The organism is Candidatus Poriferisodalis sp., from assembly GCF_965262965.1.
Lineage (GTDB): Bacteria > Actinomycetota > Acidimicrobiia > Acidimicrobiales > Poriferisodalaceae > Poriferisodalis.
In genome coordinates this window covers 2699377-2755347 of the sequence record NZ_OZ253573.1, presented here as the reverse complement: position 1 = coordinate 2755347, position 55971 = coordinate 2699377, and the positions used below count along the sequence as shown (strand labels likewise).

Annotated in this window: 55 protein-coding genes and 2 tRNA genes (1 of these 57 only partly in view); 28 read left to right on the top strand and 29 right to left on the bottom strand. The window is 65.1% G+C overall.

Annotated elements, in window-relative coordinates:
• The 6 genes from ACQY5K_RS13205 to ACQY5K_RS13180 form a co-directional block, all read left to right on the top strand.
• A protein-coding gene (locus ACQY5K_RS13205) for an FHA domain-containing protein (protein ID WP_428116012.1) crosses the window boundary here: on the top strand, positions 1-92 show its 3' portion. Its footprint begins 376 nt before the window's first position; only the last 92 of its 468 coding nucleotides appear in the window; the start codon falls outside the window, past its left edge; its stop codon occupies positions 90-92.
• Positions 93-207: 115 nt separating this feature from the next.
• Positions 208-1047, top strand: coding sequence for a protein phosphatase 2C domain-containing protein (locus tag ACQY5K_RS13200; protein WP_428116009.1), 840 nt, complete (start codon positions 208-210; stop codon positions 1045-1047).
• Positions 1044-2558 carry an FtsW/RodA/SpoVE family cell cycle protein gene (locus ACQY5K_RS13195; RefSeq protein WP_428116007.1) on the top strand — a complete coding sequence of 505 codons (1515 nt, stop codon included), beginning with the start codon at positions 1044-1046 and terminating at the stop codon, positions 2556-2558. The genes ACQY5K_RS13200 and ACQY5K_RS13195 overlap by 4 nt, the downstream gene beginning before the upstream one ends.
• Positions 2555-3838 (top strand): penicillin-binding transpeptidase domain-containing protein, encoded by a 1284-nt coding sequence (locus tag ACQY5K_RS13190; RefSeq protein WP_428116004.1) that lies wholly within the window; start codon positions 2555-2557, stop codon positions 3836-3838. The genes ACQY5K_RS13195 and ACQY5K_RS13190 overlap by 4 nt, the downstream gene beginning before the upstream one ends.
• A gap of 77 nt (positions 3839-3915) precedes the next feature.
• The gene (gene pknB, locus ACQY5K_RS13185) at positions 3916-6183 is read left to right on the top strand and encodes a Stk1 family PASTA domain-containing Ser/Thr kinase (RefSeq protein WP_428116002.1); all 2268 of its coding nucleotides are present in this window, start codon (positions 3916-3918) and stop codon (positions 6181-6183) included.
• Positions 6184-6233: 50 nt separating this feature from the next.
• Entirely contained in the window at positions 6234-6500 is a 267-nt protein-coding gene (locus ACQY5K_RS13180; protein ID WP_419921596.1) for a cell division protein CrgA, read from the top strand.
• A gap of 132 nt (positions 6501-6632) precedes the next feature.
• On the opposite strand, the gene ACQY5K_RS13175 is transcribed toward ACQY5K_RS13180, so the two are convergent.
• Entirely contained in the window at positions 6633-6890 is a 258-nt protein-coding gene (locus ACQY5K_RS13175; protein WP_419921595.1) for a hypothetical protein, read from the bottom strand.
• A 78-nt stretch (positions 6891-6968) separates the two neighbouring features.
• Between ACQY5K_RS13175 and ACQY5K_RS13170 the strand changes: the two genes are divergently transcribed.
• Positions 6969-7229 carry a hypothetical protein gene (locus ACQY5K_RS13170; protein ID WP_428115999.1) on the top strand — a complete coding sequence of 87 codons (261 nt, stop codon included), beginning with the start codon at positions 6969-6971 and terminating at the stop codon, positions 7227-7229.
• A gap of 12 nt (positions 7230-7241) precedes the next feature.
• Here the strand turns inward: ACQY5K_RS13170 and ACQY5K_RS13165 are convergent, their stop codons facing one another.
• Positions 7242-7610, bottom strand: coding sequence for a DUF3499 family protein (locus ACQY5K_RS13165; protein WP_419921593.1), 369 nt, complete (start codon positions 7608-7610; stop codon positions 7242-7244).
• 180 nt (positions 7611-7790) lie between these two features.
• On the opposite strand from ACQY5K_RS13165, the gene ACQY5K_RS13160 reads away from it, so the two are divergent.
• Complete coding sequence (locus ACQY5K_RS13160) at positions 7791-9095, top strand: acyl-CoA dehydrogenase family protein (RefSeq protein ID WP_428115996.1); 1305 nt, start codon at positions 7791-7793, stop codon at positions 9093-9095.
• Between the two features lie 14 nt (positions 9096-9109).
• Here the strand turns inward: ACQY5K_RS13160 and ACQY5K_RS13155 are convergent, their stop codons facing one another.
• Positions 9110-10741, bottom strand: a complete 1632-nt coding sequence (locus ACQY5K_RS13155; protein WP_428115994.1) for a class I adenylate-forming enzyme family protein — start codon at positions 10739-10741, stop codon at positions 9110-9112.
• Between the two features lie 162 nt (positions 10742-10903).
• Here ACQY5K_RS13155 and ACQY5K_RS13150 point away from each other — a divergent pair, with 162 nt between their 5' ends.
• A complete protein-coding gene (locus ACQY5K_RS13150) occupies positions 10904-11932 on the top strand; it encodes a TIGR03617 family F420-dependent LLM class oxidoreductase (RefSeq protein WP_428115991.1) in 1029 nt (342 codons plus the stop codon).
• A 51-nt stretch (positions 11933-11983) separates the two neighbouring features.
• Positions 11984-12766: an SDR family NAD(P)-dependent oxidoreductase gene (locus ACQY5K_RS13145; RefSeq protein ID WP_428115988.1), complete on the top strand. Its 783-nt coding sequence runs from the start codon at positions 11984-11986 to the stop codon at positions 12764-12766.
• On the opposite strand, the gene ACQY5K_RS13140 is transcribed toward ACQY5K_RS13145, so the two are convergent.
• Together ACQY5K_RS13140 and ACQY5K_RS13135 are read right to left on the bottom strand one after the other, a co-directional pair.
• Positions 12763-15219 carry a CoA transferase gene (locus ACQY5K_RS13140; RefSeq protein ID WP_428115986.1) on the bottom strand — a complete coding sequence of 819 codons (2457 nt, stop codon included), beginning with the start codon at positions 15217-15219 and terminating at the stop codon, positions 12763-12765. The genes ACQY5K_RS13145 and ACQY5K_RS13140 overlap by 4 nt on opposite strands.
• A gap of 98 nt (positions 15220-15317) precedes the next feature.
• Positions 15318-16070: an enoyl-CoA hydratase/isomerase family protein gene (locus ACQY5K_RS13135; RefSeq protein ID WP_428115983.1), complete on the bottom strand. Its 753-nt coding sequence runs from the start codon at positions 16068-16070 to the stop codon at positions 15318-15320.
• A 184-nt stretch (positions 16071-16254) separates the two neighbouring features.
• Here ACQY5K_RS13135 and ACQY5K_RS13130 point away from each other — a divergent pair, with 184 nt between their 5' ends.
• Genes ACQY5K_RS13130 through ACQY5K_RS13120 form a run of 3 tightly spaced genes read left to right on the top strand, consistent with a single transcriptional unit; the run spans position 16255 to position 18827 of the window.
• Entirely contained in the window at positions 16255-17250 is a 996-nt protein-coding gene (locus ACQY5K_RS13130; RefSeq protein WP_428115980.1) for a homocysteine S-methyltransferase family protein, read from the top strand.
• 54 nt (positions 17251-17304) lie between these two features.
• Positions 17305-18189 (top strand): hypothetical protein, encoded by an 885-nt coding sequence (locus ACQY5K_RS13125; protein ID WP_428115977.1) that lies wholly within the window; start codon positions 17305-17307, stop codon positions 18187-18189.
• Positions 18174-18827 carry a UGSC family (seleno)protein gene (locus ACQY5K_RS13120; RefSeq protein WP_428115974.1) on the top strand — a complete coding sequence of 218 codons (654 nt, stop codon included), beginning with the start codon at positions 18174-18176 and terminating at the stop codon, positions 18825-18827. Before ACQY5K_RS13125 ends, ACQY5K_RS13120 begins: the two co-directional genes overlap by 16 nt.
• On the opposite strand, the gene ACQY5K_RS13115 is transcribed toward ACQY5K_RS13120, so the two are convergent.
• The 3 genes from ACQY5K_RS13115 to ACQY5K_RS13105 form a co-directional block, all read right to left on the bottom strand.
• Positions 18814-19221 carry a hypothetical protein gene (locus ACQY5K_RS13115; protein ID WP_428115971.1) on the bottom strand — a complete coding sequence of 136 codons (408 nt, stop codon included), beginning with the start codon at positions 19219-19221 and terminating at the stop codon, positions 18814-18816. The genes ACQY5K_RS13120 and ACQY5K_RS13115 overlap by 14 nt on opposite strands.
• 54 nt (positions 19222-19275) lie before the next feature.
• Complete coding sequence (locus ACQY5K_RS13110) at positions 19276-19683, bottom strand: hypothetical protein (protein WP_428115968.1); 408 nt, start codon at positions 19681-19683, stop codon at positions 19276-19278.
• Positions 19684-20111: 428 nt separating this feature from the next.
• Positions 20112-20861: a TIGR04255 family protein gene (locus tag ACQY5K_RS13105; protein WP_428115966.1), complete on the bottom strand. Its 750-nt coding sequence runs from the start codon at positions 20859-20861 to the stop codon at positions 20112-20114.
• Positions 20862-20989: 128 nt separating this feature from the next.
• Between ACQY5K_RS13105 and ACQY5K_RS13100 the strand changes: the two genes are divergently transcribed.
• Entirely contained in the window at positions 20990-21988 is a 999-nt protein-coding gene (locus ACQY5K_RS13100) for a WD40/YVTN/BNR-like repeat-containing protein (RefSeq protein ID WP_428115963.1), read from the top strand.
• A gap of 48 nt (positions 21989-22036) precedes the next feature.
• Positions 22037-23332, top strand: a complete 1296-nt coding sequence (locus ACQY5K_RS13095) for a tetratricopeptide repeat protein (RefSeq protein WP_428115961.1) — start codon at positions 22037-22039, stop codon at positions 23330-23332.
• Here ACQY5K_RS13095 and ACQY5K_RS13090 read toward each other — a convergent pair.
• Positions 23324-23397: transfer RNA gene (locus ACQY5K_RS13090), tRNA-Ala, on the bottom strand. The two genes, ACQY5K_RS13095 and ACQY5K_RS13090, sit on opposite strands and share 9 nt — an antisense overlap.
• Before the next feature lie 105 nt (positions 23398-23502).
• Between ACQY5K_RS13090 and ACQY5K_RS13085 the strand changes: the two genes are divergently transcribed.
• The 3 genes from ACQY5K_RS13085 (at position 23503) to ACQY5K_RS13075 (ending at position 26621) form a co-directional block, all read left to right on the top strand.
• Entirely contained in the window at positions 23503-24708 is a 1206-nt protein-coding gene (locus tag ACQY5K_RS13085) for an MFS transporter (RefSeq protein WP_428115958.1), read from the top strand.
• Between the two features lie 24 nt (positions 24709-24732).
• Complete coding sequence (locus ACQY5K_RS13080) at positions 24733-25635, top strand: LLM class flavin-dependent oxidoreductase (RefSeq protein ID WP_428115955.1); 903 nt, start codon at positions 24733-24735, stop codon at positions 25633-25635.
• Positions 25636-25724: 89 nt separating this feature from the next.
• Positions 25725-26621, top strand: coding sequence for a TIGR03564 family F420-dependent LLM class oxidoreductase (locus ACQY5K_RS13075; protein ID WP_428115952.1), 897 nt, complete (start codon positions 25725-25727; stop codon positions 26619-26621).
• A gap of 21 nt (positions 26622-26642) precedes the next feature.
• Here ACQY5K_RS13075 and lgt read toward each other — a convergent pair whose 3' ends face one another.
• Positions 26643-27635 (bottom strand): prolipoprotein diacylglyceryl transferase, encoded by a 993-nt coding sequence (gene lgt, locus ACQY5K_RS13070; protein ID WP_428115949.1) that lies wholly within the window; start codon positions 27633-27635, stop codon positions 26643-26645.
• Between lgt and ACQY5K_RS13065 the strand changes: the two genes are divergently transcribed.
• Positions 27634-28371, top strand: coding sequence for a maleylpyruvate isomerase family mycothiol-dependent enzyme (locus tag ACQY5K_RS13065; RefSeq protein ID WP_428115946.1), 738 nt, complete (start codon positions 27634-27636; stop codon positions 28369-28371). The genes lgt and ACQY5K_RS13065 overlap by 2 nt on opposite strands.
• Positions 28372-28404: 33 nt before the next feature.
• Here ACQY5K_RS13065 and ACQY5K_RS13060 read toward each other — a convergent pair whose 3' ends face one another.
• The 11 genes from ACQY5K_RS13060 to dnaA all read right to left on the bottom strand — a co-directional run bounded on the left by ACQY5K_RS13060 (position 28405) and on the right by dnaA (position 40470).
• Complete coding sequence (locus ACQY5K_RS13060; RefSeq protein ID WP_428115944.1) at positions 28405-29391, bottom strand: Gfo/Idh/MocA family oxidoreductase; 987 nt, start codon at positions 29389-29391, stop codon at positions 28405-28407.
• An 84-nt stretch (positions 29392-29475) separates the two neighbouring features.
• Positions 29476-29616, bottom strand: coding sequence for a hypothetical protein (locus ACQY5K_RS13055; protein WP_428115941.1), 141 nt, complete (start codon positions 29614-29616; stop codon positions 29476-29478).
• Positions 29617-29633: 17 nt separating this feature from the next.
• Positions 29634-29707, bottom strand: a tRNA-Ile gene (locus ACQY5K_RS13050).
• A gap of 100 nt (positions 29708-29807) precedes the next feature.
• Complete coding sequence (locus ACQY5K_RS13045; RefSeq protein WP_428115939.1) at positions 29808-30470, bottom strand: DUF3566 domain-containing protein; 663 nt, start codon at positions 30468-30470, stop codon at positions 29808-29810.
• A gap of 17 nt (positions 30471-30487) precedes the next feature.
• Positions 30488-30940: a pilus assembly protein TadG-related protein gene (locus tag ACQY5K_RS13040; RefSeq protein ID WP_428115936.1), complete on the bottom strand. Its 453-nt coding sequence runs from the start codon at positions 30938-30940 to the stop codon at positions 30488-30490.
• A gap of 10 nt (positions 30941-30950) precedes the next feature.
• Complete coding sequence (gene gyrA, locus ACQY5K_RS13035; RefSeq protein ID WP_428115933.1) at positions 30951-33563, bottom strand: DNA gyrase subunit A; 2613 nt, start codon at positions 33561-33563, stop codon at positions 30951-30953.
• A 13-nt stretch (positions 33564-33576) separates the two neighbouring features.
• Entirely contained in the window at positions 33577-35568 is a 1992-nt protein-coding gene (locus ACQY5K_RS13030; protein ID WP_428122690.1) for a DNA topoisomerase subunit B, read from the bottom strand.
• Between the two features lie 328 nt (positions 35569-35896).
• The gene (locus ACQY5K_RS13025; protein WP_428115930.1) at positions 35897-36217 is read right to left on the bottom strand and encodes a DUF721 domain-containing protein; all 321 of its coding nucleotides are present in this window, start codon (positions 36215-36217) and stop codon (positions 35897-35899) included.
• A 76-nt stretch (positions 36218-36293) separates the two neighbouring features.
• Positions 36294-37379: a DNA replication/repair protein RecF gene (gene recF / locus ACQY5K_RS13020; RefSeq protein ID WP_428115927.1), complete on the bottom strand. Its 1086-nt coding sequence runs from the start codon at positions 37377-37379 to the stop codon at positions 36294-36296.
• A 101-nt stretch (positions 37380-37480) separates the two neighbouring features.
• The gene (dnaN, locus tag ACQY5K_RS13015) at positions 37481-38590 is read right to left on the bottom strand and encodes a DNA polymerase III subunit beta (RefSeq protein WP_428115924.1); all 1110 of its coding nucleotides are present in this window, start codon (positions 38588-38590) and stop codon (positions 37481-37483) included.
• 320 nt (positions 38591-38910) lie between these two features.
• Positions 38911-40470, bottom strand: a complete 1560-nt coding sequence (gene dnaA, locus ACQY5K_RS13010) for a chromosomal replication initiator protein DnaA (protein ID WP_428122688.1) — start codon at positions 40468-40470, stop codon at positions 38911-38913.
• Between the two features lie 440 nt (positions 40471-40910).
• Here dnaA and rpmH point away from each other — a divergent pair, with 440 nt between their 5' ends.
• From rpmH to ACQY5K_RS12985, 5 genes are read left to right on the top strand one after another with little or no spacing between them, the layout of a single operon-like run.
• Positions 40911-41045 (top strand): 50S ribosomal protein L34, encoded by a 135-nt coding sequence (gene rpmH, locus ACQY5K_RS13005; RefSeq protein WP_419921568.1) that lies wholly within the window; start codon positions 40911-40913, stop codon positions 41043-41045.
• Positions 41042-41419, top strand: a complete 378-nt coding sequence (rnpA, locus tag ACQY5K_RS13000) for a ribonuclease P protein component (protein ID WP_428122685.1) — start codon at positions 41042-41044, stop codon at positions 41417-41419. The genes rpmH and rnpA overlap by 4 nt, the downstream gene beginning before the upstream one ends.
• A complete protein-coding gene (gene yidD, locus ACQY5K_RS12995) occupies positions 41416-41721 on the top strand; it encodes a membrane protein insertion efficiency factor YidD (RefSeq protein WP_428115920.1) in 306 nt (101 codons plus the stop codon). Before rnpA ends, yidD begins: the two co-directional genes overlap by 4 nt.
• A complete protein-coding gene (yidC, locus tag ACQY5K_RS12990) occupies positions 41709-42902 on the top strand; it encodes a membrane protein insertase YidC (RefSeq protein WP_428115917.1) in 1194 nt (397 codons plus the stop codon). Before yidD ends, yidC begins: the two co-directional genes overlap by 13 nt.
• Before the next feature lie 41 nt (positions 42903-42943).
• Positions 42944-43468 carry a Jag N-terminal domain-containing protein gene (locus tag ACQY5K_RS12985; protein ID WP_428115915.1) on the top strand — a complete coding sequence of 175 codons (525 nt, stop codon included), beginning with the start codon at positions 42944-42946 and terminating at the stop codon, positions 43466-43468.
• Between the two features lie 61 nt (positions 43469-43529).
• On the opposite strand, the gene ACQY5K_RS12980 is transcribed toward ACQY5K_RS12985, so the two are convergent.
• Positions 43530-45560 carry a cytochrome P450 gene (locus ACQY5K_RS12980; protein WP_428115912.1) on the bottom strand — a complete coding sequence of 677 codons (2031 nt, stop codon included), beginning with the start codon at positions 45558-45560 and terminating at the stop codon, positions 43530-43532.
• A gap of 385 nt (positions 45561-45945) precedes the next feature.
• On the opposite strand from ACQY5K_RS12980, the gene ACQY5K_RS12975 reads away from it, so the two are divergent.
• Together ACQY5K_RS12975 and ACQY5K_RS12970 are read left to right on the top strand one after the other, a co-directional pair.
• Positions 45946-47046, top strand: a complete 1101-nt coding sequence (locus ACQY5K_RS12975) for a Rieske 2Fe-2S domain-containing protein (RefSeq protein WP_428115909.1) — start codon at positions 45946-45948, stop codon at positions 47044-47046.
• 161 nt (positions 47047-47207) lie between these two features.
• Positions 47208-47705, top strand: coding sequence for a protein jag (locus ACQY5K_RS12970; RefSeq protein ID WP_428115907.1), 498 nt, complete (start codon positions 47208-47210; stop codon positions 47703-47705).
• Between the two features lie 63 nt (positions 47706-47768).
• On the opposite strand, the gene ACQY5K_RS12965 is transcribed toward ACQY5K_RS12970, so the two are convergent.
• Positions 47769-48419 (bottom strand): RsmG family class I SAM-dependent methyltransferase, encoded by a 651-nt coding sequence (locus tag ACQY5K_RS12965; protein ID WP_428115904.1) that lies wholly within the window; start codon positions 48417-48419, stop codon positions 47769-47771.
• 237 nt (positions 48420-48656) lie between these two features.
• Between ACQY5K_RS12965 and ACQY5K_RS12960 the strand changes: the two genes are divergently transcribed.
• Entirely contained in the window at positions 48657-49562 is a 906-nt protein-coding gene (locus tag ACQY5K_RS12960; protein WP_428115901.1) for a ParA family protein, read from the top strand.
• Entirely contained in the window at positions 49559-50482 is a 924-nt protein-coding gene (locus ACQY5K_RS12955) for a ParB/RepB/Spo0J family partition protein (protein WP_428115898.1), read from the top strand. The genes ACQY5K_RS12960 and ACQY5K_RS12955 overlap by 4 nt, the downstream gene beginning before the upstream one ends.
• Positions 50483-50718: 236 nt before the next feature.
• On the opposite strand, the gene ACQY5K_RS12950 is transcribed toward ACQY5K_RS12955, so the two are convergent.
• From ACQY5K_RS12950 to ACQY5K_RS12925, 6 genes are all read right to left on the bottom strand, one after another.
• Positions 50719-51666: a peptidoglycan-binding protein gene (locus ACQY5K_RS12950; protein ID WP_428122682.1), complete on the bottom strand. Its 948-nt coding sequence runs from the start codon at positions 51664-51666 to the stop codon at positions 50719-50721.
• 14 nt (positions 51667-51680) lie between these two features.
• Complete coding sequence (gene trxA / locus ACQY5K_RS12945; protein WP_419921559.1) at positions 51681-52004, bottom strand: thioredoxin; 324 nt, start codon at positions 52002-52004, stop codon at positions 51681-51683.
• A gap of 74 nt (positions 52005-52078) precedes the next feature.
• Positions 52079-53053 (bottom strand): thioredoxin-disulfide reductase, encoded by a 975-nt coding sequence (trxB, locus tag ACQY5K_RS12940; protein WP_428115894.1) that lies wholly within the window; start codon positions 53051-53053, stop codon positions 52079-52081.
• The gene (locus tag ACQY5K_RS12935; protein WP_428115892.1) at positions 53050-53400 is read right to left on the bottom strand and encodes a hypothetical protein; all 351 of its coding nucleotides are present in this window, start codon (positions 53398-53400) and stop codon (positions 53050-53052) included. Before ACQY5K_RS12935 ends, trxB begins: the two co-directional genes overlap by 4 nt.
• Positions 53401-53500: 100 nt before the next feature.
• Positions 53501-54988: a hypothetical protein gene (locus tag ACQY5K_RS12930; RefSeq protein ID WP_428115889.1), complete on the bottom strand. Its 1488-nt coding sequence runs from the start codon at positions 54986-54988 to the stop codon at positions 53501-53503.
• A 48-nt stretch (positions 54989-55036) separates the two neighbouring features.
• Positions 55037-55921 carry a DegV family protein gene (locus ACQY5K_RS12925; RefSeq protein WP_428115886.1) on the bottom strand — a complete coding sequence of 295 codons (885 nt, stop codon included), beginning with the start codon at positions 55919-55921 and terminating at the stop codon, positions 55037-55039.
• Positions 55922-55971: the final 50 nt, after the last annotated feature.

Here is a 55971-nt window from a genome sequence, read left to right as displayed (position 1 = left end):
ACCTGAACCGCCAGAAGGTGGCCACGACATCGGTCGTCCGCCTCGGCGACTACGTCCAAGTCGGCTCGACCGTGTTCGAAGTCAGCACGTGAGCCAGCGCTGCGGGCTCGGTACCCCATTCGCGGTCAACCCGCGCACCGCCGTCGCGCGGCTCCCGCACCGCCCGGCGGGTGCCGAGGCGACGTTGAGCGGCAAGACTGTGCAGCCATGAGTGCCGCAGCCCGCCAGATGCGCATTCGCTGGGGCGGAGCATCCGACAGGGGTCTGCGCCGCTCGGAGAACCAGGACGCCATGTACGCCGACATCGGCCTGTTCGTGGTTGCCGACGGCATGGGCGGCCATCTGGGCGGCAGCGTCGCGTCCAGCCTCGCAGTGAGGACCGTGGCGGCGAACTCGCCGTCCACGCCTGACGAACTGTTGGCGGCGGTGCGTCACGCTAATCAGGTTGTACTTCACCGCTCGGAGGCGCATCCCGATCTGGCAGGCATGGGAACCACGCTGTGCGCCATCGCTGTGGTGGAGCGCGACGAAAGCCGGGTCTGGTGCCTGGTCAACGTGGGCGATTCCCGCGTGTACCGGTACCAGAGCAGTGAGCTGACCCAGATGACCATCGACCACAACTTCGTGGCCGAGATGATCCGCGCCGGCGACCTCACCATCGACGAGGCCGCCGACCATCCGCGGCGCAACACGCTCACGCGAGCCATCGGGGTCGAGCCCGAGGTCAGCGTCGACGACTGGATCCTCGACCTCACCGGCAACGACCGCTTCCTGTTGTGCACCGACGGCGTCACCAACGAGCTCGCTGACTTCGAGATCGCCGAGGTGCTGGACAGCGAGCAGCACCCATCCGAGATCGCCCGAGCGCTGGTGCGCCAAGCCAACGACAAGGGCGGCCGAGACAACTCGACGGCACTGGTCGTGGACGTCGTCATCGATTCTGTCGATGTCGGGCCCGAGAACCCGGCTGCTGTGCAAACGCAGGCCAACCCCGACGCCGGAGGCACCACGAAGCGGCGCAGCTGGCGGCGTTCCCGCTCGCGTTGAGGCCCCAGCTGCGCGCCCGCCGCCGCACCGATGCCGCGCTCGGGGCACTTGCCGTCGTCATCGTCGGCGGCGTGTTTGCGGTCGCTGCTGTCGGCGTCACCCGCGATGCCGACGCCGACGCGCTGTGGTCCAGCGCTGTCTGGCTCGGCGTAGTGCTGATGTGCGGCGTGCTGGCACGCCTGGCCATCTCGCGGTTGGCCCCGCGCAGCAACGAGGTCATCTTCGGCATCGTCGCCTTGCTCATCGGGCTCGGCTGGGTCTTCGTCGCGCGCATCGACCCCGCGTTGGCGCGCGGGCACGCGTTCGCCGTAGCGGCGGGCTTTGCTGCGCTCGTCGGGACGTTGTTCGCCCTGCGGCGCCTGGACTGGCTGCTGCGCAAGCCGGGCACATGTGCGCTCGCCGCGGCTGTCGGAATCGGCCTGGGCAACTTTGGCGTCGGCGGCATCGACACCTCGGGCGGCGTCTACGACCCCCCGCCCCTCTGGCTGGCACTGGGACCGCTCAGCGTCCAGCCCAACGCCGTCGCCAAACTGTTGATCGTCATTGCGGCCTGCGGGCTCACCATCACCGCGCCGCGGTGGCTGCCGGCACAGCTGCTGCCGCATCGCCACGCTGCGGGAGCCATCGTCGCAACCGTCGGCGCGTGGACGCTGCTCGTCACTCAGGGCGACTTCGCGCTCTCGCTCGTCGTGTTCGCCGCCGCCTGGCTGCCGCTATGGCTCGATGGCACAGAGGGTGGAAGCGGCAACCTGCGAGTCGTCGGGCTCGCGGGCCGTACGCGTGCTCTCGAAGCGGTGGTCGCGACGTACGCGGCAGGCACAGCCGTGCTGACCTCGGTGTACGACCCGCTGTCATCGCAGGTGCGCCACTGGTTGGACCCCTGGACAGCACCAGGGAACGCAGCATCGGTCGAGGCAGGCTTCGCGTTCAGCACCGGAGGCATCGGCGGCGTCGGTCCCGGCCTTGGCGCGCCCGAACGCATTGCCGGGGCGCACAGCGACTTCGTGTTCGCGGTCATCTCCGAAGAGCTCGGGATTCTGGGCGGTGCTGCGGTGCTGGCCGCATTCGTACTCCTCATCGGCATCGGCGCGGGCATCGCGCAGCGCGCTCGCGGCACGAATCGCTTGCTGGCTGTGGGGGTCACCGCCGTGCTCGGCTTGCAGGCACTCCTGTGCATCGCCGGCGAATTGCGCCTGCTGCCGCAAACGGCGCTCGCATTGCCGTTCGTTGCCTACGGGCCAGCCGCAATGGTGGGCAGTTGCATGCTGACAGCCGTTCTCTTGGGCGTGTCGGACTCCGATGTCGGGGCCCGCCTGGCACAAGGCGCCGCCGCTGCGCCGCCGCCTGCGCCGCCGCGCAGCTCACCAGAACGCCAGAGACTGGCCCCAACGGGCGAGTTGCACGTCCCCGCACCCCCAGCCGGTCCCACACCGACCGAAGAGTCGACCCTCGCCCACGCAATCGAGCCGGTGACACCCGAACCGCCGAACGACGAGCTGCCCGCATCGTGAATCGTCGAATAGCGAAGCTCACCGTCGTACTCGTCGCAGGGTTCGTCGTGCTGCTGGTCCAGCTCACCAACCTCGGGTATTTCTCGGCGGAAGATCTCCGGGCGCACCCTCGCAACACACGGTCGGCAATCGCGTCGATCGGCATCGCACGGGGTGCAATCACCACCGCTGACGGCGAGACCATCGCGCCCGCGTTGGACGGCAACAACGATTCCGGCTCGCCGCAGTTGCGCGACTACCCCCATGGGCACCTGTATGCCCACATCGTCGGTTATCTCTCGCCGACGCTGGGAGTCGCCGGTCTGGAACGCACCTACAACTCCCATCTCTCCGGCAGCGCCGCGGACATCTCGATCACCCGACTGGCGGATCTGTTCGCTGACAGCGGCCGTGTCGGCGATTTGGATCTCACCGTCCATCACGGCACACAGCTCACCGCACGAGCAGCGCTCGGCGACCGCGACGGCGCCGTGGTCGTGCTCGATCCTGCCACCGGTGCAGTCATCGCAATGTGGTCAAGACCGAGCTTCGATCCCAATGAGCTGACTGGCGCATCAGACACTGGCGAAACCGGAACCGATACGCGTCGGCAGCCGACACTATCGCTTGCCTACCAGCGCTACTACGAGCTGATTGCGGAGGCACCCGAGGCCGACGAGCTGATCCGACGGGCAGTCCGATCCCACGGCGTCACGGGTATGGACCTTCCCGCAGAACTCGACGGCAGCGGCTCTCGCAGCGACACAGCCATCACGCCGTTGCAGCTCGCACTCGCCGCTGCAGCGGTCGCCAACGAGGGCGCACTGACACGCCCATTCGTCGTCCAGCGCATCACGGCCCGACCGGCATCACAGCCAGCATCGGGCGAGCCGTCTGCGGGCAGCGGCATCGAAGCGACAGAACCGACCGATGTGGCCCAGCTGTTCGATTCCGGCGAGGCAGCAGATCTGCTCCGTCAGATGGCCGCCGCCGCCGAGCAGGCATCGCTGCGTCTGGCCCCGACCGAGACCACCCAAACCAGAGCAGCTGTGGCCGAAGGCGTCGTCGTCACCGTCGACGCCACAACCGCAGCCGTCACGCAGATCGGCGAATGGGCGGTGCTGCTGGCGCCGGCGGAAAATCCGGTGGTCGCAGTTGCCGTCGTCGTCGAGACAGATGTGCGGCTTGACGCAGACGAGCGGCAGCCCGGCGGTACCTTGGCATCGTTGATCGCTGCAACCGCAGCAGAAGCCGCGCTTGCACGCCGGGCCATCCCGACCTCGGTCGTCGACGGTCCCTGAACCGACTCCCGCAGGCGCACCCCGCCGGACCGGCGGACCGATTCGGCAAACCCGTTCCCCGAGACTGCTCAGTGCCCATGGCAGACAACGACAACCCGATCTTCGGCGGCCGTTACGAGCTGTTCAGCCGCATCGCGCGAGGCGGGATGTCCGAGATCTTCTTGGGACGCGATCGGTTGCTGGACCGGCCGGTCGCCGTCAAGGTGCTATTCCCGGAACTCGCCAACGACTCGTCGTTCGTCGAACGCTTCCGCCGCGAAGCACAGGCGGCTGCGAACTTGAGCCAACCCAACGTGGTCGGCGTGTACGACTGGGGCAACCACGACGGCACCTACTACATCGTGATGGAGTACGTCGAAGGACGCAGCCTGGCCGAGGTGATCCGCAGCAATGGCCCGCTGCATCCGGACCGGGCGGCTGACATCGCTATCGACATCGCCGCGGCGCTCGCCTTCGCCCATTCGAACGGCGTCGTTCACCGCGACATCAAGCCCGGCAACGTCATGATCACCCAATCGGGCCAAGTCAAAGTCGCCGACTTCGGCATCGCCCGGGCGCTCGGCGGCGGCTCGGACGACCTGACGCGCACAGGCTCCGTCATGGGCACCGCCACCTACCTGTCCCCAGAACAGGCCCAAGGACAAGACGCCGACCCGCGCAGCGACGTGTACTCGCTGTCGGTCGTGCTCTACGAGATCCTGACCTCGGGACCGCCGTTCACCGGCGACAGTCCGGTCTCCATCGCCTACAAGCACGTCCAAGAACCGCCGGTGCCACCGTCGCGCTTCAACGCCGACGTACCGCACGAGCTCGAGGCCATCTGCCTGCGCGGTCTCGCAAAGGAGCCCGCAGCGCGCTACGGCTCGGCTGCGGAAATGCGCAACGACTTGCTGCGCTTCCGTGCTGGCCAGCCAACACATGCCGCCGCGGTCGACATCACGGCCTACTTCCCCGCCATCAAGACGGAGCCCGCGCCGGCTGCGGTACCCGCGACCGCGCCGGCGGCCGCCGAGCCGCCTGTCTATGGCGCACCCCCGACGCCTCCGCAGGGCTACGGCGGCTATCCGCCCGCATACCCGCCAGCTCCCACCGCCGTCGAGCCGCCCGACCGCACGCCCATGTGGATCACGCTGTTGGTCGTGTTGTTGCTGGTCATTGCAGGGCTCGTGTTCCTGCTCGTCAACGATCGTGGCCCGACGACGGGCATCGCAGCACCGGACGACACTTCCGACGTTCGGCTGCGAGTGCCGAATGTCGTCGGATTGCATTTCGCCGAAGCCGAGCGCGAACTGGGAGATGTCGGCTTCGATTTCGTCACGATCGAATTCTCCGAACGCGACGACATCGAGGAGAACGTCGTCTTCCAGCAGAACCCACGTGCAGGCCTGCTGCTGGCCGAGCCGAACAACCCGGACCGTCCGATCACGCTGTTCGCCGCGGCGCCGACAACGCTCGTGACGGTGCCCAATGTGTTCGGCAGGCCGTATCCCGAGGCCGAAGCGGTGCTCGTCGCGGCAGGTTTCAGCGTCGAGCGAGTTGACGTGCGCAACGACAGTCTCGAAGTCGGACAGGTGACCGAGCAGAGCATCGCAAGCACCGAAGAGCGACCTGCAGGGACCGAGGTGACGCTGACGGTTTCGGCGGGTCGGGGCGAGGTGGAGGTTCCGCGCCTGGTCGGGCAGACCATCGACGACGCGCGCGTCACACTGGCCCGCCTCGGTCTCGTCGACCGCGTCGAGCGGGAGTTCTCCACCGAGTTCAGCGAAGGCTCCGTCATTCGCAACAGCCCCGAAGCCACCGATTCGGTGGAGCGGGGCAGCGTGGTCACGCTGATCGTCTCCGATGGGCCCGAAGAGCTGGTCGTGCCGTCGCTGGAAGACTTCGGCACGTCTCTTGCCGACCGGATCGAAGACGCACTGGTGACAATGGGCTTCTCGGTGAAGCGCTCGGCGCGCGAGGTGTCGAATCTCGATGTCAATACGAACGTTGTTCGCGAGGTCAGTCCCGAGCCCGGAACCGTGCTCATCGCCGGATCCGAGGTCGTACTCCACCTGTTCAAGCCGCCAGAGATGGCAACGGTCCCAAGCCTGCAGGCCCTCGGAACCTTCGAACCCGACGACGCGACTGCCGCGATGACAGAACTCGGTTTCACCGTCGAACGGCGCACCCAAGAGGTCGCGGGCGGAGACGCCGCCGACGGGCAGGTGATCACGTTCGAACCTGCACCCGGCACGGTCATCAGAATCAACTTCGATACCGTCACCATGGTGATCGGCGAAGCCCTCGACGAATCGAGCTCTGGCGAAGAGCCCGCCTCCGAGAGCGGAAGCCCGAGCGAGTCGTGAACCGCGTGTTCCCGCGACGCGAGGCTTTGATGCTTCTAGGGTGAGCTGCCATGGCAAGGCCACGCAAGACCAGCCGCATCACTCCCAAGGGCACTCGCCCGCAGAACGCGCAGCAACAACAGCACGCTGCCAGCAGCCACGTTCCCCAGAGCGCGCCGTGGTTCGGTTGGCTCATCGGCGCACTGCTGGCCGCCGGCACTGCGGTGATCGTGTCGAACTACCTGAGCTGGCTGCCCAGCAGCCCCCACAGTGCATGGATTGCGGTGGGTTTGGGTGTCGTGCTGGTCGGCATCCTGCTCGCGACCCGCTGGCGATAGCCGCATTCACCGAGTCAAGAGGGACGCCGCAACACGGGGATATGGCCCGAGCGGCTCATGACATACCTGAGAACCAGTGAATGACACTGATGTGATTTCCCCAGGTTGTGGAAAATCTGTGCAGAACCAGCGCTACTCGTCAGCGTTCGCCACCAGATCCATGTCCTCGCTGCAGCACCGAGGCGGTTCGGGGTGCTGAACCGGTGCCCGGGTCATGCGCATCTCGGTTCCGCACAGGCTGCAGCGGTAGGTCAAGCGCACTCGGCGTAGCTCCCCCGGTGGGGGCGGCGGCGGAATCGGCCGCGAGAACGTCGCCATCATCCGTAGACCGAGCCGGTACACGACGTAGATGAACACCAGCGACAGCGGAACTGCCAGCCACAGGCTCACGCGATCACGCTAGTGGCGCGCGACCGGGAGCGTGGGCAGGTGCTTTGGCAGGACTCTTGGGTGTGCGAGAGTGGCGGCATGCGGCCCAGTGGGACCGAGCCAGGGGACTTTGTCGACTACGACATGGACCTGTTGGAAGCTCAGCGGCGCACCAGGATGCGATCTGCGCTTGAGGCCAGCCGAATCGAGCTGTCTGAAGAACTCGGCCTCGAACTGCATGTCGCCAACGAAGGAAACGAGCTGGTGCTCGCCGACGCTGACGGCATCCGCTATCGAGCGACCATGAATCCCCAGGGCCGCCTGGTGCTCACCGCAGTGCGGGGCGCAAGCCTGCTGTAGCGCCGCAGCGGATCAGCGGCCGCGTACAGGCGCGGCCCGAAAGGCCCGTTCGAGCATGGAGGGCTGCTCTTGGGGCAAAGGTTCGGCGAGTGCCTCGGGTTCGGGCCGCGAACGGGGCTCGAAGAGCGGCTCCGTGATATCGGCGGGCATCGGCTCCGGCTTGGGTTCGGCGACTCGCTGGTCCTGGAAGTCCCAGCCCAGCGGGACGCGGATCCGGTCAGCGTGCATTGGGCACAGCGGGACGACGACGTCCCGATTGCGACGTGCTCCCGCCATCGTTGCGGCGTCGAGATCGTAAATCCACGCCATGGTGCGGACGATGTCATAGCCCAGACCCGCCGTGGCCGCCTCAGTGCACGTTCCCCGCACGCATTGCAACATGGCCCTCGAAAGTACTGGCGCATCGCCGTCCGAACGGGGATATGCAACCGTGACCAGCAGTGCCGCACTCAGAATCGTCCACCTCGTTTCGGTAGGGTTCTCTGCGCTCGGCGCAGGCAAGCGCTGCAGGTGCGAATGAGAGGAGCCGCTGTGGTTGGCGGAGCATTGAGATCAGCGAGCATGGACGATTTCGACCTGCGGATGTCGACTTCGGTCGAGCCGCTGTATGAAGCCGTGAAGACGTTCATCCGCGACGAGGTCGATCCCATCACCGAAGAGTTCCACCGCCTCGGCGAGAACCGCGAAGAGCGCTGGAGCTGGGGGGACGGGCAGCTCGAACTGCTGGAAGTTGCCAAGACCAAGGCACGCGAGCAGGGCCTGTGGAACTTCTTCCTGCCCGACGCCGAGACCGGCCAGGGCCTCAGCAACCTCGACTACGCCTACATCGCCAACGAGCTGGGCAAGAACCGGCTGGCGTCGGAGTGCCTGAACTGCTCCGCGCCTGACACCGGCAACATGGAAGTCCTGGAGCGTGTAGGCACCGCCGAGCAGAAGCAGCAGTGGCTTGAACCGCTGCTCGAGGGCAAGATCCGCTCTGCCTACGCCATGACCGAGCCGGCCGTGATGAGCTCGGACGCCAAGCAGGTGCAGACCAACGCTGTGCTCGACGGCGAAGAGTGGCTCATCAACGGCGAGAAGTTCTACATCTCAGGGGCGGGCGACCCGCGCTGCAAGATCATGATCACGATGGTCCGCACCAACCCCGATGCGGACACCTACAAGCAGCAGTCGCAGATCCTCGTGCCGATCGACGCACCGGGCGTGAACATCCTGGGCCCGATGCACGTCTTCGGCTCTGACGACGCCCCGCACGGACACATGCACATTACCTTCGAGGACGTGCGCGTGCCCAAGGACAACATCCTGCTCGGCGAGGGCCGGGGCTTCGAGATCAGCCAGCTGCGTCTTGGCCCGGGCCGCATCCACCACTGCATGCGCTCCATCGGCGCCGCCGAAAAGGCCATCGAGATGATGGTGGACCGGGGCTTGTCCCGTGAGGGCTTCGGCAAGAAGCTCATCAACCTGGGCAAGAACATGGAGATCGTCTCGCGCTCACGCATCGAGGTCGAGGCCATGCGGCTGATGGTGCTGCGTGCCGCGAAGGCCATGGACACGCTCGGCAACGCAGAGGCCCGCGTCTGGGTCAGCGCCGTCAAGGCGATGGTGCCCGAGAAGTGCTGCGACATCATCAACGAGTCCATCCAGATGCACGGCGCTGCCGGTGTCTCGCAATGGTTCCCGCTGGCTGACATGTGGCACGCGCAGCGCACGTTGCGGCTTGCCGATGGTCCCGACGAGGTACACCACCACGTCGTGGCGCGCTCGGAGGTCAAGAACCGCGAGAGCGAGCGGTCCATGGGGCTCGTGACCGACCACACGCTGGGCGGGCCGGTTGCGCCGGCCATGGCGTTCTCGGGGCCGTAGCCGCTGGCAACGCGTTAGGCGTGGGTGGGGTTTCCTAGGCGGTCTAGGGCCCAGTCGCGGAGCTCTACTTTTCGGATCTTGCCTGAGGGCGTGGTGGGCATCTCGTCTACGAAGATCACATGGCGGGGGATCTTGAAGCTGGCTATGCGGCCGCGGCAGCGCTCTAGGAGGGCATCTTCGGTGAGGTCGGTTGGGGCTGTGGCGGTGCGCTGCACGAAGGCGACGGGGACCTCGACTAGTCGGGGGTCGGGGTAGCCGACTACGGCTAATTGTTCGACGCCGTCGACATCGAGCAGGTAGCCCTCTACTTCTGCGGGTGAGACGTTCTCGCCGCCCACTTTCAGCATGTCCTTGTGGCGGCCGATGAAGACCGCGTGGCCGTCGGGCCGCATCCGGGCGATGTCGCCGGTGTCGAGCCAGCCGTCGTTGTCGAGCACTTCGGCGGTGGCTTCGGGGCGGCGCCAGTACTCCTCCATCACCGTGTAGCCCCGGACGAACAGCGCCCCAGGAACGTCGGGCGGGCATTCGTCGCCGGTGTCGGGGTCGCGGATCTGGAACTCGATGTCGTCCATCGGGTAGCCGGAAGCCTCGCTGCGCTGCTCGACGCTGTGGGTGGGGTGGCTGCAGCTCACGAACGCCCACGACTCGCTCATGCCCCAGCCGGAAACCGTCGGGCAGAACACTTCTTGTGCCCGGCGGGCCACTGGGGTGGACGACTCCATGCCTGCAGCCAGGGTTCCCATCCGCAGGCTGGACACGTCGCGGGGGTGCTCTTGCTGAGCCCGCAGCAGGTCGCCCCAGTGCGAATCGAACCCGTGCAGGACCGTGCCGCCGAGCGACTCGACTTCTGCCAGGATCGCCGCAGGGTCGAAGACGTCGAACAGCACTTGGCAGCCACCGGAGAGCACCGCCTGGATCGACACTTCGCCGAAGCCGAACAGGTGGAACAGCGGCAGGTAGCTCATGTGAATGTCGTTGTGGGTGTGGCCCAGCAACATGGCGCGCTCACGGCTGTTTCGCAACGGCCGGTGGGTATGCACGACGCCCTTGGGGTGCCCAGTCGTACCCGAGGTATACGCCAGCATCATGCGGTCGTCGACGGTCACGCTGGCTGCCCGTTCGGCTAGCTCGGCGTCGGTAACGCTCTCGCCCGCGGTCAGCAGGCCGCCCCAGCTCCCGGTGTCCGCAAGGCTGTCATCACGGGGCTCGCCGGTGAACACGAGGCGCTCCAAGTGCCCTGCCTCAACGATCCCGGGGTAGGCCTCGCAGAGCATCTCGCGGTAGTCGATCGGCCCCGAGCGGTCGATCGAGATCATGAACCGGCTCTCGGACTGCGCCACCGTGTAGGCGACATCGTCGGTGCGGTAGCGGGTGTTCAGCGGCACGATGCAGCACCCCACCTTGGCGATGGCGTACTGGAGCCACAGCCACTCGGGGAGGTTGGTCATCCACACGGCCACGTGGTCGCCCCGCTGGGCCCCCAGCGCCATCAAACCCTTCGCCACACGGTCCACCTCGGCGGCGAAGTCGGCGTAGTTCCAGCGCCGCTCGCCGAAGACCACCGCCGGGCGGTCCCCCCACATGCGAGCCGCTCGATCAACGGCATCCCCGAGCAGCAGCCAGTCGTATTTCGCACCTTCAGCCATCGCCGCAGCGTAGGCCAACGTTCCCGTAACACGCCCAGCCGATGGGCCGCACCGATGAGTCACTACGGACGCGAACCGGCGGCGGGGCTACGTTGAGCGAGTTCGTGCGTTCGTGGGCACTGGTGGTCCGAGCCACCTGCAGCCCGAAGGAGTGGTGCCGCCGTGGAATTTGACCTGATGACCGGCTCCTCAACGTGGGGTGAGGCCGCCAAATTGGCGCAAGCCGTCGAAGGGGCCGGTTTTTCCGGGATGCTCTACACCGAGACCGGGCAGGTGCCGTGGATGCAGCTCGCCGCGGCCGCCACAGCAGCCCCCAGCCTGACCTTCACCACCGGCATCGCGGTCGCGTTCCCCCGAAGCCCGATGGTGTCAGCACAGCTCGCCTGGGAACTCGCCGGCGAGACCCGCGGCCGCTTCCGGCTGGGGCTCGGCAGCCAGGTGAAAGGCCACATCGTGCGGCGCTACTCGTCGGAGTTCGATCGCCCTGCGGCGCGTATGCGCGACTACGTGCTCGCAGTGAAGGCGTGCCTGCGGGCCTTCCGCCGCGAGGAGAAGCTCAGCCACGAGGGCGAGTTCTTCAACCTCAGCCTGCTGCCCGCTCAGTGGACACCGCGCAAGCACGATTACGGCGACGTCAAGGTTGACATCTCGTCAGTGGGGCCGATCATGAACGGGGTGGCGGGCGAAGTCGCCGATGGCGTGCACGTCCACCCAATGCACACGATGCACTACATCCGAGAGCGGCTGCTGCCCGAGGTGGCCCACGGCGCCGGGCGGGCCGGCCGCGATGTCACCGAGATCGACCTGATCGTGCCCGTTTTCGCAGCGCCGGGAGACTCGCCCGAAGAGCTGGCCCCGCTGATCCGCCGGGCCAAGACACAGATCGCCTTCTATGGCACCACCCCGAACTACTCGTTCCAGTTCACCGATCTGGGGTACGAGGGCGTCACCGAGAAGCTGCGCGACCTGATGCGCACAGGCGACATCGCCAGCATGGCCGAGGTCATCACCGATGACATGCTCGAGCACTTCGCCCTTGTCGCACCCTGGAACGAGATGGCCGACCGGCTGAAAGACCGGTATGGCGGCACTGCGGCCCGGGTGGTCATGTACTTGGCCGAGGAGCAGATCCGCAAGGACCCCGACATGATTCACAAGTGGGGCGAGGTGGCGCACGCCACACGCTCGTGAGCGAGCCTTTGCAGGGACGTTTAGCGACACACTATGGCGACAGGAGAAGACGTGACTGACAACGGCAACGCGGACCGGGTGGCATTGGTGACCGGCGGTGGCCGAGGCATCGGGCGAGAGATCTGCCTGGGACTGGCCCGCGACGGACGAAGGGTGGCCGTGGCTGACCTGCGGGTGCCTGAGGCCACCGAGACGGCCGCAGCGATCAACGCTGAGCGCGGCGGCGAATCCGCCAGAGCCATTGCCGTGCCCATGGACGTGGCTGATTCTGATTCGGTGACTCAGGGCTTGGTGGCGGTGGCCGACGAGCTCGGCCCGGTCGAAGTCCTCGTCAACTGCGCCGGATGGGACGAGCTCAGGCCCTTCGGTACAACCGATGAGGACTTCTGGGACCGTGTCATCGAGATCAACTACAAGGGCCCGCTGCGGACCACGCATGGATGCCTGCCCGCCATGATCGAGGCGGGCTTTGGCCGGATCGTGAACATCGGGTCCGACGCCGGACGGGTGGGCTCGTCGGGCGAGGCCGTCTATTCCGGTGCCAAGGGCGGCGTCATCGCCTTCACGAAGACCATCGCCCGCGAGGTGGCGCGCCGCGGCATCACTGCGAACGTGGTGTGTCCCGGGCCGACCGACACACCGCTGTTGGAAGAGATCGCCTCGGCCACCGACACGAGCGACAAGATCATCGGGGCAATGGCTCGGGCGGTGCCGATGAAGCGCATCGGTCAGCCGCACGAGGTGGCATCGGCCGTCGTCTACCTGTGCAGCGAAGAGGCCGGTTTCATCACTGGCCAGACGCTGTCGGTCAGCGGCGGGCTGACGATGGCCTAAGCGGGCGGTGCTGTGGCGATGGTGTTGCTGTCGTAGAGGTCGGCGATCTCGTCGGGCTCGTAGCCGAGTTCAGCCAGGATCGCCTCGTTGTGCTCGCCCAGCTTGGGCGGTGGCCTGACGTCGGCGGGCGTGGTGTCGAAGCGAAACGCCAAGCCTGGGAAGTGTTGTGGCTGCTCACCGGGGCGGGCGAGGTCAACCATGAGGCCGCGGGCGGTGCTGTGGTCGTCGTTGACGATGTCAGCGATCGTCATCACGGCTGAGGCTGCGATGCCGGCTGCCTGCAGTTCGGCGGCGGCTTCGTGCTTGTTGCGGGCGCTGGCCCAGCGCTCGATGACGGCGTCGATGGCGTCGTGGTTCGCTTGACGGGCCGCGAACTTCGCCCAGTCAGACGAGCCGCACTCGTCGCCGCACTCACCCTGGAGGATTCCGGCCAACGCCTGCCACGCTTCGTCGTCGGTGACCGTCAGCGCCAGCCAGGCATCTTCGCCGCGGCAGCGGTAGACGCCCGCAGGCGCAGCGTCGGATGAGCGCGCCCCACGGCGAGGCGGTGGCGCAGAGCTGGCCGGACGCAGCGAGGCTGCCCCGAACTGGTCGCCGGCGACTGCAATGGCGGTCTCGAGCTGGGACAGGTCGACCGCGACCGGCTCACCGGTACGCCAGTGCTGCCACAGTGACGCCAGCGCGATCACCGTGCCGTGCAGGCCGCCGACTACGTCGGGGAAGGCGATGCCCTGCTTGTACGGGCCCGAGTCCGGATAACCGGTGGTGAAAGCCAAGCCCGAAGCGGCGTCGAGGACGGGGCCCCAGCTGATGTTCTCGGCGTCGGGTCCCGTGGCGCCGAAGCCGGACATGTCGAGCGTCACGATGTAGGGGTTGATCTCGCGCAGCTCGGCGGCCGTGATCCCCAACGAGCGAACGCCGCGGGGGCTGTAGTTGTTCACCACAATGTCGGCCGTCGCGACAAGCCGACGCAGGACATCGCGGCCGCCGGGAGCCTTCACGTCGAGGCAGAGGTCCCGCTTCGAGCGGTTCATCTTGTTCCAGTGGCCGAGTCGGTTGAACCAGTCAACACCGGGATCGTTGCCGAGGAAGATGCCATTGCGCGACAACGGCCCGGGCAGTTGCCCCCATACCCAGTCGCCGCGCTCAGCCGAAATCATCTCGGCGGGGGGCATGGCGAGGCCGCGGGCAGTCGGGTGCTCGATCTTGATGACGTCCGCACCGAGATCCGCCAGCATCCGGCACACCAGCGGACCGGCCCACGCAATCGTGAACTCCACTACGCGCACACCCGCCAAAGGCTTGATGCCGACTGGCCAACGACGTTCATTCGAAGCGGCGCTCTCGGGGCCCGCGCCCAGCGCTGGTGCTCGGCGAAACTGCGGTGTCACGCCATGGATCCGGGCAGGCGGACCGGGCAGCCGAGCACCCGAAGCATCGTCATCTGGTGCGCCGGCCGCGTTCAGGTTCACCCAATAGTCCCGGGCGGCGAGTTGCGGGCTGGCCAGCATGTCGTCGAGGCTGGCGACCGGACCAGAGGGAACCTGGTTGTCCTGCAGTGCAGCCACCGCTTCGGCCACGGTCTTGGTGGCAGCCCAGGCGCGGATGATCTCGTCCAGCTCATCAGCGTGGTCGAAGCGGACGGCGGGCACATAGAAGTCATCGCGGGCCAGTAGCTCCACCTGGTCCATTGCAACGCAGAAGCCCTCCCACTGGTGAATCGAAACAGCTGCGATGCACACCCAGCCGTCGATGCACTCATAGAGCGCCAGCGGATGGTGCTGCTCGCCGAAGCGATTCCCCCAGCGCTGCTTGGTGACACCGTTGTGGGTGTAGAGGCTGAAGCTCCACTGGTGGGCGCTCGTCAGGGCCTCCAGCGCGGAGATCTCCACCAGGTCGCCGCGGTCGGCCGTCGCGGCGTTGACAAGCGCGGCCTGAGTGCTGATGGCGGCCGTGGCGCCGACCAGGTGCGTAAGCCACGGCCCGCCGCCCGGCAGCGGATGCCGGTCAGGCTCGCCGTTCAGATTCATGTGCCCACCCAGCGCCCAATGCTCCAGTGGGCCGGCCCGCCAGGCCGATTTCGGCCCTGTGAATCCGTACGGAGTGATCGCTGCCACCACCAGTTCAGGGTGCGCCTCACGGGCCGCAGCAATGTCGGATTGGGTCTCGGTCAGCTCACCTTGGACGTCCAGCACGACGGCGTCGACGCCGTCGGCCAGCTCTGCGAGCGAAGCACCAGCATCAACGATGACGGTCGACGTGTTGGCCCGCAAGTATTCCCAGACAATCGAGAGCTCATTGCCATCCCGGTCGGCGACGAGACCCGTCCGTCGCAGGTCGGAGCCCTCCGGAGGTTCACCCACCACGACATCGGCACCGGCCATCGCCAGCAACCGGGCGCAGTACGCACCCGCCCGCCCGTCACTCAGATCCAGTACTCGTACGCCCCGCACATCGCCCCTGAATCGCCGTCAGCCGCAGCGGTCCCGGAGCGTACCCACGCCCCGCGATCTGTGCTTGAGGGATAGCCCAGGCTCGACTTGGGCCCGGATCAAGCGCCGTAGTCGGGGTCTCGGCGTTCAGCGAAGGCCCGCAAGCCCTCCTTGGCGTCGGGGGAGGCGAAGGCCGCCCGGGTGTATTCCTGGTACAGGCGCAGGCCGTCGGGCAGTGACATTTCGCGGCCGCGCAGCGCCAGCTCCTTGGTCATCCGGATGGCGGCGGGGCCATTCGCTGCGATCTGGTCGGCGATGCCGCGGGCCGTCGACTGCAGATCTTCGGGAGCGGTCATCTCGCTGACCAAGCCGACTCGCAGCGCCTCGGCAGCGTCGATGAACCCACCGGTCAGCAGCAGCCGCATCGCATCCGACGAACCGATCAGACCCGGCAGCCGCAAAGCCCCGTAGCCGTGCAGGATCGCCCAGCGCACCTCCGGGCAGCCGAACTGTGCGGTGTAGTCGCAGACCCGAATGTCGCAGAACAGCGCCAGTTCGAGACCGCCCGCGAGGCAATAGCCCTGGATGGCAGCGATCGTGGGCTTAGCGGTCTCCATCCCGACGTCAAAGCGGTCAGGGCGCCACGGCATCCACGCCGTTCGGTCGGCGAACTCGCCGAGATCGTGACCCGACGTGAACGCCCGGCCGGTGCCGGTGACGATCATGCACCGCACCGCCGGATCAGCGTCAGCTTCTCCGAGGGCTGCACCGATGCCGTGGTACATCTCGTCGGTCATCGCGTTGAGCTTGTCCGGTCGATTCAACGTGATCGTCGCCACGTGCCCGTCGACGTCGTAGGTCACCTCGTCCATGGCAAGCTCCTCGCTCGATTGGCGAAATGCTTGCACGATCAGCATGCAAGTGACGACGGATGCTGCCGAGCCCGCGAAAAACTCGTTGTGTGGCGAAATCCCGGCGGCAGTACGTTGGCCGCGTCGGCCATGACTCCCAGGACGGGCCCGCAACCGCCAACCGGCCGATGAGGGACCCAGACCGATGACAACCACACTGAACGACCTGGTGAAATCCAAGGGCTACGTCGTGGCCGACGGCGCGATGGGCACGCAGCTATTCGCCGCCGGGCTGTCGGCAGGATGGTCTCCCGAGGAATGGAATCTCAGCCATTCCGAAAAGGTGCGCGCCGTCCACAAGGGATACCTGCAGGCGGGCGCAGATCTGATCGTGACCAACAGCTTCGGCGGCAACTGCTTTCGACAGAGCCTGCACGGCTTCGAACGCCGGGTGGATGAGTTGAACCAGGCCGCCGCGCACATCGGCCGGCTCGAGGCCGACGCTGAGATGGAGCGGTCAAGCCGGCCGGTGCTCGTCGCCGGCTCCATGGGGCCTACCGGCGAATTGCTGGCACCGCTCGGCGCCATGGAGGTGCGAGCGTGCGAAGCCGCTTTCGCCGAGCAGGCCGCTGCGCTGACGACAGGCGGGGTCGATTTGCTGTGGATCGAGACGATGAGCGCTCTCGACGAGGTCGAGGCGGCGGTTCGCGCCGCGCGTTCGGTGTGCGACCTGCCAGTTGCGGTCACCATGAGCTTCGACACCGCTGGTTGCACGATGATGGGCGTCACCGCCACAGAGCTGGCTGACCGGCTGGGGGCGCTGGATCTCGCGGCCATCGGCGCCAACTGCGGGAACAACGTGCCCGACACCGAAGCCGTGGTCATTGCCATTGCCAGCGCAGGCAGCGGCACGCTTACCGTGTCCAAGCCGAACGCAGGGGTGCCTGTGTGGCGCAAGGATGCGTTGGTCTACGACGGCACCCCCGAATTGCTCGCCGCGCATGCGCACCGCGCACACACAGCGGGCGTCGGCGTGATCGGCAGCTGCTGCGGCAGCACGCCGGCTCACACCGAGAGGATCGTTTCGGTGCTTGCAGGCAATGAACCGCCGCCGTCGGTCGAAGTGGTCCTCAACCCGCAGGCGGCTCTCGATGAACGTTTGGTCCGCCGACGGCCCCGTCGACGCCGGAGCAGTGGTTGACTCCAACCAGATGCGATTGCAACTGCCCGTCAGCTCCGAAGGCTCGCGATCACAATGACGGCAGAGCGTGACGTCGAACTGAACGACCCGTGGCAGGCCATCGAAGCCTGCTTCGAGGCCGGCTGGACCGACGGTCTGCCGGTGGTGCCGCCGACCGAGCCGCTGGTCGAAGCCATGCTGGACGGCGGTGTGTGGGATGCCAGCGACGTACTGCTGCGCGAGCCCGCACGCGGACTCGAGGTCACTGCTCGCAAGGCGGCCGCCAATGCCGTCATGGCAGGGTGCCTGCCCGAGTACTTCGGGGTCGTGGGCGCAGCCCTCGCGGCCACCGGCGACCCATCCTTCGAGCTGCACGCCGTGTCGGCCAGCACCGGCGGCGCTGCAATCCTCATCGCGGTCAACGGTCCGATCCGTGACGAGATCGGCATTCACTACAAGGAAAACCTCTTCGGTCCCGGCTTCCGGGCCAACGCCACGATCGGCCGAGCGGTGCGGCTGGTGCTGCGGAACTGTCTCGCGGCCATTCCCGGCCAGCTCGACAAGAGCACCCAGGGCTGGGCCGGCAAGTACGCGATGTGCTTCGGGGAGGACGAGGCAACCAGCCCATGGGAGCCGTACCACGTCTCGCTCGGCTACTCGCCGTCGGCCAGCACGGTCACGGTGATGGCCGCCGAGTCGGGCCACAACGTGCTGAACCACGCCTCGCCGGACCCTGAGGGCCTGCTGGGCACGTTCGCCGACACGATGTCGGCGTTCGGCTCGCTCAGCTCCGGCCGCTCGCTGGTCGTGTTCGCTCCAGAGCACGCCCGCAAGCTCGGGGCTGCTGGCTGGAGCCGCGCTCAGGTGCAGGAGTACTTGTTCACTCACGCCACCCGGACCTATGCCGAGGTGAAGCGTGGCGGCCCGACGCTCTGGAAGGCGCCGTGCTGGGCCTGGTGAGCAACGGCAAGACGCACGCCCCGGGGATCCTCCAACGTGTCGCCCAGAACCTGATCGACTCGCACGGGGCACGCGACGCCGTGCTGATGCTCAAGCCCACCGCCAACCTGCCCGCCGCGGCCATCCTGACCGAGCCGTTCGCCAGCACTGGTCAGGCAATCGCCGAACTCGCAGGCTTCGCCGACTATCCGTTCGCCACGGTGCCCCACCCCATCGGCAGCCTGACCACGGCCGAGGCGATGGCCGTCGCCGATGCGGTGACCCCGTCCGTGCTGCGCCTGCTCACCAACACCGACCCTCACCCGGTCAGCAACCGCGAACCGATCGGCGGCGACGCATCGAGATCATCGTCAACCGATTCCGCGCTCGCCGACGTCGTCGAAGAACTGGCCACGGTCCTGCGTGCCGACCTCACCGCCTCCGTCGCAGGACGCCACATCACCCTTCGCCTCCACATTCCCGACGAAGCCTGCGCCGAGTGCATCCTGCCCGCGTCGATGCTCGCACCCATGTTCGGGCACCGCTTCGACACCGAACTCGGCCCCGGCTGGACCCTCACCCTCAACGATCCGCGGGAAGTCGGCTCGGCTGAGAGTGCGAAGCCGAAGCGCGATGGCCAAGAACTCAGTTCGTCCTAAAGTCGGTCAGGCTCTCGCGCACACGCTCGCGGATTTCTTCTCGATCCAACTCCGTCGGAGCTGAGTAGATCGCATTCTTGACGACATGTTGGGCTTCGTCGTCTGTGAGCCTGAGGTCGTCAGAGATCTCGGCGTCGCTGAAATAGCTCGACAGTTGGCTGAGGCACCACTGGGGAATCTCACTTGGCGGTGGTGTGACATCAACATCAGGAATCCTCTGGGCCAGTTTGCCGGAGCCCAGAACTTCGTAGAAGGTCGCCTTATCGACACCGAGCTGCCTCAGAATCCCGCTTTCGAGACCTCGGTATTCGGACTTGTCACGCGAGATGGTGGTGCGGAGCGTTTCGCCCCCAACTTTCTTTGTGTAGATGTCGTGCTTGGCTCCCCGTCTCAACGTCCAGCTGTCGAGCTCAACGAATCGACGGTGTTCGTTCTTGTCAATCGCGAATCACCGCCCGAAGAGAAGCTTCTCAAGCACCGAGTCTCTATCGGCCTGCTTCAGCCTCGCCACGAGAGGTTCGCGTGCATTGTGCGGTTCCTCGCCGTACAGATATTCGTCCCAATCCACGATGTAGTCCCGAACAAGCGACGCCAGGTCGTCTTGCGCGGTCGCTAGTTCTTCGTCGGCCGCAAGAAGGCCCAACTGGTCAAGCGAGAGCACGAAAGCACCATCGATCAGCTCGACTTCAGCGAGACCATCGGCTGCAGCTCTGTAGCGAGGAAAGACCCTCGTCAAGACGTCGCCGTCTGAAATCCTGCGGTCAAAATGGCGCAACGCAAGTTCAAAATGGCCTGCTGACAGGACATCGGCGACTGACAGGTGCGACTCGACATCATCAAACAGCTGCAGAGGCATCGCCAGCCAGTACCCCGGATCGCCTCCACTGCGCTGCACGTGGGAGGCAAAGGCAGCAAGCTTGCACAGGGAACCGAAGCGACAGCTGTCCGGCAGCGCCTGTCCCTTCCGCCACTTTGTCACGGCTTGTCGACTGATCCCAGAGACCTTGGCGACGTCATTCCACGCGATGCCAAAGTCCGAGTTCAGAAGCTCCAAGAGTTCCAACGGCGGACGTCGCCGGAATCCCCGCGTCAACTGCTCTAGTTCGCCAACGACACCGATGGGCTCTACGACTCCTGATCTCTCACGGGCAGATCTATAGGGGCCCGGTGGCCGCAGCAACACGGCCGACGTCACCGCGGAACTGAACGTGTCATGACGCGCGTCTGCGCGAGTGCTGGCATTGCACCAGCGCTCTAAGTTCCTCCGCTCTGCCATCAGCGATTTCATGCTTCGCCACTCAACAGCTTCAGCGAGTCTGATGTGAGTACCCGAGAGAACGACTCTTTGATCACCGCATGAAGCGAGTCCAACTCGCCAAGGGTCACATCCGCGCTCGCATGTTCCTCGAATCGGCGCCATCCAGTCCACTCCACCGCCAGGACGCTGTCCTCAGGTGCCTCGTATTGACCGTGCAATGGGTGGCCCTCGGAAATCGCTGATTCATATGTGGGTGCCCACTCCACGTTGACGTGCTTGTCGTCGTCGAGGTGGAGGACGAGGCCGCCGTAGTGCCCTTCGACACGGTCGAGCACCACGTCTTCGGCAACGACCGGCAGACGGACGTATTTCTGCCATTCGAAGAGCCCTGTTGCAGCCGGGGGACGAATCTCATCCAGGAAACGGACGGAGACGTGGTCGATTCCCCGTCCCACCTCGACGTACTCAAGAAGTCCCGCCACGACAGCGCGAAACCGCTCCCAGCGCTCGTACCGAACGGTCGTGATGTGCAGGCCATCTTGCAGCACGGTCACCATGTCGGCCGCGTGCACGGCCGAGAACAGTTCGCCCTCCGCCTTCTCGTCATCGGAAGACGAGAGCACAATGTTGTAGCCGGCACCAAGAATTGGGCGCAGGATCGCGTCGTGGTCGGAAGTGCTGAGCTTGGCGTCGAAGCTCACGTAGGCACTGACCAGCCTGACGAACGGGAACGGATAGATCTCACGCTCAGGGTCAAGAACCAACGATGCTCCCACTGCTATAGCCGACGGCCGGACTCGACGACAACCAAAATGTTAACCAGATCTGCACCCCTTGACGGTACGCCCTCGCAACCCGACGAACGAACTTTTTTCAACGCTCGATGGCGATCTAGGGTGACGGCATGAACGGTCAGCTGCTTGCGGGTACCACCAGAGGCGTCTTCGTCATCGACGACGCGGGGGCCACACAGACGCTCGAAGCTCGCCATGTCCGCGACCTCGTCGACCTCGACGGTCGCGTTCTCGCCGGAACGGCTGCGGGCCTGTACACGAGCGAGGACGGGGGTCGCACCTGGTCTGGACCTCAGCTCGAGGGCCGCGAAGTATGGCAGATCCGCGCCGCGCCCGGTGGGCGGCTCTACGCCAGCACAGAGCCTGCCGCCCTGTTCCGCAGCGATGACCAGGGAGCGACATGGGCTGAGATCTCTTCGTTCGCGGCGCTTCCCGAGGCCGCTCGGTGGTGTGTGCCCGTCGAACCTCCCCAACCGGGACGCGCCCGTGCCCTGGTCATCGATGAGAACGATCCGGACCGCATTTGGGTGGGCGTCGAGGTCGGCGGAGTAGCCCGTACCACCGACGGCGGCCAGAGCTGGACGGTCGACCTGCCCGGCGACAATCCCGACATCCACATGATGTTCGCCCACCCCGCCGAGCCCGGTGTGCTGTTCATCAGCACCGGCTATGGCCGCTTCGACGGAGTCGCCGAAGAGCTCGAGGGCAACGCCGGCGTGTTCCGATCCGACGACTACGGCCAGACATGGGCCTACGCCTGGAAAGGCGTCACGCCGCGCTACTCGCGTCCGCTGTGCATCGATCGCCGCGACCCCTACAGCGTCACCGTCGCTAGCGCCCCCACCGCGTTCTCGCACTACAAGGACGACGGCGGAGCTCATGCAGCCCTGTACCGCTCTGATGACCAAGGCCGGTCGTGGCGATCCCTCTGCGATCCGGCCCATTCGCCATCGCACGCCAACTTCCATGGCCTGACCGTCGACCCCGAACAGGTGGGTGGCGTCCTGGTCGGCACCGACACCGGCGAGGTGTGGCGGGTGTCCGACGACGCCCAGTGGACCGAGCTCGGGTCCGGCCTCCCCCTCGTCTGGTCGCTGGCGGTGGTCTGAGGGGGCACCTGGGAACCGTGTAGGTCCAGGACCTTGGAGGCGGAACGCATGGAGGACCGCTACGGCCTCAAGCTCAGCACCTCGTCGGCGGCCGCCCGTGACGCATATGTCGAGGGCATCGATCGGATGCTCGCCGCCGAGGCCGGGGGTGAGCAGTCCTTGTCGGCTGCGATCGCGGCAGATCCTGGCTTCGCTCTTCCTCATGCCGCTATGGCCCGCCAGCATCAGCTCTACGTGCGGCCCGCCGAAGCACAGGCCTCTGCGGAAGCTGCCGTCCGGCTGAGCAGTGGCGCCACGGCAAGAGAACGCCAGCACGTCGAGATCGTCCGGCTGCTCGTGTCCGGCAAAGTCCCCCAAGGACTCGACCTCATCGGCCAGCACGTCGCCGACTATCCCCGCGACGCGTTCGCGTTGTCGCCCGCGTGCGGCGTGTTCGGTGCCATCGGCTTCAGCGGTCGCATCGGCAGGGAAGCCGAGCTGCTCGCATTTCTCGAACCGCTCGCCATCCATTACGGCGACGACTGGTGGTTCGCGACCGTGCATGCGTTCGCGCTGATCGAGCAAGGCCAGTGGGACCGGGGCCGGCGGATGGCCGAACGGTCGCTCGAACAGCGGCCGACGAGCGGGCATGGCGCCCACACGCTGATACACGCATTCTTCGAAGCCGGCGACGATGACGAAGCAGTCGATTTCCTCGACGGCTGGCTTCCCGCCTCCGACCGGTCGAGCGTCCTGCACTGCCACATCTGGTGGCACTACGCGCTGGCGCTGTTGGCGGTCGAGCGGTTCGATGCAGCTTGGCAGGCCTTTCGACACAACTGCCTGCCCGGCGCGACAACCAGCCCGCCGATCACCGTGTTCTCCGATTCCTCGTCGTTCCTGTGGCGCTTGGAGCTGGCCGGCAACCCGCGCGATCGAGACACCTGGGAGAGGGTGCGCGAGTTCTACGAGGAAAACTTTGCCCAGCCCATCGTGTTCGTCGATGCCCATCTCGGTCTCGTGTACGCAGCACTGGGAGAGGCCGAGCAATTGCAGGCCAGCATCTCGCTGCTGACCGAACTCGGCGAGGCCGGTCGACTGCCCGCGGGGACTACCGGGGCGACGCTAGGCCGGGCCTACGGCGCCTTCGTCGACGAGCAGTGGTCGACGGCTGTCGAGTTTCTTGAGCCGTTGATCCCGCAGGTTGTCCGCATCGGCGGCAGCCGGGCCCAGCGCGACCTGATGACCAACACGCTGCTCGCCGCATACGTCCGCAGCGGACACATCGACGAGGCACGAGCCTTCTGTGAGCGCGTGATCGACCGCCGTCCCACACGCCCGGTCGCCGGCCTGAAGTGGAGCTGACGGGACTCGAACCCGTGACCCCCTGCTTGCAAAGCAGGTGCTCTTGCCATCTGAGCTACAGCCCCAACGAGTCGAAGGTCTGCGAGGGTACCGGCCAAGGTGAAGGGCGAATCCGTGCGAAAGCAGCAAAACCGGCGGGCCGGACCGCCGCAGGGCAGGCTTGGGGGCTGGTGGGGGGCACATCGAATCTGAGGCATCCGGGTGAACCGGAGGACGCGGCGGCCCCGTGGTCGATCGCGGCGGCAGCCTTTGCCGCGAACTTCGTGACGTTCGGGATCCTGTTCTCGTTCGGGGTATTCCTGACGCCGATTGCCGAGGACTTCGGCACAACCACCGGGCCCGTGGCGGCGCTGTTCTCGACGGCAATCAGTACCTACTACCTCGGCGGGGCCATAGGCGGCCGCATCGGCGATCGTTTCGGCGCTCGACCGCTGGTGGCGGTGGCCGCGCTGGCCATGTCCGCCGGTCTGCTCGGGACCGCCTGGTCGACGGCGCTGTGGCAGACCTACGCGGCCTTCGGAGTGCTCGTCGGGCTCGCTACCGGGTTCTGCTATCCCTCGATGATCGGCCTGATCGGCCGAAGCTTCAGCGAGCAGCGCCGACCAGCCGCGATGGGATTCCTGCTTGCCGGTGTCGGCGCGGGGACGCTGGTAATGCCGTGGCTGGGGCACCAGCTGATCTCGGCGATCGGGTGGCGGCAGACGTATGCGGTGCTGGCTGCCGTGGCCTTCGTCGCGATCGGCTGGGCTGCCACACGGGGCGACCGAGTGCGCACTCGCAGCGTCTCGCTGATGCGCATCGCAGCGCTTGCTCGATCGCGTCGCTTCCGGCTGTTCTTCGCCGCTGTCGTTGCCATCGGACCGGGGTTCTACGCGCCGGTTGCCTTCTACAACGACTACGCGGTCGATGCCGGGGTGGCACCGGGACTGGCCGCCGGACTGATCGGGATCTCCGGGGCCACAAGCGTTATCGCCCGCCTGGCGTATGGCGCCCTGGGCACCCGCATCGAACCGCTGTGGCTATGTCGGGCGGCGTTTGGCTGCCTGACTGCTGCGTTGGCGATCTGGTGGGTTTCCGGCGGCAGTGCGGCGGTGCTCATCATCAGTGCTGTCACCCACGGCGTGGGCTGGGCGGTGTGGGTGTCTGCCACGCCGTCGGTGCTGGCGCAGTGGTATGGCGTGGAAAACCTCGGCGGCATCATCGGCATCTACTACACGGGCCTGGGGGTGGGCGGGCTCGTCGGCCCAGCGGTATGCGGATTCATCATCGACGCCGCTGGCTTTGGGCCCGCCATCGCGCTCGTCACCGTGACCAGTCTGGTTGCGCTCGGTCTGCTGGCACTGCCGATGCGCGAGAAGACCACACAGCCCGACTGAGACCAGTCTGCTAGGAAACCCCGCATGAACATGCCTGCCATTTCCCTGGCCGCAGTGCGCGGTCGCCGTGAGCGCACCCTCGAGATCGCCGCCGAGATCGAACAGCGCGGCTTCAGCGGGATTTTCTGCCCTTCGATGGGCGACCCCGTGGCACTGTGCCAGTCGATCGCCCACGCCACGAACGAAATTGTCTTCGGGACATCGGTGCAGCCGATCTACTTCCGCAACCCCGTCGACATGGCCTCGACCGCTGCGTTCATCCACGAGATCTCGGGTGGCCGGTTCCGGCTGGGCATCGGCGTGACGCACGGACCGGTGCACGATCGGCTGGGCATCACGCCGGGCAAGCCGCTCGCGGACACACGGGACTACATCGCAGCGATGGAAGCTGCATCCGCCCACCACGGCGAGCTGCCGCCAATTGTGCTGGCCACGCTGCGCCAGCGCATGGCCGAGTTGTCAGCCGAGATCAGCTCTGGTGCAGTGTGGGCGAATGCCAGCTGCAACGACTTCGCGAACTCGGTGGCGCACCTCGGCGATGCCGGCGAGCGGGACGACTTCTTCGTCGGCAACATGATCCCGACGGTCATCGATGACGATCGGGCTGCCGGCGCGGCTCGCAACCGCAAGACGCTGTCCGGTTACGTAGCGCTGCCGAACTACCGCAACTACTGGAAGCAGGCGGGCTGGGTCGACGAGATGGAGGCTGTCGAGGCCGCGGTCGCTGCCGGCGACGGCGAGGCCCTGAACCGGGCGATGACCGATGAATGGCTGTCGAATGCGACGCTGTATGGCTCGGCGAGCGAGGTGCGTGACGGGGTCGAGGCGTGGTTCGACGCTGGGTGCAAGACCCCGATCCTCGTGCCGTCGAGCACCAGCGGCGGCCAGCTCAAGGCGCTCGAGGAGATCTTCGACACCTTCGCCTGAGCTTCCAGGGCGCGATAGCGACCGCATCAACACAGGGCCTGGCCTCGCCGTCGAGAAACGTCGCGCAGCGCGCAGTTACGCTGCCGGGCATGCATATCGAGCTGTTCGGATTCGACACAAGCCCAACGCGTTTCGAGGCCAGCATCCGCGACGCCGCAGAGCAGGGATTCAGACGCTATTGGACCCCGCAGATCTTCGGCCATGACGCGCTGACCACCATTGCGGTGGCTGGCCGTGATGTGCCGGACATCCGCTTGGGGACGGCCGTGGTGCCCACCTACCCGCGCCATCCGATGATGTTGGCCCAACAGGCGCTCACCACCCAGGCCGTCGTCGGCGGCCGGTTGGACCTGGGCATCGGCCCGTCGCACAAGCCCGTAGTGGAGGGCATGTGGGGCTACTCGTTCGATCGGCCCATTGCGCACATGCGCGACTACCTCACCATCCTGACCAAGCTGTTGACGGACCGGCGCGTCTCCCACGGCGGCGATGCTGTGACCGGCCGCGGCGAGATCACTCCCCCGGCCGCAGACGCCCCGCCCGTGTTCGTCGCGGCGCTCGGCAGCCAAATGCTGCGCCTGACGGGACGCATGGCCGACGGCACGTTCACCTGGATGACCGGCCCCGCAACGCTGCGGGACCACACCGCACCGACGATCAACGAAGCCGCAGCCGAGGCGGATCGTACGGCACCGCAGGTCGTGGCTGGCTTCCCGGTGTGCGTCACCGACGACGTTGATACCGCACGAGCCCGCGCTGCGAAAGATCTGGTCGTCTACGGCACGCTGCCGAGCTACCGGGCCATGCTCGATCGCGAAGGCCTGAGCGATCCCGAGGACATTGCCATCATCGGCAGCGCCACCGCAGTTGCCGACCGCATCAGCGCCATGGCGGACTGCGGCGTGACCTCATTCGCAGGCTTGGCTTTCGGCACGCTCGACGAGCAAGCCGCCACCCGCGACACGCTGGTCAGCCTGCTCAGCTAGCCCCGCAACCGAACGCCGCCGTCATCGCGTCTCGTCGGTGTCGCTCACATTCACCACGTCGCCGGCGACCGGCTCAGGGTCGGCTGTGCGAGCGAGTTCGCTGCCCCCCGACGGACGCAAGCCCACGAACACGGCGATCAGCGCTGCGACGCCAACGACGATGCTGGTCCACACGTTGATGCGCAGGCCCCAGAGTTCGTTGGCGCTGTCGATTCGCAGCAGCTCGATCCAGACGCGCCCGGCGGTATATCCGAACACGTAGACCGCAAACAGGTAGCCGGTGCGCAACTGGGGGAGCACTTTCGGGATCGCCCAAACGAGGACTGCCGCCAACACGAGATTCCACAGCGCTTCGTAGGCGAACGTCGGATGGAACGTCTCGTTGAGGCCGTACCCGGCAACACGATGCGCCTGATCGATCTCCAGTGCCCATGGCAGATCCGTGGGACGCCCGTAGAGCTCCTGGTTGAACCAGTTTCCGAGCCGGCCGATGGCCTGGGCCACAGCGAGCGCCGGCGCAAGTGCGTCAAGCATCGTCGCGGTGCTGTACCCGCCGCGGCGCATCATCCATGTCGCAACAAGGACACCGGCGGAGATGCCTCCCCAGATGCCCAGGCCGCCCTGCCAGATCTTGGGAATGTCGCCGAGGCTGTCGCGATAACGATCGAAGTCCGTGATGACGTGATACAGCCGGGCGCCGATCAGTCCGGCCGGGACAGCCCAAACCGCAAGCGACCCGACGAGATCATTGGCAGCGTCGAAGCCAGCGTCACTGGGGCCAGAATCTTGGGGGCCAGAATCTTGGGCGACAGCGATGGCGCGGTGCCAGCGACGAGTGGTGATCCATACCGCAATCAGCACGGCCACGCCGATGGCAACGCCATAGGCTCGAATGTCAAGCGGTCCGAGCGAGATGTAGCTGCGCGACGGGCTTGGAATGGACGCCAGCAACTGCTGCATCGGTTCGGTGACACCGATGGCACCGGCGAGCGAGAAGAGGGGAGCTTCGGCCATGACGCAGCAAGGGTACGCAGAGTGTCTGGCAGCGCAGGGCGGGCGCCTGGTCGAGATCGCCAATACAGCCGAGCGCACTCCCGACGATTGGCAGCGTCAGATCCCGGAATGTCCCGGTTGGGATCTCGAAGGGCTCATCGGGCACTGCGCCGGCGTGTGGACGTTCGTCGGCTCCAGCATCGCCGCCGGCGGGCCCGTCGACCGCGACAGCATCATCCAGCCCGACAGCACATTGGCGCAGTGGCACGCCGATGCGCTCGATCGCCTTGTCGCTGAACTCACAGCCCGCCAGCCCAGCGATCCCCTCTGGAGTTTCAACCCTCGGGACCAGACCGTCGGATTCTGGCTGCGGCGCATGGCCAACGAGGCGACTATGCATCGTTGGGACGCCGAATCCGCATTTGATGGAACGCCCGCACGGATTGATCCCGGCGCAGCCGTTGACGGCATCGATGAACTCTTCGACTTCTTCTTGCCGGTGCGGCAACCGAACGTGTTCGCCGGCAATGGCGAGACCATCCACCTGCACGCCAACGACGCCGACGGCGAATGGGTCGTCACCCGCACGCCCGACGGCATCGAGGTGGAGCGTGCGCACCGTAAGTCGGATGTAGCCGCCCGGGGGCCGGCGCAGGACTTGCTGCTGTTCGTGTGGGGCCGCCTTGGCCCTGAGCGACTCGAGACCTTCGGCAAGGACGAACTGCTGACAGAGTGGCAACAACTCGTCCGCATCTGAACGGCTGCTCGCCGCCGCTCGAACCACGCAGGGCTACAAGCTCGCGCCCTCATAGGCCGCGGCACGAACACCGAGTTCGGCCAGCTCGGCCAGCCAGGGCAGTGGATCGTCGAGCATGCCGAGACCCCATGCACCGGACGGCAATTCGTCCGCGAGAGCCCACCCGGCCGCAGTGGCAGCCACGGCAGCCGCAGCTGCACTGGGATGGTCGATGACGCCCAGGACGTCGGTGCGGTGACGCCCGTCGCGCAGGCCTCGCAACTCGACGCGCACGCCACCGGGGCCGCCATCCGCGTGGGGCGGCCGCAGCATCGGCAGCATCGCGGTGAGGCGATCACGGCGGGTGCCTGCGACCCGGGCCGTGACCCGTTCGACGTCACTGAACGCCGGCACAAGCAGCAACGCATCGCACAGGGCTGCCCTGTAGCAGTCATGGGCACCCAGCGGATCCGGGAACCACACCAGCTCGCGACCCGAACCTCCGCGGCGGCGGCGCCACTGTCCTTCGCGCCAGTCGATAGACGTCCCGGTGCGTGCGCGGTGCAATTGACGTTGACAGGCAGGGCCGGCTGTGCCCATCCGGGCGATGTGCACTTCAGTCACCACGTCGAATTGCGCCGCGCCGTGGCGAGCGAGCAAGCAGCTGTATCCCGGCGAGAAACCAGCACCGATCGCAATCGAGCGTTCCACAGCCACAGCAAGCCCATCGAGCGCGAGCAGTTCCTCGACATCGGTCACGGAATCCGAAAGCGACACGACATGCGCGCCACGCGCGAGCGCCTTCTCAGCCAGCGCAGCATGACCGCCGCTGGGCAGGCTCAGCACCACGACGTCCGCGTCAGGCAGCTTGCCTGGTGCAACGACTTCGACGTCGACGTCCAGCAATTGCGACCCGAAGCCCCTCAGGCGCGCGGGGTGCCGTGAACCGAGAACGAGGCGGTCAAGCTCAGCGCGAGCTGCCAGATGGCGCGCTACACGCTGGCCGACGGCACCCGCTCCGATCACGGCGACGGTGCTCAATTGGTGGGGCTCATTCGATGGGCTTCACTCGGGGGGCTCATTCGATGGGCTTCACTCGGGGGGCTCATTCGGTCAGCGGCACAGTCACCGAAAATCGGGGCCGGCCAGTTCGCGCCAGCTGCCCTCGCGGCGAGGTACGTCGTCGCAAGAACGCAAGCGCAGGATGACGGTGACCAGCCCGCCGACCACGCTGGCCAGAAGCACCCGCCGCAGAAAACTCACCATTGCCGCCTCAGTTTGTGTGGGGCTAGATGGAATCGAACCAACGACCTCACCCTTATCAGGGGTGCGCTCTAACCGACTGAGCTATAGCCCCGCAGGACCGCTCACGATAGCGCTGTGTTACGGCCGTGACCACGCACTTTCGCAGACGCTCGTGGCATCGCCGGCAATGAGACTGTGGATGCCGACCCTGCTCAGCGAGCCGGTGGACGCTCGCTGTCGGTGAGCACGGTGACCCGAATACCACCCGTCAGATCGCTGATCAGATTGAACATGATCGCCATCACGACATTGAAGGCAACACCGACCGTGGCCACGATGAGGCCGATGATTCGAGCCCGCTGGTAGATCACCATGCCATCGATCCTCCAGCTCTCGTACGAACCGACCTCGGTGATGAAGGACTCGATCTTTTCGACGAAGCCCGAGCGCTGCGCCGCGTTCCACAGCAGAACGCCGGCCGCGAGCACCGCCACGTAAAGGCAGGCGTAGAGCAAGGCCGAGACCTTGAACACAGACCAAGGGTCGATGTGCCTCAGGATGCGGTGGGTACGCCGAGCCCGTGTTCTGCGCTGCTGCAGCCACGACCAACGAAGCGGTGCCGCGGATCCCGCGGTTGCCGGCGGCTGGTCGCCTGCGCCGTGAACCCCTCGTGCCGCACCGGGTGACATGGGCCCCGGAGACGGCTGCGCCGCGGGAATCTGCGGTGGCGCCGTGTGCCCGCTCGGCGGCGCAGCCTGCTTCTGCGCGCGGGACGCAGCCGTGATTCCCAGCGCTTCCGCGAACAACTCGTCAGTCGGCGTCGGCCCGCCTGCGGGCGGCGGCACGGGTCCGCCACCGGATGTCGCGTCGGCCACGCTTCGCAGTGTAGGAGTCAGCCGTCGGGCGACTCGTGCGTGGGCGTCCACACGGGCGCTGCAGCAGTCGCAACGGCCCGCTGGCCGCCGAGATCGACAACAACCCGTACCAGTACCTCGTCGGCGCCGATGGTCACGTCGAATGCCTCCACGCGCCCGCCGGCAGCCTCTGCGGCCGCAGTCGCCGCGGCCTGATCAGCAATTTCAGCCCCGGGAACAACTGCGGTCGCTGTCGAGGCGAACGAGGCAAGAGCAGCGGCGTCTGCCGCGGCCTGCGCGCGAGAACTCGACAACGCGGCGTGCCCCCAACGAGCAACAAGGCCGAGGCTCACGATCAGGGCCAGCGCCAAGAGCGCTACCGGGAGTGCTGCCTGACCGCGCTGGCTCCCCGCACCGCACCAGGTGCAAGCAGGAAGAGTCGGGGCACCCAAGCCGGTCCCCGGGGCACGACCGAGTTCAGCCACCGACATTGGGGCGACGCTAGGCGGGCGTGCTGACCTCGTCATCAAGGGTTTCGCCGGATCCGATGTCGGCGATCTCGGAAGCCGGCTCGTCGTTCTCGAGGTCGACCGGGGCAATTGCCACCACGGTCTCGCCGTCGCCCAGCGCCATCGCCCGTACTCCGGCGGTGCCACGGAGATAGCGAGAAATGTCCGCGGCCCTAGTGCGAATGAGCACCCCGCTTGAAGAGACAAGCAGAACCTCGTCGTCGGTGTCCACGAGCCGGGCTCCGGCGACGTGAGAATCGGCCTCGGGCAGCTTCACGGCGATGACGCCGAGGCCGCCCCGTCCCTTGCGCGGAAATTGCGCTGCCGCCGTGCGCTTCGCTGCGCCCGTGCTCGACACCACGAGCAGGTCTCGGCCGTCATCAGCTCCAAGCACGTCAGCCGCCGCCACAGTGTCGCCCTCACGCGGCCGCATCGCCCGCACGCCGGCAGCGCTGCGGCCCATGGGGCGGATCTCCCTCTCGGCAAATCGGATAGCGCGGCCGGCACGCGAGACGATCAGCACGTCGTCGTCGCCGGATGTCTCGAGCACACGGACCAGTTCGTCGCCGTCGCGCAAACTGAGCGCAATCAAACCGTTGGCGCGGATGTTCTCGTACGCGCTCAGCGCCGTCTTCTTGGCACGGCCTTGCCGAGTCACGAACAGCAGATAGCGATCTGAAGGGAACTCCCGCGCAGCCACCACGGCCTCGACCCGCTCGCCTGAAGCCAGCTGCAACAGATTTACTATCGCTGTACCGCGTGCCGTGCGGTGCGTCAGCGGCAACTCATAGGCCTTCAGACGGTGCACTCGCCCCTGGTTGGTGAAGCACAGCAGCCAGGCGTGAGCCGTCGTCAGCAGCATGCGAACGACAACGTCGTCATCTTTGAGTCGAGCGCCCTGCACCCCGCGGCCCCCGCGGCCCTGGGTCCGGAACATGTCCGGCGAGGTCGCCTTCACGTAACCCTCGCGGGTGAGCGTCACCACCAGCGGTTCGTCGTCGATGAGGTCTTCGGCGTCAACGTCGCCGGGGTCATTGACGATCTCGGTGCGCCGCGGTACCGCGTGCGCCTTGCGTACGGCGCTCAGCTCGTCGATGATCACCTGCCGGAGGCGCGCATCGTCGCCGAGGATTGCCTCCAGCACAGCGATCGTTTGCGCAAGCTCGACCAGCTCATCTTCCAGGCGAGCTCGGCCCAGCCGGGTCAGGCGGCCGAGCTGCATGTCGAGGATGTGGTTCGCCTGCTCAGCGCTGAACGACATCGGCTCGACGCATAAGCCCGCAAGCGCGCCAGCGCGATCCTCGCTCGCACGAATCAGAGCGATGATCTGATCGATCACATCGAGCGCGCGCAGCAGGCCTTCCACAATGTGCGCTCGAGCGCGCGCCACATCCAGCCGATGCTGGCTGCGACGGGTCACCACTTCGATCTGGTGGTCCACATAGGCCACGAGGGCGTCGCGCAGGTTCAGTGTGCGTGGCACCCCGTCGACGAGCGCCACCATGTTGACGGCGAAGCTGGACTGCAGCGGCGTGTGCTTCCACAGATTGTTGAGCACCACGTTCGCCGGTGCTCCGGCCCGCAGTTCAATGACGAATCGCGTCTTGCCCTTCGCGGACTCGTTGCGCAGCTCGGTGATGCCATCAATGACCTTGCGATTGACCGCATCGGCAATCTTGCGCTCGATGGCCTCAACCGAGGTCTGGTACGGAATCTCGGTCACCACGATGCGCGACCGCCTGCCGTCCTCAACGATTTCGGCCCGGGCGCGTATGCGCACCGACCCGCGGCCGGATGACATCGCAGCTCGCGAACTCGCTCGGCCCAGCAGCAAGCCGCGCGTCGGAAAGTCCGGGCCGCGCACGAACTCCATCAGATCATCGACCGTGGCGTCGGGATGACCGATGAGATGGATCGTGGCGTCGATGATCTCGCCAAGATTGTGCGTGGGGATATTGGTGGCCATGCCCACCGCGATGCCCTGGCTGCCGTTGACGAGCAGATTCGGGAACCGCGACGGCATGACGAGCGGCTCGGTACGCGATCCGTCGAAGTTGGTCGCGAAATCAACAGTGCGTTCGTCAATGCCCTCGACCATGCTCATGGCCAAGTTCGTCAGCCGGCATTCGGTGTAGCGGTAGGCAGCCGGGGGATCTGAGGGCGAGCCGAAGTTGCCGTGCGGGTCGATGAGCGTGTTGCCCAGGCTGAATGACTGACCCATGCGCACCAACGCGTCATAGATGGAGCCGTCGCCGTGGGGGTGGTAGTTGGCGATGACGTCGCCGACAACCGTCGCGCACTTCTTGTGAGGCCGGTCCGGCCGCAAACCCGTGTCGAACATGGACCACAAGATGCGGCGGTGCACCGGCTTGAGCCCATCGCGTGCATCGGGCAATGCTCGGCTCGTGATGACCGACATGGCGTAGTCCAGGAAGGACTGCTCCATCTCGGTCTGGATTTCGATGTCGAGCACAGCGACCCGCTGCTCAGGCTGTCCGTTGGCCGGTACATCGTTCGAGGGCGTATCAGTCGCTACCCCGTCGCCGACGCCGGCCCGCGCTACCCCGTCGCCGTCGCCGGCGACCTGTGAACCATCGTCGCTCATCGAATCACCTCGCTCAGACGTCGAGGAATCGAACGTCGCTGGCGTTGTTCTGGATGAAGCCCCGGCGGGCGTCTACGTCGTCGCCCATGAGGATGCTGAAGATGAGGTCCGCGGTCGCTGCCTCTTCGAGAGTGACCCGCAAGAGGGTGCGCTGCTGTGGGTCCATGGTGGTGTCCCACAACTCTTGTGCGTCCATCTCGCCGAGCCCCTTCAGGCGTTGGAATTCGTTGCGGTGGTTCGGCCGTCCGGTAAGGAACGCCGTCTTGGCTCGATCGTCCTTGAGGTAGACGGTCTCAGTGCCGACCTTGGTGGAGTACAGCGGCGGCTGGGCGATGTAGACGCAACCGTGCCCGAGCAACGCCCGCATCCGGTGGAAGAAGAACGTCAGCAACAGCGTACGGATGTGGCTGCCGTCGACATCGGCGTCACACAGCAGGATCACCTTGCGATAGCGCACCCGCTCGATGTCGAATCCACCCTCACCAGTCGCGCCCTCGACGCCCGCACCGATCGCCGAGATCAGCGCCCCGATCTCGTTGTTGTCGAAAATGCGCTCAGGGCGGCAGCGCTGGACGTTGAGGATCTTGCCTCGGATCGGAAGGATCGCCATCGTGGCCGGATCTCGGGCCTCTTTCGCCGATCCACCCGCTGAGTCGCCCTCGACGATGTACAGCTCGGACTCGGACGGGTCACCCGAGGAGCAGTCGGTCAGCTTGCCGGGCAGGCCAGCACCTCGCAGTGCCGACTTCCGCACGGTGTTGCGCGCCTTCTGAGCAGCAACGCGGGCACGGCGCGCATCGACAGCCTTGCCGATGACGAGCTTGGCCTCGCTGGGATGCTCTTCGAGCCACTCGGACAGGCCGCTGTAGGCCGCTTTCTGAACCAAGCTGCGCATGGCCGTGTTGCCGAGCTTGGCCTTGGTCTGGCCCTCGAACTGCGGTGAATGAAGGCGCACGCTGACAACAGCGGTGAGCCCTTCACGGATGTCGTCACCCTGGAGGTTGCCGTCGTCGGGCCGCAACATCTTGCGGTCGCGGGCGTACGCGTTGACGGCCGAGGTGAGTGCCGAGCGGAAGCCTTCCGCGTGCATTCCGCCCTCGATGGTGTTGATGCCGTTCGCGAAGCTATGAAGGCCATCGGTGTTGAAACCGTTGTTCCACTGGAACGCAATCTCGACTTCGTCGCCCTCTTCGGCGGCGGAGAGGTAGCCGACCTCATCGAAGAGCGCTTCTGACGACTCGTTGAGATGGCGCACAAAGTCGCGAATGCCGCCGGGGTAGCAGAACTCGTGAAGAGTCGGCACCGTGTGGTGCGTGGCGAGTCGCCGCTCATCGGTGAAGACAATTCGCAGGCCCGCGTTCAAGAACGCCATCATTTGCAGGCGCTCGGTCAGCGTCTGTGCCCGGAACTCAACCTGCTCGAACACCGTGTCATCGGGCCGGAACGTGATGGTGGTGCCAGTGCGGCCAACCGGTGACGGTCCAATATCGGTGACCTCGCCGACAAGTTCTCCCCCGTTGTGGAACTGGATCCGCCAGCGTCGCCCGTCACGGTCAATGAGAGCCTCCAGCTCGCAGGACAAGGCATTGACGACCGAAACGCCCACACCATGAAGACCGCCCGACACCTTGTAACCGCTGCCGCCGAACTTGCCGCCGGCATGAAGCACCGTCAGCACGACTTCCGCCGCCGATTTGTTGGGGTACTGCGAATGTGTCTCGACGGGAATACCGCGCCCGTCATCTGCGACGCAGCATGAGCCGTCGGCCCGCAGCGTCACCTCGATAAGGCTGCAATGGCCGGCCATCGCCTCGTCGACGGCGTTGTCGACCACTTCGTACACAAGGTGGTGAAGACCGTTTGGGCCTGTCGAGCCGATGAACATGCCTGGTCGCTCGCGCACTGGCTCGAGGCCTTCGAGCACCGTGATCGCGTCCGCGTTGTAGGCCCCGACGACAGGTGCAGCAACGCCGGATGCGGCATCAGCTGGCTGGGCGTCCCCAATGTCGGCAGAAGCAAGCGTCGTGTCGGTCACAGTGCGAATCGCGGCATGAATCACCGTTGAGTGGAGATGGCTCCGGTCGGCGCTGCGGTCGCGCAGCGAAGGGTGTACAGGACGGCATCCGATCGGATCTGCAAGCTCGAGCGGCCCTGTTGCTACGCATCGAACAGAGCGTTTTGAGCCAGAATCCTGCGGCACCCTTCCTAGCTGTTGAGTCTACCGGAACCCCGACGTTTTTCGGTGGAGTCGGGTCGTCAGCACGAGCGCTATAACCGCAGGTCAGCATCACTTTGTTGTGACGAGCGTAGGTTCGTTTCGTCGGCTGGTTTGCTCAGATCCGCGGATGCACGCGCAGATGCAGCTCAGTGATCTTCGCGGCAGTAGTGCCAGCGTTCAAGGCATCCAGAATCCTGCTCGTATGATACCGGATTTCGGTCGCCCACGCCGGGTCGTCAACGACAACAATGAGGCGTCCCGCGTCGAGCCGATCCGGGCGCGCATGAGCCGCAATGGCGTCGCCGACGGCATCCGACCAGCGCCGCGTGAGGTCGATTGCCCGGCCCCTCGAGCCAAAGCCTGCAGTGACCGTGCGCAACGAATCGGCAATCGATCGAGGTTCGCGCCATCGGGGCTGGTCTCGTCGCCTGCTCATGTCCCACACATGCTCGCGTGCCGATGCGGCAGTGGCGCCCAGCGGGGAGTCGGAGCGTCAACGCCCGCGTGCGCCGTCACGGTGCTGTCGTTGCTGCGCCGTCACGAATGTGCACGCAGCTTCCGAATTCGATGCCGTCGGGGACATTGCCCATAGCCGACGTCAGGATGGTCTGCGCGCTGGGCAGGCAGTCGACCAGCCGACGGGCCCGTCCATCGTCCAGCTCGGAAAAGACGTCATCGAGCAAGACCACGGGCGGATCGTCGAACGCTGCTGCGGTGTAGCTGTGCTGCGCAAGTCGCAAGGCCAAAGCGATGCTCCGCTGCTCGCCTTGGGATGCGTGTGTGCGCGCTGGCAGCCCGCCCACAGAGATATCGAGGTCGTCACGGTGCGGGCCCACGAGGGTTGCCCCGCGGCGGAGGTCGTCTCGTCGACCCGAAGAGAGCATCGCTGCGAGGCCACTCTCGCGCCACGGCGCCGAGTACGACAAGTGAACCGGTGTCTCGACACCAGCCAGCCGGGTGTACGCGCTCTGAATGTCCGGCGCAAGCGCCGCGCACAGCGCGATCCTGCGCTCGGCGACGATCTCGCCGGCAGCGGCGAATTGGGTGTCCCAGACGTCCAGCGTTGCCAACGCCTCGTGGTCCGGGCTCCGCCCGGTCTGCTTGAGCAAGTTGTTGCGCTGCCGCAGACTCCGTTCGAAGTCCGCTCGGACCGCGCGGAACTGCGCATCAGTTCTTCCCAGGACCTCGTCGAGGAACTCGCGGCGGACCGACGGACTGCCACTGGGCAGCGCGAGATCAGTCGGGCAGAACACGACCGTGGAAACCACGTCCGCCAAGTTCCGCAACGGTCGCACCGGATTCCGGTTCACCTGTGCGCGAGACCGCCCCCCAGCAGCGATCTCCATTTCCACCACATGCGGCCGGCCGCGCCGCTCGATCTCTGCGCGGACAATCGCTCGCCCGCAGCCGGAACGAACAAGCACCTCGCTGGCTGCACCCCGAAACGAACGCGTGCCACTCAGCAGATCCAACGCTTCAAGGAGATTCGTCTTGCCGTGCCCGTTGGGCCCCAGCACGAGAGTCCGCGCTGCATCGAAATGCACGCGCGTCGAGCGGTGATTGCGAAAGTCCTCAACGCTCAGCCAGGCAACAATCACGGCAGCAAGCTCAACGATTGGAGGCCAGCGGGCGGCGTGGCGCGACGTTCGAGGTCACGTTCGTGCCGGTCTCACTCGGGGCCCAACCGATTGCCCCGAGCTCAGGACACCCGCACTGGCATCAGCAGATACAAAAACTCGCCCTCACCTGGAGTACGAAGGACGGCGGGCTTGAGTGCGTCGAGGCGTACGAGCTCGACAGTCTCTCCGCCGGCTGCCTCAAGACCTTCAATGAGATAATCAGGATTGAACGCGACGGTCGTCGGTGTTCCTTCGTAGCTGGCGTCGATTTCCTCACTGGCGCTGCCGACGTCCTGGCTGATCGCGGTGAGCTCGATGCTGCCCTCACGCAGCGCAATGCGAACTGGTGCATTGGTGTCGCGGGCCAGCAGGCGAAGTCGCCGGGTTCCGTCGAGCAGTGCGACTCTGTCCACTTCGAGGCGGTTCTCGGACGAATCCGGAATAAGCGGTTGGTAGCTCGGAAATTCGCCTGCAATCAGCCGGCAGGTGACCTGAGCAATGTGGTCGGCGTCGCTGACTTCGAAGGTGACCTCGCGTTCGCCGAGGCGCATCGTCACGTTCTTGGACGGCGCGAGGATTCTGCTCAGCTCCTCGAGCGCCCGTGACGGTACGAGGACCTGCTGGCCTTCGCTGAGCACTTGGGCTCCAGGGAGGTCCCGCAACGCAAGCCGGTAAGAATCCGTCGCAACAAGGCGAAGGCCCTCTTCGCGGGCCGCCATGAGCACGCCGGTGAGGATCGGCCGGGCGTCATCAGAACTCGCGGCTCTCGCGACTTGGCGAAAAGCCTGCGCAAGATCTTCGGACGGCACATTGACTTCGTCGCCCGCGGGCGCGGGCAATGTCGGAAAGTCGGCAACCGGCAGCGTGCGCACGGAGAACAACGACCGACCGCTGGCTATCTGCACCTCGTCCTCAAGGACCTGCAGGCTGACGTCGCCCGATGGCAGCGACCTCGCGATGTCCGTCAGCAGCCGAGCAGGGACCACCGTCTCGCCCTCGACCTCGACCGCTGTGCGCAGCTGGGACCGCACTGTCAGATCCAGATCCGTGCCAGTCACCGTCAGCCCGTCGGCGTCGGCGCGCAAGTGAAGTCCGGTGAGCACGAACAGCCCGCCACCGCGGGCATTCACGCCGCGGCTCGCAAGCACCAACTGATCAACGAGTACGTCTCGTTCAATGCGCAATTTCACGGGTGATTCTCCTTGGCCGGTCCGGGCCGATGTGCTGGACAATCCTCAAGTCTGTGGTTGAGAAGTCTTAGTAGTGGCTGTAGGGGCTGTGGATTGTGGACAACCCGGCGTCCTTGCAGATCAGCCAGTTTTGGCTGTCAACAGTCATGCCTGCGGCGTCCACAGCTCAGGGCTCCTCTTGTTTGGTCGTCGGCAGCGCGGTGGAAAAACCCAAGATTTCCCGAGGGCTGTCGAGAGCTTTTCCACTCGTTGTCCACAGCGTGTGGAGACACACTAGGCCCGTATGTCGACGGTGTCGCGGAAGGTATCGCCGCTCGCTGTCAGACAGCTCGGACACGCGCGATCAACTGAGCAACCTGGTCGTACACCTTCCGCTCCGATGGGAGCAATCGGTTGATCTTCTTGACGGCGTGCATGACGGTGGTGTGATCGCGGCCGCCGAAGACGCTAGCGATGGCTGGATAACTCAGATCGGTCAGCTCACGCATCACGTACATGCTGATCTGTCGTGCCTTCACCAATCCCTGCTGGCGCCCTGGACTGGTGAGTTCGGCTATGTCGTAGCCAAAGACATCCGCGGTCATCTGCAAGATGCGATCGGTGGTGATGGGCTCTTCCTGTGGCTCCCGCACGTCGCTGAGAATCTGCTGCGCCATCTCGAGCGCGACTTGACTCCGAGTGAGGCTGGCAAATGCGGTGACCCGCACCAATGCGCCTTCAAGCTCGCGGATGTTGTTCGTGATGAGGTGAGCGATGTACTTGAGCACTTCGTCGGGAACGTGGCGATGCTCGGTCTTCTTGCGAAGGATGGCGACACGGGTCTCAAGATCCGGCGGCTGGATGTCGGTGATGAGACCCCATTCGAACCGGCTTCGCAGCCGATCGGACAGCGTCGCGATGCTGCGTGGCGGACGGTCTGAAGAAATGACGATCTGACGGCCGGCCACGTGCAGCGAGTTGAACGTGTGGAAGAGCTCTTCCTGGAGACCTTCCTTGCCTTCCATGAACTGGATGTCGTCAAGCAGCAGGACATCCAGATCGCGGTAGCGCCGTTTGAACGCGGGTGTCGTGTTCATCCGGATCGCCTCGATGAACTCGGAGAGGAAAGTCTCGGTGGAGACGTAGCTGACTCGGTGCTCCGGCAGCGTCTCGCCGAGATAGTTGACGATCGCTTGCAGCAGGTGCGTCTTGCCCAGTCCGGTACTCCCGTGAATGAACAGCGGGTTGTACGCGACGCCGGGAGTCTCTGCGACAGCGAGCGCGGCAGCTTGAGCAAATCGATTGCTGCTGCCTGTCACGAAACTACCGAAGGTGTATCGAGGATTCGTGGCGTCAGCGTGCGGAATTTGCGGCCGAGCTGGCGTTCGCGCAGGTGGCGGGGCGATTTCGGCCTCTGGCTCTTGCTCGGCGGCTGGCCTGGGCAGCGCGTAATCCTGCACATCTGCGTTGGTCACGTTGGCCTGGTCCAAGTCGCCGATGTCGGGTCGGGTCTCGATCTCGTAGTTCTGGGGGCGCACAGGAAGCTGTTCGAATGCCGCGTGAAGCATCGGGATGTAGCGCCGCTGGATCCGGTCGCGGATCATGTTGCTCGGCGCGATGAGCACGGCAAGCGCGTCGTCGATGTGCAGAGCTTGAAGATGGCGAAAGTAGCCGAGCCAGAGCGCTTCGGAGACTGTCTCGCGCAGAATCTGTCGACACTGAGACCACAGTGCGTCGGTGTTGGTCCGGTCTGTCGGGCCAGATCGCGGCACCTGGGTGCCCGGAACCGAAGCGGGGCTAGTCGGTGGCTGGGATTGACGCGGATTCCGGCTCTCCTCAGGTTCGTGCGCTGCTGCGCTCGCCTGCGGAGAACTCGCCACGACATCCTCGTCTCTGTGCAGCCTTCGAGGCTCGTCCCGGATCTTCAGTGCCCGCGAGCCGCGGCACGGCGCTGGGGTAGAGGCAACTTATGGGCGAGTACACCGCGCTGCAAGTGCGGCACAAGCCGTGTCAGGAATGCGTCAATTCCCGCAGCAACGGCAATTCGTCGACAGCCCCATGACACCCGCATAACAAGCGGTTGACATCGGGATTTGCGCGCGAGTTCGGCCGATTCGGTGGTCAACGAAATCTGCGGCTGTCGAGTGATTCCGCGCGATGTCGCGCGCGGTTCGCCGGAATCGCGCGCGATCGCACTGCAAACAGGACGCGCTGCAATGTGCCGCCTGTGGGCAACGCCCGTAGGCTGTCGGGACCTCAGGGTTGACCGCCGGACCCGAATGGGCCACCTGCCCGCAACTCGTGTACCAGCTCGCAGGGTGAGCCCCTAGGAGACTGCAGCGTGAAACGCACGTACCAACCCCACAATCGCCGCCGAGCACGCCGCCACGGGTTTCGTCATCGGATGTCCACCCGCGCAGGCCGTGCTGTCGTGAAGGCTCGTCGACGCAAGGGCCGGCAACGGCTGAGCGCCTGATCGATTCGTGCCGCAGCAGGGCCGACTTCACAGCGCTGCGCCGCGGTCGCCGCTTCGAAAGCGACGCTTTGTGGATCTCGTTCGCGCCGGATCCAGAACTGGATCGCCCACGCGTCGCGTTCGCAATCGGGCGGCGACAGGGAACGGCCGTCGCGCGCAATCGAGTCCGGCGCCGGCTTCGCGAAATTCTTCGGGAGCATTCGAGTGCGCTCGTTCGGGGCCGGTACCTGATTGGCACGCGTCAGCCTGCGTCAACAGTGTCGTATCGCCAAGCGCGCACCGAACTGCTGTTCCTGCTCGAGACGGCGTCGGGGCAGAACTGTCGGTCGCAACTGGCCCGATCGGATCTGGCCCCGTCGGATCTGGCCCCGTGAAGGCCAGTGTCGCGGCACGGGTGCTGTCTTCGGCCGTCCGCTTCTACCAAGCACTCCCCCGCTGGCGCCCCGCTAGCTGCCGTTTCGATCCCACGTGCTCGAGGTACGCGCTCGAGGCCCTGCAATCGTGGGGAGCGGTCCGCGGCGGCTGGCTGGCCCTGCGCCGCATTGCTCGCTGTCATCCATGGGGCGGGTGGGGTTTCGATCCTGTGCCGGGGCGACTGACTGTCGCCGACGCAGTGACCGCCAGCCCCAAAGCCGATGCTGTTCGTGACACCGGGGAGCATTCATGTTCGACGTGATTTTCAATGGGCTCGCGAGCGTGATGTCGTGGTTCTACTCGTTGGTTCCTGATTACACGTTCGCCATCTGCATGCTCACTCTGGCGATCATGCTCGTGTTCACTCCGTTGACATTGCGGGGCGCTCGGGCCATGACGAAGACCCAGGGGTTGCAGCCCGAGATGACGCGCTTGCGCAAACAGTACGCGGGTGATCGCCAGAAGATCAACGAAGAGATGATGAAGCTGTACCAGGCCCACGGGGTGAGTCCCCTGGGCGGGTGTGTGCCGAACCTCGTGCAGCTTCCGATCTTTTTTGTGCTGTATCGAGTGATCTGGAACCTGCGCATTCCCGAGGACAACACGAGCGACAATCCGTTCCCCCGCAATCTGAGCAGTGATTCGGAGTTGTACCGAGATCTCGTGGAAGCCGGGGGCGAAATGCCCTCGCTCGGTATGGATTTGGCGCAATCGGTCTGGGATGTGCTGACTGAGGCCAGCGACATCGCCGGTTTCATCAATGGGTCCCCGTATCTCGGTCTCGTGGCGATCACCTTCATTCTCGCCTGGCTGCAGCAGCGTCAGATGGCGAAACGGCGAGCCGGCGGACCCGCGATGCCGAATCGTCAGATGGAACTGATGATGAAGTACATGCCCTTCATGCTGCCGGTGTTCAGCTTCATCGTGCCCGCAGCGCTGATTCCCTACTTCATTGTGTCGAGCCTCTACCGGATGCTGCAGCAGGCGTTCATACACGCCACGATGAAGCCACCCCAACCGTTGACCGACGGAGTCATTGAGGCCGAGACGGTTGACGAACCAGAGGCGACTCCGACCCAGCAAGTTCCCAACCAGCGTTCACGCAAAGCGCTTGATGCTGAGGCCGCGCGCCAAGCAGAACGAGAGCGGCGCAGCGCCGAGCGGTCGAACCGGTCGAAGCCGCCGCCTCAGCATGCACCGGACAATCGTGTGACGGACGGTTCCGATGACGGCCCGCCCCAAGTTCGGCGAACACGCTCGTCAGCGGAGCGCGTTACTGATGCTGGCAAGCGGGCACGAAAGGGTTCGTACTCCAAAGACGCCGAGGCCAACCGCAAGCGTGGCCGCCGTCGCGGTCGCACCGAAGCCAAGGACGGACCAAAGCCAATCCAAAGCCGCCGCACGTCCGGAGACGGCCGGACCCGCAATCGCAGGAAACGATGACATCGATCCCCCGAGCGCCCCGGGGCAGGTGAGACTGCGCCGTGGAATGGGTCATCGTCACCGGATCGACCGTCGAGGCCGCGACAGACCGCGCACTCGACGCACTGTCGATAGCACTCGAAGACGCCGACGTGGAGGTCATGGCGGCGCCGTCGAGTTCCCGATGGGGACTGCGGCGCCACCCAGCGAGAGTGCGTGTTCGTGTCCGGCCGACCGGTCCACCGCCTCGATTGGGTGAGGCCCGGCGCGACCGCCGCCGATCGCGCCGCTCGGGTGCGAAGGGACAGTCTCCGAAGCGGGCACCGTCGGGAAAGCAAGGACAGAAGCAAGGACAGAACAGCGGGAGCCAGTCCGGGCGTCGGCCCTCACGGCGGCGGCGCGGATCCGGGTCGCAGTCAGGCAAGGCGAGCTCGCAGCGTCAGCCGAGCGCCGTTTCGACGAAGGCACCGACCGCCGCCAGCGACGCAGGGAAAACGACGAGCACTCGTTCTCAAACAGCGGCACAAGGTCAAGGTGTTACCACTGCACGCCGCCGGCGCCTACCCGGCCATGGTGACGAAGGCTGAGCTCGAACGCACGAACCAGCTTCGCTGCATCAATCAGCTTCGCTGTATCCGCACCGATATTTCAGACGTGCAGTTCGTGCCTCTGCTCGGTGATGACGAACTTCAGGTTCTTTTTCGGAGACATCGACGGAACCATACTGATCTTGAGGTGCTGGCTCGCTGGCGGAAGCTCGAAAGTGAAGTGATGAGCAAGCAGCAGCAAATTGATCGCCATTCCCCACTCGACCAATTGAAAGCCCAGGCAGCGGTGCGTTCCGAGACCGAACGGGGCGTAACCGGTTGTGAGATGTTCCTTGCGCGATGGTAGATAGCGGTCAATGTCGAATGTGAAGGGATCAGGAAAGACCTCGCTCATGTAGTGCGATGCCGTTTGAGCGATGTACACCTGTGATCCGGCCTGCAAGATATAATCCTTGACCACACACGTGTTCATGACAGTTCGCAGCGACACGCCCACGATCGGGTACATCCGCAGGCATTCCATGATGAATCTTTGGGTGACATCGATCGCGTCGGAGGTGAGATCTTCTTGTTGTGGATCGCCGCCGGCAAATAGCTTGTCTGCTTCCGCTCGAATCTTTGCGTAGAGTTCGGGCCGAGAGATCATTGCGTAGATGGCGAAGCTCAATTGGTCGCCGAGATACATGCTCGCGAGCAACGGTGCGGTAAAGACAAAGCGTAGATTCGTCTCTGGCATGAGTTGCGGATCACTGTGGTGTAGATCAAGGACGTCGTCCACATGATCCCGAGGGCAGCCGGATCGCTGAGTGGGCGTATGGTTGACGTGAACCCGGTCCATCACCGTATCGATTGCTTTTGCCCGTCGCTTCATTCCCGGCGTGTGCAGCAGAAATTTCGGTAGCACTTTCGCAACGTGCGTGTTGAGAGCACGAATCTTGAACGCGATCATGTCATCGACGACGTCCTGCGAATCGATACTGAGCAGCAACGGCGAGAATTGCGAGTTCACATAGCGCCTGGTATTCTCAACGACAGGTATCGCATCACCCACGTTCCATTCAGATATATACGTCCGGGCGTGATGGATGATGTCGCTGATTTGCTCTTCTGCACGTGCGCGGCCATAGCCCGGCCGGAGCGCCTTACGCAGCCGAAAATGATCGGGTCCGTCAAGGGCGGGTAATAGTCCATGGGCACCATATGTCTTTTCGATATCGGCGAAATAGCTTCTGGAAGTAATGTACAGTCGACCGTATCTGTGTGTCCAACGGTTCGTATCGGGACCGGCCATAAAGACCTTGGGGTTCTTCGAGAACGGAATCTTGAATTGGAATATTGGCCCGTATTTGGCGGCTAAATCTGCAAGTAACGCGGAAAGATTGCCGTCCTTTCTATGGCGGTGAAACAAGAGCTTTCGTAGTGGAACCCGCGGGATCGGTTTAGAAAGCGTCGGACGTCGAAGCGCCGGGCCTGCGAGATTCTCTTCAATTGCATTGGCGATCGCGCGGCCGATCAATTCTAGTTGACAAATGAGCCCGATGCGCTTCTCAGCATCGTTGTCAAGTTCGAATGTATGACGCAAGACGTCGCATGCATTGGCAAGGCAGATGATGATGATGTCGCGGGGATTTGGAATGACGTTGTCGAAGATCATGCGGCCGATGCGTATCTTGACAAACTCGACGGCAGTTCCTTCCTGGGTGTAGCCGTACAGCTCTGGTCGCCAAGCTGTACGTGACAAGGACCAGAAGTCTCCAGAGTGATGCTCGAGGATATCGAGGTCCACAAGGCGCTCAAGCGTGGAGTCAATAATTGATTCCGCGAGGGGCGAGAGCCGTTCAATCCAGTATTGAGCGCTGCGCTGCTCTGGCTCGCGTGCTATCTTGTTCAGGACCGAGTCGAGGATGGGGTCGCCGGTCTCGGTTTCGTCCAAAAGAATCAACGACGTCATATCGGTGTCGATGCGTGCCACGAGCGACAGTTCTGCAAGCACGGCACCGAAGACGGCACAGTTCAGGTTCCAGCCGGGTATTGGACGGAAATAACCAGTCTCCTCGTTGAGGAGCATCAGAATAAGCTCCTCAGGCAGGCTGAGCAGTCGCGTTGTCACCGGCTGTGTAGATTGGGCCATCGGGTTGCTGCTTCTCTCTTGCCGTAGCTACAGCGCTGGCGCGCAGAACCTGCCGGCGTGGCGAACAGTGTAACTCGCGTTGCTAGTTTTCTTCGCGCGACGTAGGTTTTCTTGGTGTGTGTGATGTCGTGCATTTTGTGGCCTCACGAAGCGTTGTTCTGGCTGAGTCGTCACCCCACCATGGAGCGCCCTAGTTGGGTAGCACCAGGTTGGCCGCGCGCGGGGTGTAGCCAACTGGGTCGCGGCGAACAGCGTGAGCCCACCACACCCCATGCGACGCGTCGCCCGACGCACCGGTTGGTCTGTCGGCCGCACAACGTTTCGTCATGGGTTCGCTGACGCGAAGCATTGGGGTGCCCTGGGTATTCTCCGGAAGTGATCCGGCGTGTTCACCAGCCGGCGAAACCTGATTCCGGGTGAGGTGAGTAACGCGATGCCGGCTGGAGTTCATTGCAAAACAAACATACGTTCGCTACCCCCGTTTCCCGAGGGTTGGTACTTCATCGGAACCCGTGAGACGGTTCTGAAGAAGCAGCTCGTTGATCAGGCTTGGATGGGGCTGAACATCGTCGTGTGGTGCGACGAAGAAGGGAACATCTGCGTCGCCGAGTCGATATGTGCCCATATGGGCTCAGATCTGGGACCCGCCGCAGGCGGCCGCGTTGTGGGCGGCTGGCTCGTCTGTCCATTCCACGGCTTCGAGTTCGATACAAGCGGGCGGTGCGTCGCCACGCCTGGCGCTGCCCCGGCCCGGTCGGCACAATTGCGCGTGTTTGAGACACGGGAAATCGATGGCCTGATCTTTGCCTGGTGGGGACTACACGGGCGCCCCTCGCAATGGCAACTGCCAGCGGTGCCACCAAACGGAGGTGGCTGGAGTGGCTTCCAAATCCGAACGGTCCGCTTTCGGGGCCATCCGCAGGAGACGAGCGAGAATTCCGTGGATATCGCGCACCTGAGCTATGTCCACGGCTACGGGAACGTAACGAACGAGACGCCGGTGTCGATTGAGGGTCCGTGTCTCGAGAGCCGGTTTGGGTTTACGACCAACCGGAAAATCGCCAAGATTGGGAGACTCAGCCTTGAGGTGTCGGCCATTGCACAAGTCGTCGGTCTGGGTTACTCATTCGTGGAGTTCCAGGAACACTCGATTGGCATGGATGCGCGACTTTGGGTGTTGGCGACCCCTGTCGACGGCACGTTGATCGACCTGTCGATCGTCTCGCGGGTGCGTGAGTTGCGCAAGCCGAAACGACGGATTGCTGGATTGGGATTTCTGCCACGGCGATGGCGCGCTCCCATCATGAACAAGTTCGTGGCAGATTTGCAGATTCAGGATGTGCAACAGGACGTGACCATCTGGAGCCGCAAGCACTATGTTCCTCGCCCTCGGCTCACGCATTCTGACGGCGAGGTGATGAAGTACCGGGCGTACTGCGCCCAGTTTTATCCCGATCCGCTTGATTGCGAGGCCCCCTCTTCCTGACGTTCACCTTCGATGGACAGCGTTTGAGCAACGGTGCACCGGGGCTGCGTGTCCGTAGGCTGAGCCCCGCTGGTGGCGCGTGAACAACCCGAACGCAGCGTCCACTGGCCGACATATGCGCTGGGCGCGACGTCTTTACAGCCCGATCTGAGGAGATGACGATGACAGACGAAACAACGGCGGCAGAACAGCAAGAAATGGTGCAGGAGTTCCTGGACGGATTGGCGGCCGCATTCGGCATCGACGCGAAGGCCGCGCCGGTGGCGCTCGACGACGACAGCTTCGAGGTGAATCTCGAAGGAACCAACGACGCGCTCGGGCTTCTCATCGGTCCGCGCGGGCGTCACGTCGTAGCACTCCAGGAGGTCTCCAAGACGATGCTGCAGCGCCGGTTTCCGGGTGTGCCCCGAGCGCGCGTTCGGGTCGATGTCGGTGGCTATCGTCAACGCCGTCGCGCTGCCCTCGAGGCGTACGTGAGCGAGCTCGCTGAGGCCGTTCGAGAACGTGGTTCCGAGCGGGGGCTCGAGCCAATGAATGCTGCCGACCGCAAGATTGTGCATGACACTGTGAACGAGATTAAGGGCGTCGACACGATTTCTGTCGGAGAGGAGCCCCGGCGTCGGGTCGTACTGGTTCCGGCGTCCTCCACAGACGCCTGAGAGGCCGAGCAGATAACTCGCGAAGCGCGCAGGCCGGCACGGTTCCGCGCGGCCTCGCACTGCTCAGAAGAGCGGTCGCTTCCGGATCTGCTTCCACGGTCGGGGGTAGTCAGTTGAGGTCTCGGCCGTGCGTTCAAGCACTGCGAACCTCGGTGTCGTGCCAGACATGCCGCGGTGGACGAGTCCAAGCTGATGCAGTGGAGTTTCAGGCCATCGTGATGTATCGGCACCCGGTGGCTCGCTGACGATCAGTCTGCCGCTGAGGCGCAAGAGACCGACACTGCACTCGGCGACTGCCGCAGGGGAACCGAACGCACGACTCACGACACCGTCGTAGGCGTGTCGGTGGTCCATATGGCGAGCGATATCGGAGGCATCACCAGTGAGAACGACGGTGCGATCGCTCAGACCGAGGTCACGTACGGCGTCTGCGAGGAATTCGGTCCGGCGTTGTGATCGGTCCAACAAGACGAACTTGACACCGGGAAAGTCCGTGGCGAAGATGAGGCCCGGCACTCCCCCGCCGCTGCCAATGTCACACCAGCGCTCCCCCGCACCTGGGGTTGCCGCTCTCCCATGAGCTCGTGCATGCTCGACATGCGCGAGAATGTCTCCTGGCCCCAAGAAACCTTGCTGTTGGCTGCGCCGAAGAACTTGCAGAACGGGTTCCTCAGAGGTGCCGCGGTGAGTTCGCGGTCTGTGTGGTAAAGCCATCTGTCTCCCGCCTGTGTTCGCTTCGCTCACGCGCCGCTCGGGTCTGGGCCGCGCTGTCGACGCCGTGCTCGCGGCCACGTTGCGCTGCCGTTCCGCTCGGCCGCACGATGGCTGCCATTGGAATAATCACCGTAGTTCAGACGTTTCACGTGAAACACTGCCACCCGGAATCGCAAGAGGTGGTACTCCAGAGGGAAGCCGTTCAGCTTCGGCGGTCTGACGTACCCTGAGGCAGAGATGGTGGCGAACGGAGGTTGCATGGGCCGGATCATCGCAGTGACGAACCAGAAGGGTGGCGTTGGCAAGACGACCACGGCCGTGAATCTGTGTGCATCGCTCGCGGACCAGGGCTACCGAACGCTCTTGGTTGACATGGATCCCCAAGGCAACGCTGCGACCGGCGCCGGCATCGATCCACGCGCACTTGACACGTCGATGTACCAGGTGCTCTTGGGCGAAGCCACGATTTCTGAGTGCATCAGGCCAACTGAGATCGAACGCTTCGCCGTGGCGCCAGCGCGCCTCGAAATGTCTGGCGCAGAGATCGAGTTGGTGTCGGCCTTCAGCCGTGAGTTGAAGCTTCGACAGGCGCTCCAGCCCGTCGTCGACGACTACGACTACGTGTTCATCGATTGCCCGCCATCGCTGGGGCTCTTGACGGTCAACGCACTCAGCGCCGCAACAGAGATCTTGGTGCCAGTGCAATGCGAGTACTACGCCCTGGAAGGGTTAGGACAACTGTTGCACAACGTGGAGATGATCCGCGAAGGGCTGAATCCCGCCTTGGTTATTGCCGCCATTGTCATGGTGATGTACGACGCTCGGACTCGGCTGGCTGCAGAAGTGGTGAGCGAGGTACGGAAACACTTCGGCGACTTGGTATGCCGGATTGTCGTGCCTCGAACCGTTCGGCTCTCAGAAGCGCCAAGCGTCGGCCTGCCGGTAACGGTCCATGCTCCTACGAGTCGCGGGGCCCTCGCCTACCGAGAGCTGGCGAGAGAGATTCATGAGAAGCCCACGCCGCGTAATCCCTATGCCGGTCCGACTAGCGCTAACGCTTCTCAGGATCCGGCGGGTGCGAGCAACGCCAACGCTCGCCACCCCGCGGAACTCAGCGAAATGGCCGAAGGAGCGCCCCAATGAACGTCCAACGAGGTCTCGGGCGTGGACTCGGAGCACTCATTCCTACGGGCCGGTCTGTGTATCGAGAACTGTTAGTCACCGACGTCGAAGTCAATCCCTTGCAGCCACGGCAACGCTTCGACACTGAGAGTCTCACGACGCTGGCCGAGTCAATTCGTCAGATCGGTGTCTTGCAGCCGATCGTCGTCCGCGAGACCGGCATGGTGGGGCGCTACGAAATCATCGCCGGCGAACGACGCTGGAGGGCGTCGCAGCAAGCCGGTGTCGAGACCATTCCCGCCGTCGTGCGCGCGGCTGACGATGAGTCGAGCCTGGCGCACGCGCTCATCGAGAACATCCATCGAGTCGATCTGAATCCCCTCGAGGAAGCCGCCGCCTACCGCCAGCTCATCGATGACTTCGGCGTCACTCATGATGAAATTGGCCGACGGATGGGGCGGAGCCGCGCTGCGGTCACAAATGCGCTGCGCCTCTTGTCGCTGCCGGTCGCGGTGCAGCGGTATCTAATGGACAGCGAGCTCAGCGCCGGCCATGCCCGTGCTCTGCTTGGCTGTAGCGATCCAGGTGAATTGGAAGATTTGGCGGATCGAGCCGTGGAGGAAGGTTGGTCGGTGCGGGCGGTGGAAGAATTCGTGCGCGCGTTGGCCGCCGAGGCTGATCAGCAAGCGGCACCTGACAGCGATTCTGCGGACGGCCTCACGGATGGCGAAGTCGAGTCGGGGGGCCTCGCCGACAACCCGGAGCGTTCAGCGGCAGTGCTGGAAGTCGAGGCCGCGCTCGCCGCGGCACTCGCCACTGCTGTAGACGTCCAGTTCGGTCGCCGCGGCGGGCAGATTGTCATCAGATTCGCCGATATGACAGACCTCGCGCGACTTCACGACACGATCACCACTAACCCTCAAGGAATACTTGAACGTTAGGTCGCCTCGGGCGTGTGCTTCATGTTACGCACGAAACAACGGTCGCGACCCGGAATCTGAGTCTCAATCTGAACTTGTTGTCCACTAACTGTGGACAACCTGGGGAGAAAGCGCCCCAGCAGCGACGATGCCGTGACCGTGGCGCGACATCGGCGTGACGGCGCCTTGGCGCCACGGTGACCTCATCGGCCAAGATGCACGCTGGTCGATTCCCGCTGTGATGTGTCGAGTGTGAATCAGTTGGCGGGAAGGCCGGCAAGCAGTTCGCGTGTTGAATCGGTGATCACGCCAGCGACCTCGCGACTGTGCTCGAGCAAACCTTCGACCTGCTCGAATCTGCAGAGCACCGCGGGCATGGCGCTTTCTCGGAGCATCGGCAGACCCATACCTTGCGCGGGAATCAGGCCGAACATTGTTTTGAGGCCGTCGGCGATATCGCCGGCCAGTTTCTGGCCCGCCCGGCTCACGAAGTGTCGACCCTGGAAATAGCTGATCGAAGGCGCCGCAGGCTTGATCTCGAACGCGATGTAGACAGCGGCCCCGAATCGGTTGACCTGCGCCGCCTGTGCGGACCAGTCCGGATGATGCACAGTCAGAACTTCCGCCCCATTGCGACCGATCATGCGTCTGACTGAGGCCGTGACTGGCTCTAAACCGCCGGCTTCACCGACGGCAATTCGTCGTCCTGCGAGCTGGCGACCAGGTGACTCCAGTCGCCGCCGCTCGGCAATGTGCGCCACGATTGCCGCATCGCCGAGTGGCCGGACGAGTCGCTGCAGGCTCGCCAGCGTGCCGTCACCGCAGACGCCGTCACCGCTCAGATCCATGTTCATCTGAAAGTCCGCCACGGCCGCGGCAGTCAATCGGCCCCAGATGCCGTCAATGCGACCCACGGCAAACCCCAGCGTGCTGAGCATGCGCTGCACCTCGGCGACGTCGTCACCGCGCAGGTGAGGAGACCGCAGATACAGCAGTCGATCGCCCAGCCGCTGCCCAGCCTCAATCAGCAGCGACCAGGTCTCGGGACCACAGATGCCGTCGATATCGATGGAACGCTGCTGCTGGAACGCCTTGACGGCGCCGGCGGTCGCGGCGTCGTACTCCCCAGAGACGGGGCCGATCCAGTATCCCGTCGCGCTCAGGCGGTGCTGCAGGTCTCGAACGTGCGGACCTGCTGCACCGATGCCGAACGGTCGGATCAGAGGAATTCGCCGATCTCGTCGAGCAGAGCGCTCTTCGGCTTGGCACCCACAAGCCGTTTCGCCGGCTCGCCGTCGCGGAACATAATCAGCGTCGGGATGCTCATGACCTGAAAGCGCATCGCCAGATCCGGACTCTCGTCCACGTTGACCTTCGCAATGCGGATGTTGTCCTGCTCAGCTGCGATTTCCTCGAGAATCGGAGCGATCATCTTGCACGGCCCGCACCATTCGGCCCAGAAATCCACCAGCACCGGGTTGTCCGCACTGCCGACCGTCTCGTCAAAGGTGCTGTCATTCAGGGTGGCAATGCCTTCGGCCATTGTCGGCTCCTCATCTCGCGGACACGGCGAGGCTAGCGCTGCATCGAGGTGCTGTGGTCGTGGGGGAGCCCCGGTTAGTGGCCTTGGGCCTCGAGCCAGCGTTCGGCGTCGATGGCGGCCTGGCAGCCCGACCCGGCGGCCGTGACGGCTTGGCGGTAGTAGTCGTCCTGGACATCACCGCAGGCGAAGACTCCTTCGATTTTGGTGCGAGCGCTGTCGGGCTCGGTGATGAGGTAGCCGTTGGGCTTGCGATCGAGCCAGTCCGCGAAGAGATCGGTGTTCGGCCTGTGCCCGATGGCGACGAACAGGCCCGTGACGCCGAGGGTTGACAGTGCACCCGTGCGTGAGTCGGCGAGTGTGACACCGGCCAGCCGATCCGCGCCGAGGATCTCCACGACGCGACGGTTCCACAGGAATTCGATCCGCTCGTTGGCGAACGCGCGGTCCTGCATGATCTTCGAGGCGCGGAGCTGGTCACGACGGTGCACGACGTACACCTTTTGTGCGAAACGGGTGAGAAACGTGGCTTCTTCGAGAGCGCTGTCTCCGCCTCCGACCACGGCGATCTCCTGTCCCCTGAAGAAGAAGCCGTCGCAAGTTGCGCACGTCGACACGCCGTGGCCGATCAGGCGCTCTTCGTTCGCCAGTCCGAGGAGCAGGCTCTGCGCCCCCGTGGACACGATCACGCTGCGGCCGTCGCGGCGCTCGTCGCCGACCCACACAGAGAATGGTCGTTCGCTCAACTCCACTCGAGTTGCCTTCGCAGTCAGAAACTCGGCGCCGAAGCGCTCGGCTTGGACGCGGAAGCTCTGCATCAGATCGGGACCCATGACACCGTCGGGAAAACCGGGGTAGTTCTCGACATCGGTCGTGAGCATGAGCTGACCGCCCGGTTGGTCGCTCGTTGAAGACGGTTCGCCCTCGATCACCAGCGGTTGCAACCCGGCGCGCGCGGTGTAGATGGCGGCGGTGAGGCCAGCAGGCCCGCTGCCGATGATGATGACGTTGCGAGGTTCGGTCCCGTTGCCGCTCGGTCCGTTGCCACTCACGGCTTGCGTCCTTCGCTCGGTCGCCGTTTGGACCATGTCCATGCGCCCGCGACTCCGAAGACACCGCTCGCAATGAGGTGGGCGGACCACACCTCGCCGGGAACAGCGATATCGAGGGCGCGAACTGCGGCGATAGCGCCCAGCACGATGACGCCGGCGGCCGCAGCTGCGATCGGCAGTCCATAGACAATTGCCCGCGCGGCGACGAGGAGCTGTCCGGTCGTGCGCGACCGGACAGCTTCCACCGCATCCACGAATCGTGCGACGCCGGCCTCGACTGCATCGTGCGTCTCGCTGTCGGTGTCCATCGGCACCCCGACGCGTCGACCGGTCCGCTTCGAGCTCATCGGCGGGCAGCCTAGAGGCCATACGAACCACGCAAGGTCTCGTTGGTAAGGGCCTTTGTTTCACGCTCTTGTTTGCTGCGCTGGTGGGCCGGTCGGGTCCTCAGGGCGTCACGGCGTCGGTCCCGGTCGGCCCAACGACATCAATCGTGGTGGTGCTGGCCTCGATTCTGGTGACCGTGACGCGGTGCCCGCCGCTTGGCAGTTCGTCGCCGAGATCGGTGATCCACACGAGGAGTGCAGCTGCGTCGACGCTGGGGAGCTCGACCGCCGTTGTGCCGATGATGTCCCGCGCGACGGCGATCGGGCTGCCCCAATCGATCAGGGTTCGGTTGCGTTCAGCGGATGTGTACACCTCGAACGCCCAGCCGACGGTGGGGGAGTCGAGAGCAAACCGGGTCACGCGGTGCGTGCCGCCTCCGGCGAGCACCACGATGAGTCCCACGCCGTGCTTGAGGCCGCCGAAATCCCGTGTGCTGTAGCGCGCTGTGCTCCAGCCGGCGGTCGGGTCGCCGTCATTGATAAAGATGAGCCGTTGAGGGTTTTCGACGCGGTCGTCGCCGGCGGGATCGAAGTCGGTGATCGATTCCAGCGCGATGGGATCCCGAAGGACCACCGTCGTCGCCGGCGCTGCCGTCGGCGGCACTGCGGTCGCGAGGGCCGCGGCAACGGTGGTGCGCGGCGCGGACACCGTGGTGGTTGTCGCTACGGAGGCGGTGGTCTCAGCGAATGTCACAGGTACGGACTCGGGTTCGGGCGGCTGGTCGATGACCATGGCAATACCGACGAGCGTCGCCGCAGCTGCGACGAGCACGCCGACGGGCAACAGCCATTGACGTTCGGCTTGCCACACCGACCTGCGGTCATCCGAACCCGGATGTTCTGACGGGAGGTCGTCGACGACAGCTCGCAGTGCGAGCAGCATCGACAGCACGTCAGGCCAGAGATCGGTGGGGTCGATCGTGCGTTGCAGCACCGGGACCAACGCATCGGGAATCAGCCGGTCCAGCTCCCAGCCGCCGTCGGGGCGCTGCATTGGTGCGGCTCCGACGATGAGGCGATGAACGAGCACCGCCAGCGCGACCAGATCTGCCCGACGGGTGGCGGGAATGGTGATGGCGTCATCGGTTGGCGGACCGTTGAGAATGACCCATCCGACTTCGCCGCGCCAACCGATGTTGTCCGCTTCAACCCCGCCATGGGCGAACCCCGCGCTGTGCAGGGCTGCCAAGGCCTCGGTGACGGCGATGGCGACCCGGACCGCTTCGGCTGCGGCCAGGCGTCTGGGTTCGCCATTCGGCGCGGTGACTTCGTCCGCGAGCGTCCGCGCCGGCAATTGTTCAGTGACGATCGCGAAGTAGCCGACTTCGTCGTAGGTGTCCAGGATGTGCAGCAAGCCATGGTGCTCGAGGCGCGCCAGTGCTTTTGCTTGCAGACGGAGACGGTGCCCGATCTCGCTGGCGGCGTCAGCGCGGCGGATGGTGACGGGCCGATCCAGCCGTTGATCGATGCCGGTCCACGTCTCGACGGCACCTGGCTGGAGCAATTCCCGCCGTTGGTATCGGTCGGCCGGAATGATGGTTTCCGACATCAGCGTGTGATGGTGGTGGCGCGACGGTCGAGCAAAAAGTGCTGCGGGTTACTCTCGCGGCCCGGCCGCTGCAGAGTCCGCGGAACCGCGCTCGGTGAACACGACGCCAATGGTCCCGGCCCCGGCGTGCGCACCGACGACGGGCCCGATCAGCGAGACCATGGGCTCGGCGTCGACGAGCGGAGCAATGCGCGCGACGAAGTCGTCGACATCGCTGCAATCAGCGTGCATCACAGCGATTCGCTCGATGCGGTCGGCGGTCTCGGCGACGAGGTTGACGAGGTGGGCCAGCGCGCGCGAGCGCGTGCGCTGTTTGCCGGCGTCCAGCACGGCGCCGTCGGTGACGGTGATCAGCGGCTTGATGGACAGCACGGATCCCAGCAACGACCGCGCTGCTCCGATGCGGCCGCCCTTGCGGAGATTCTCCAGTGTGTCGAGCACCGCGTGGACCTGGGTACGGGCAGCGGCGTCGTGCACTGCGGTGACGATGTCGCCAGCGCGCGCTCCTGTGGCCGCGCGCTCGGCCGCATCGATGACGAGCAGGCCCAGACCCGCGCTGACTGATCGGCTGTCCACAACGTGGCACTCGATCTCGTTGTCGATCGCTGACACTGCCTGCTGCGCCGCCTCGATGGTGGCAGAGAGGTCGCCGCTCAGCGTGATGACGACCACTTCCGTTGCGCCGGCTGCAGCAGCCTGACGGTATGCCTCGACGAACGCTCCCGGCGCGGGGGCAGCAGTGGATGGGAGTTCGTCGCTCGTGCGGCAGCGGTCCCAGAATTCCGCGGTGGTCAGCTCGACCCGGTCAACGAAAGTGCTCGTGCCGAAGCGAATCTCCAGCGGCACTACCGTTATCCCGAGATCCGCGACCAATTCCTCGCTCAGATCACAGGAACTGTCGGTGATGATGTGCACGGTTGCTTGCGCTGTCACGGCCCCGCATCTCCTTCATTGTGGTCGGTGTCATGAGAATCGTGCCAGCC

Excerpts from the sequence above, each read along its gene's own strand:
- ACQY5K_RS13200 (WP_428116009.1), top strand. The coding sequence starts at position 208 with ATGAGTGCCGCAGCCCGCCAGATGCGCATTCGCTGGGGCGGAGCATCC.
- pknB (WP_428116002.1), top strand. The coding sequence starts at position 3,916 with ATGGCAGACAACGACAACCCGATCTTCGGCGGCCGTTACGAGCTGTTC.
- ACQY5K_RS13180 (WP_419921596.1), top strand. The coding sequence starts at position 6,234 with ATGGCAAGGCCACGCAAGACCAGCCGCATCACTCCCAAGGGCACTCGC.
- ACQY5K_RS13170 (WP_428115999.1), top strand. The coding sequence starts at position 6,969 with ATGCGGCCCAGTGGGACCGAGCCAGGGGACTTTGTCGACTACGACATG.
- ACQY5K_RS13165 (WP_419921593.1), bottom strand. The coding sequence starts at position 7,610 with ATGTTGCAATGCGTGCGGGGAACGTGCACTGAGGCGGCCACGGCGGGT.
- ACQY5K_RS13160 (WP_428115996.1), top strand. The coding sequence starts at position 7,791 with ATGGACGATTTCGACCTGCGGATGTCGACTTCGGTCGAGCCGCTGTAT.
- ACQY5K_RS13155 (WP_428115994.1), bottom strand. The coding sequence starts at position 10,741 with ATGGCTGAAGGTGCGAAATACGACTGGCTGCTGCTCGGGGATGCCGTT.
- ACQY5K_RS13135 (WP_428115983.1), bottom strand. The coding sequence starts at position 16,070 with ATGGACGAGGTGACCTACGACGTCGACGGGCACGTGGCGACGATCACG.
- ACQY5K_RS13130 (WP_428115980.1), top strand. The coding sequence starts at position 16,255 with ATGACAACCACACTGAACGACCTGGTGAAATCCAAGGGCTACGTCGTG.
- ACQY5K_RS13125 (WP_428115977.1), top strand. The coding sequence starts at position 17,305 with ATGACGGCAGAGCGTGACGTCGAACTGAACGACCCGTGGCAGGCCATC.
- ACQY5K_RS13110 (WP_428115968.1), bottom strand. The coding sequence starts at position 19,683 with ATGCCTCTGCAGCTGTTTGATGATGTCGAGTCGCACCTGTCAGTCGCC.
- ACQY5K_RS13100 (WP_428115963.1), top strand. The coding sequence starts at position 20,990 with ATGAACGGTCAGCTGCTTGCGGGTACCACCAGAGGCGTCTTCGTCATC.
- ACQY5K_RS13095 (WP_428115961.1), top strand. The coding sequence starts at position 22,037 with ATGGAGGACCGCTACGGCCTCAAGCTCAGCACCTCGTCGGCGGCCGCC.
- ACQY5K_RS13080 (WP_428115955.1), top strand. The coding sequence starts at position 24,733 with ATGAACATGCCTGCCATTTCCCTGGCCGCAGTGCGCGGTCGCCGTGAG.
- ACQY5K_RS13075 (WP_428115952.1), top strand. The coding sequence starts at position 25,725 with ATGCATATCGAGCTGTTCGGATTCGACACAAGCCCAACGCGTTTCGAG.
- ACQY5K_RS13065 (WP_428115946.1), top strand. The coding sequence starts at position 27,634 with ATGACGCAGCAAGGGTACGCAGAGTGTCTGGCAGCGCAGGGCGGGCGC.
- lgt (WP_428115949.1), bottom strand. The coding sequence starts at position 27,635 with ATGGCCGAAGCTCCCCTCTTCTCGCTCGCCGGTGCCATCGGTGTCACC.
- ACQY5K_RS13055 (WP_428115941.1), bottom strand. The coding sequence starts at position 29,616 with ATGGTGAGTTTTCTGCGGCGGGTGCTTCTGGCCAGCGTGGTCGGCGGG.
- ACQY5K_RS13040 (WP_428115936.1), bottom strand. The coding sequence starts at position 30,940 with ATGTCGGTGGCTGAACTCGGTCGTGCCCCGGGGACCGGCTTGGGTGCC.
- gyrA (WP_428115933.1), bottom strand. The coding sequence starts at position 33,563 with ATGAGCGACGATGGTTCACAGGTCGCCGGCGACGGCGACGGGGTAGCG.
- ACQY5K_RS13025 (WP_428115930.1), bottom strand. The coding sequence starts at position 36,217 with ATGAGCAGGCGACGAGACCAGCCCCGATGGCGCGAACCTCGATCGATT.
- yidC (WP_428115917.1), top strand. The coding sequence starts at position 41,709 with ATGTTCGACGTGATTTTCAATGGGCTCGCGAGCGTGATGTCGTGGTTC.
- ACQY5K_RS12980 (WP_428115912.1), bottom strand. The coding sequence starts at position 45,560 with ATGGCCCAATCTACACAGCCGGTGACAACGCGACTGCTCAGCCTGCCT.
- ACQY5K_RS12970 (WP_428115907.1), top strand. The coding sequence starts at position 47,208 with ATGACAGACGAAACAACGGCGGCAGAACAGCAAGAAATGGTGCAGGAG.
- ACQY5K_RS12965 (WP_428115904.1), bottom strand. The coding sequence starts at position 48,419 with ATGGCTTTACCACACAGACCGCGAACTCACCGCGGCACCTCTGAGGAA.
- ACQY5K_RS12960 (WP_428115901.1), top strand. The coding sequence starts at position 48,657 with ATGGTGGCGAACGGAGGTTGCATGGGCCGGATCATCGCAGTGACGAAC.
- ACQY5K_RS12955 (WP_428115898.1), top strand. The coding sequence starts at position 49,559 with ATGAACGTCCAACGAGGTCTCGGGCGTGGACTCGGAGCACTCATTCCT.
- trxA (WP_419921559.1), bottom strand. The coding sequence starts at position 52,004 with ATGGCCGAAGGCATTGCCACCCTGAATGACAGCACCTTTGACGAGACG.
- ACQY5K_RS12935 (WP_428115892.1), bottom strand. The coding sequence starts at position 53,400 with ATGAGCTCGAAGCGGACCGGTCGACGCGTCGGGGTGCCGATGGACACC.
- ACQY5K_RS12930 (WP_428115889.1), bottom strand. The coding sequence starts at position 54,988 with ATGTCGGAAACCATCATTCCGGCCGACCGATACCAACGGCGGGAATTG.